We start from the raw sequence: 50,962 nt of genomic DNA on the forward strand, positions 1-50,962 counted from the left end.
CGGCCGAGGTGACAGACCGCAAAGGAGCCCTGCAGGCACTGCAGCGCTGCAAACTGGCTTTGAGCCGAGTGCAAGCCTTGCTGTGTGACAGCGGCTATGTAGGCAAGCCGTTTGTCCAGGGCGTGCAAGACATACTGGGCGCACACGTCACCGTACAGATCGCCAAGCGCAGCGAGCTTCACACGTTCAAGGTAATGCCCCAGCGCTGGGTGGTGGAGCGCAGCTTTGCGTGGTTGGAGAAAAACCGAAGGTTGTGGAAGAACTGCGAGAGGTTGCTCAACACCAGCCTGCAGTTCGTCCATCTGGCATTCTTGGCGCTACTACTTAAAAGACTTTGAACAGGTTCTAAGAGTGGTAGAACTTGGGTGGTGGCGTAGTCCAGGCATCACGTTTCAGACGACAACTGTTTTTTTGAGAAACGCCACGGCGCAGGTTGAGACCAAAACGTCAAAAGCCGCCGTGTTGCGAGCATCGGCGGCTTTCTTGCCACGGTCCTGTGCGAAGGAGCCATGGCTCCCGGCGATTCTACACGGCCGTCGTGAGCGTGGCTTCTCGGTGCGAAGGGGGGTCAGAACGGCGCGTCTTCGCCCTTGGCTGCGTCGGCCTGTGGGGCGGCAGATTCTGCTGCGGCCGCAGCGCCATCTGCTTCCAGGGTGTCGGCGGCAGCCGCCTGGCGCACGGCCGCCTTGTCCCCCGCGCTTGCAAACTTGCTGTATTTGCCCAGGATGGGCACCAGCTGGCCGTAGATGCGCGGGTTGCCGGCCAGGCATTCGCGCTGCTCCAGGAAATCAGCCTCGCCCGTGAAATTGCCCACCAGGCCGCCGGCTTCCGTCACCAGCAGCGAGCCCGCCGCCACATCCCAGATCGACAGGCCGGTTTCAAAGAATCCATCGGTGAAACCCGCGGCAACGTAGGCCAGGTCCAGCGCGGCAGCGCCGGGGCGGCGCAGGCCCGCGGTGCGCTGCATCACGTCGCCCATCATGGCCAGGTAGCTCTTGAAGTTGTCGCCCGGGCGGAAAGGAAAGCCGGTGGAGATCAGGCAGTCCTTGAGCTGGGTGCGCTTGCTCACGCGGATGCGGCGCTCGTTCAGGTAGGCGCCGCGGCCCTTGGTGGCCGTGAACAGGTCATTGCGCGAGGGGTCGTAAATCACGGCCTGTTCGATCTTGCCCTTCACGGCCAGCGCAATGCTGACGCAATAGACGGGAAAACCGTGGATGAAGTTGGTGGTGCCGTCCAGCGGGTCGATGATCCAGACGAACTCGGAATCCTTGGCGCCGTATTCGGTGCCCGATTCTTCGGCCAGGATGCCATGGCCGGGGTAGGCCGTGAGCAGCGTCTCGATGATGATCTTTTCGGACGCGTGGTCCACTTCGGTCACGAAGTCGTTGATCTGCTTTTGCGAGATCCGCACCGATTCCACGTCCAGGGCCGCGCGGTTGATGATGGCGCCGGCGGCGCGTGCGGCCTTGATGGCCACGTTGAGCATGGGGTGCAGGGTGGACGACATAAATTGTGGGTGAAGGGCAGGGGCCTTGTAACAAGGCGTGGACCGGCGATGCGGCGACAAGGGGAGAGATTCTACCCGCTGTGCCCAAAAGCCGCTGGGCGCGGGGCGGGTGCGGGGCCTGCGGGCGGCGCATCCACCGCCGCCATTGCGCAGATTCAGCGGTGCCTCAGAGCCTGTTGACGATCCCCTGCGAGATCGTCAACAGGCGCTCAGGGCAGCTGCAGCCACTGGCCCTCGCGTGCGGTGGTTTGCTGCACCGGCCCCCAGCCCAGGCTGAACTCCACCATCAGGCTTTTGCGCTCACCGGGGGCAGGGTCTGCGCCGGCGAGTTGGTTGTCCACCACCACTTCCAGCCGGCCGTCACGCACCAAGCTGCGCAGGCGCGCGGTGATGTCCATCTGGCGGTAACCGTTGCCGTAGAGGGCGCGCTGGATGTTGACGTAGCCGTGGTCTGCATCGTTGCGCCCGCCGCGCTGCTCCCGCAGTTGGGCACGGGCCTGCGCGATGCGCGATCCGTCGATCCAGCTGCCTTCGCCATATTCGAGAATCTCGGGTTGGTCGCCAAATCCACCCAGCACGATCTGCAGGGTTTTGCGCTGGCCCGGCGCCGGGTCGCCGTTGAAGAGCTGGTTGGTCAGCTGGAAACGCTGCTCGCCCCGCAGCAGCTGGCGGATCTGTGGCGTCACATCGAAGCGCGATTGCGGCGTGCCATAGGTGGCCTGCCGGATGTCGAGAGGGTCCCGGTCGGCGTGGCCATACCGGCCCTGGTCGTCACCATTCCAGCCTTGCCGGTCATCGTTGTCGTAGCCCCGGCCCCAGCGGCCGCTGCGCCAGCCCGAGAACTGCGCGCCATCCACCCAGCTGTATTCGCTGAAGTCGAAGGTCTGGGGCCGACCGTCGGGCCCCCGGGCATGGATGCGCAGCGTCTTGCGCCGACCGGGGGCCGGGTCAGCGCCAAACAGGTCGTTGGTGAGCTGAAAGCGCTGGTCGCGGCGGGCGAGTTGCCGCAGACGGTCGGTCACGTCGATGCTGGACTGGTCGGTGCCATAGTCCGCCTGCAGGATCTGGTAGGGGCCTGCGTCGCGCTGGGCCCAGGCGGTGGACGACAGCAGCAGGGCAAACACCAGCAGCAGCCAGCTGCCCAGGGTTCTGGCGATGGAGGAGGGAGCGTGCATGGAGGTGTGTTGGAAGTTGGGAGGGTGGTGGGACGAGGTGCGCGGTGCCCAAACGATCGTCAACTGGCCTTTAACGTCCGGGCGGCCACCGCAGTGCACAGCTCCCATGCCACGCACAGAGTTTTACAACCGTGCAGCGCTTAGCCGCTTCGGCCCGGGCCAGCGGCGACAATGGCGCATGCCCCGGTGGCCCCTTGTTTCTTTCTGATTTCTCCATGCGTACCCGATTCATCCTGATTCAAACCAGCCACGCCGGCAATGTGGGCGCCGCCGCCCGCGCCATGAAAACCATGGGTTTTGACGACCTGGTGCTGGTGGCGCCGCGCTGGCCCAACGTGCTGCGGCGCGAGGAAACCATCCAGCGCGCCAGCGGCGCCCTCGATGTGCTGGAAAACGCACGCATCGTCGCCACGCTGGACGAGGCGCTGGATGGCATCAGCCACCTGTGCGCCACCGCCATGACGCCGCGCGACTTTGGCCCGCCCACGGCCAGCCCCCGCGCGCACTTTGAAATGCTATTGAACAGAGAGCTTTCAGCGATGGATGGACAAGCGCTGGAGGTCGAAAATGCTTCAAAACCAGACGGTGCGGCGGCCGAGCCGGGCGTGGCCTTTCTTTTTGGCTCCGAACGCTTTGGCATGGCCAACGAGGACGTGTACCGCTGCCATGTGGCGCTTTCCATTCCCACCAACCCGGGTTTTGGCTCGCTCAACCTGGGTGCCGCCATCCAGGTGATTGCCTACGAGTGGCGCCAGGCGCTGGGTGGGTTCGCGGTGCAGGAGGCCACGCCCGCCCGCGTGCAGGCCGATGCCGCCCAGGTGGCCGGCATGCTGGCCCACTGGGAGCAGGCGCTCACCGGCATCGGTTTTCTCGACCCCGCCGCGCCCAAGAAGCTCATGCCGCGGCTGAACCAGCTTTTCAACCGCGCGCAACTGAGCCCGGAGGAAATCCACATCCTGCGTGGTGTCGCCAAGGCCATGCTCGAGACGGCACAAGCGAAACGATAGACTGCGTTGTCCATTTAGAAATAACCATAACAACCATGCTTGCCCGCCTGCGCTCCGATATCCAGTGCATCCTTGACCGCGATCCTGCCGCGCGCAGCACGTGGGAGGTGATCACCTGTTATCCGGGCCTGCACGCGATCTGGCTGCACCGCCCGGCCCACTGGTGCTGGCACCATGGCCTCAAATGGCCGGGTCGCTTCATCTCGCACTTTGCGCGCTGGTTCACGGGGATCGAGATCCACCCTGGCGCCAAGATCGGCGAGCGCGTTTTCTTCGACCACGCCATGGGCGTGGTGGTGGGCGAGACGGCAGAAATCGGCGACGGCTGCACCATCTACCAGGGCGTCACGCTGGGGGGCACCTCGCTGTACAAGGGCGCCAAGCGCCATCCCACGCTGGGCCGCGATGTGGTGGTGAGTGCCGGCGCCAAGGTGCTGGGCGGTTTCGAGGTGGGCGATGGCGCCAAGATCGGCAGCAACGCCGTGGTCATCAAGCCCGTGCCCGCGGGCGCCACGGCGGTGGGCATTCCGGCACGCATCATCCCGTCCAAGGAAGGCCAGAGCGCCGACGTGACCGAGCCGCAGCAGCCGCGCAAGTTCACGGCCTATGGCATCACGCAAGAGGACGACCCGCTCTCGCAGGCCATGCGCGGCCTGATCGACAACGCCTCCTCGCAAGAGCACCAGATCGCGCTGCTGTGGCAGGCCATCGAGAAGCTGTCGGAATGTGTCAAGAAGGGCGATTGCGTGCCCGACGATGCGGCGCTCAAGGAGCAGTTCGAGGCGGGCAAGCTGAGCGACCTGGTGGGCAAGTAGCCGCAGCCCGCCACCCAAAAAAGAAGCACGCCAATGGCGTGCTTCTTTTTTTGTGGCTGCCAGCGCTTGATGGGTAATTGCTGGAGGCCTATTTGGCTATCCATTCAGAACGGCTTGATCGCAATCTTCAGCACGCCATCGCGCTGGTGGGCAAACAGGTCATAGGCCTCGACGATGTCGTCGAGCTTGCGCTGGTGCGTCACCAGCACGCCCAGGTCCAGGCGGTTGGCTGCAATCACGTTCATCAGGCGGCGCATGCGCTCCTTGCCGCCGGGGCACAGCGCGGTGCGGATGGTGTGGTCGCCCAGGCCCGCCGCGAACTGCGCCAGCGGAATCGACAGGTCTTCCGAGTACACCCCCAGGCTCGACAGCGTGCCGCCGGGCTTGAGCACCTTCATGGCCTGGCCAAAGGTGGCCTGCGTGCCCAGCGCCTCGATGGAGCTGTCGGCACCCTTGCCGCCGGTGAGCTTCATCACCTCGTCGACCACGTCCACGTTGCGGAAATTCAGCGTCATGTCGGCGCCCATTTTCTTGGCGATGCCCAGGCGGTGGTCGTTGCCATCCACGGCGATGATGGTGGTGGCACCCAGCAGGCGTGCGCCCGCCGTGGCGCACAGGCCAATGGGCCCCTGCGCAAACACCACCACGGTGTCGCCAATGCGGATGTTGGCGTTTTCGGCGCCCTTGAAGCCGGTGGACATGATGTCCGGGCACATCAGCACCTGCTCATCGGTCAGGCCATCGGGGATGGGGGCCAGGTTGGCCTGGGCATCGGGCACCAGCACGTACTCGGCCTGGGTGCCGTCGATCAGGTTGCCAAAACGCCAGCCGGCCGTGGCCTTGTAGCCATGGCAGCCGCACAGGCCTTGCGGCACCAGGTAGCTGCCGTCCTGGCTGGGGTAGCCGTCTTGTGCTGCGTAGCTGTTGAAGTTGGGGCAGATGGCGCCGGCAATCACGCGCTGGCCCTCGGTGTAGCCCTGCACCGCGCTGCCCAGCTTCTCGATCACGCCCACGGGCTCGTGCCCCACGGTCAGGCCCTTGGCCACCGGGTATTCGCCCTTGAGGATGTGCACGTCGGTGCCGCAGATCGTGGTGGTGGTGATGCGCACCAGGGCATCGTTGGGGCCCACGTCGGGGATGGGCTTGTCGGTCAGCTCGATGCGGCCGGGTTCGACGAACACGGCGGCTTTCATCATGGAAGGCATGGCGGTTTCCTTGGAGGCTGGGGTTGAACAACCTGCCGAGGCTATATCGCAATGGTGCCAGTGGGGTGACGGAGGTGGGTGGGCTTGTTCCAGATCAAGAAGCGGCGGCAGCTGGCGCCGTGTTACTGCACCAAAATGCAGCGAAACTGATAGCTGTCTGCGCTCATGAATGAAGGGCCAGGGGCTGATCTGGCTTGCGGTCAGGTGCGGGCGGGCCGGATGGCGTTCTTGGGCCGAAACGCCTTGCACACGGCGTCGTGCGTTTCCAGATACGGCCCGCCGATCAGGTCGATGCAGTAGGGCACGGCCGCGAAGATGCCGGCCACCAGCGGCTGGCCGTCGGCGTCTTTCAGGCCTTCCAGTGTTTCGGCAATCGCCTTGGGCTGGCCGGGCAGGTTGATGATGAGGCTTTGCTCGCGCACCACGGCCACCTGCCGCGACAGGATGGCGGTGGGCACGAACTTCAGGCTGATCTGGCGCATCTGCTCACCAAAGCCGGGCATTTCCTTGTGCGCCACGGCCAGCGTGGCCTCGGGCGTCACGTCGCGCAGGGCCGGGCCCGTGCCGCCGGTGGTCAGCACCAGGCTGCAGCCCGCGTTGACCAGGGCGATCAGCGTGGCGCTGATGGTGTCCTGCTCGTCGGGGATCAGGCGCGGCTCGAAGCTGATGGGGTTGCGCAGTGCGCGCGTCAGCCAGTCCTGCAGGGCCGGCAGGCCCTTGTCTTCATACACGCCGGTGCTGGCGCGGTCGCTGATCGAGACGATGCCGATCTTGACCGGATCGTGGATGGCTTCAGTCATCGTGCTCGCCCTCCTCGGGCTGCTCGTCGGGGCCAGCCGCGCCACCGAGGTGCTCGCGCACCAGCTGGAACAGCTCGCGGTAGGCCCGGCCCTTGCGCGGGGCCAGGCCCTCGGAGACCTGCACGTTGGCGGTCTTGCCGGCTGGCGTGGCATCCTTGCGCGCCTGGCGGATCAGGGCGCGCAGTTGCTGGGTGTCGGTGTCGGGGTGCTCGGCCATCCAGGGGGCCAGGGCTGTGTCGTCGGCAATCAGCCGGTCGCGCCAGTGCTCGGCCAGGTGCAGCGCCAGTTTTTCGCTGGCCGAGCCCTTGTGCTGCTCTTCCAGTGCCTGGCGGGCGGCCTGCACCAGCTCGGGTTCGAGCTTGCGCATGAGCTTGCCCACATACTGCATCTGGCGGCGCTTGCCCTCGAAGTTGGTGATGCGCCGGGCCTCGGCCAGCGCCTCCACCAGCTTGTCGGGCAGGCCCACGGCGTCGAACAGGTCGGCGCGCAGGCTCAGCAGCTCTTTGCCCAGGTCTTGCAGCTCGTCGCTTTCGCGCTTGAGATCGGTGCGGCTGGCATCGGGCGTGCCTTTGAGTTCGGCCTTGAGCTGGATGTCCATTTCGCTGCCTTCGGCAACGAACTGGCCTCGCACAAAGTAGCCTTTTTTGGGTTTGCGTGACATGGGTGGGGGCAAAGAGAGAGGTGGCGCAGCGCGCACCACAGCGGCAAGTATCATAGCCGCCGCTATGAACAAACCCACCCAACGCGCCTCCCGCGCCACTGGCGCTGCGGCCTCCGCTCCAGCCACTGTCCCAGCCACCGCGATTTCGCCCGCTCCGGAGCGCGGCTTCAGCTACAGCCGTCCGTTCTTTGAAGACCTGGTGGACCGTGCGTTGGCCCATGCCAAGAAACTGGGTGCCACCGACGCAGGCGCCGAGGCCTCCGAGGGTTGTGGCCTGTCGGTCAGTGTGCGCAAGGGCGAGCTGGAGACCGTGGAGCGCAACCGCGACAAGTCGCTGGGCGTGACGGTGTACATCGGCCACCGCCGTGGCAATGCCAGCACGTCGGACTTTTCGGACAAGGCCGTCGAGCAGACCGTGCAGGCCGCCTACGACATCGCCCGCTTCACCGCCGAAGACCCCATGGCCGGCCTGCCCGACGAGGCCGACATTGCACCGGCCGATACACACCGCGACCTGGACCTGTTCCATCCCTGGGCCATCACCAGCGAAGAGGCCGCGCAACTGGCCATGGCGTGCGAGGCCGCCGCCCTCAAGACCCACCGCCGCATCACCAACAGCGAAGGTGCCGGCGTGTCGGCACAGCAAAGCCATTTCTTCAGCGCGCACACGCGGGGCTTTCGGGGTGGCTATGCCAGCTCGCGCCACAGCTTTTCCGTGTCCCCCATCGCCTCGCTGCCCGGCCGCAATGCCGAGATGCAGCGCGATGCCTGGTACAGCTCCATGCGCAACGCGGCCGAACTGGCCTCGCCCGAGGCCGTGGGCCGCTATGCCGCCCAGCGCGCGCTTGCCCGCCTCGGGTCACGCAAGATTCCCACCACGCAATGCCCGGTACTGTTTGAATCGTCCCTGGCTGCCGGCCTGCTGGGCGGTTTTGTGCAGGCCGTGAGTGGCGGCTCGCTCTACCGCAAGAGCAGCTTCTTGCTCGATTCGCTGGGCAAGATGGTATTTCCCAAGCACATCGACATTCTGGAAGACCCGTTTGTGCTGCGTGGCAAGGGCAGCTCGCCCTTTGACGAAGAAGGCGTGCGCGTGGCCCCGCGCAAGGTGGTGCAGGGCGGGCGGGTGCAGGGCTATTTCCTGTCCAGCTACTCGGCGCGCAAGCTGGGCATGAAGACCACGGGCAATGCCGGTGGCTCGCACAACCTGGTGATGACCTCGCGCCTCACGCAGGCCGGCGACAACCTCGATGCCATGCTGCAGAAGCTGGGCACGGGCCTTTTTGTGGTGGAGCTGATGGGCCAGGGCGTGAACTACGTGACGGGCGACTACTCGCGCGGCGCCAGCGGCTTCTGGGTGGAGAACGGCAAGATCGCCTTCCCCGTGCACGAGATCACCATCGCGGGCAACCTCAAGGACATGCTCAAGGGCATCGAGGCCGTGGGCGCCGACACCTACAACTACGGTGCCAAGACAGTGGGTTCCATCCTGGTCAACCGCATGAAGGTGGCGGGCAGCTGATAACTGGCTGGCGACAAGGCCTCACGCAAAAAGGCTCCTGGGTTCCCGGTGCCTTTTTGTTGGGTGTGGTGCTTGCGGAGCGCCGGCGAGGTTTCGCAGCACCCTGCATGCCGCTCAATACGCCGCGCTGGCCCTGGCCGGTGCTGCCGTAGCGGTGGCACCGGCAAACTGCCCGCGCAGCTTGCGCGCTGCATTGGCAAACATCAGCACATCCACCCCCACGGCCACAAAGGTGCAGCCCAAGTCCAGGTAGCGCTGGGCCAGCACAGGGTCCGAGGTGAGGGTACCCGCCGCCTTGCCGCTGGCGATGATGGTCTTCATGGCGCCCTCGATGGCGGCCTGCACCTCGGGGTGCCCAGGGTTGCCCCGGTGGCCCATCGAAGCGGCCAGATCGGCGGGACCGATGAACACTCCGTGCACGCCATCCACCGCGCAAATGGCCTCCAGGTGGGTGAGGGCCGTCACGGTCTCGGCCTGCACCAGCAGGCAGACTTCGTCGTCGGCCACCGAGAGGTAGTCGCTGCGGCTGCTCCACATCGACGAGCGCCCCACGGCACTGCCCACGCCGCGAATGCCCAGGGGCGGGTACTGCGTGGCCGCCACAATGCTGCGCGCCTGTTCGGCCGTGTCCACCATGGGCACCAGCAGCGTTTTGGCGCCGATGTCCAGTATCTGCTTGATGAGGGCGGTGCTGCCTTCCACCAGGCGCACGATGGGGTGCGACGGGTGCGCTGCCACCGCCTGCAGCGCGCCCATGGTGCTGCGCAGGTCGTTGGGGGCGTGCTCGCCGTCGATCAGCAGCCAGTCGTAGCCGGTGGTGGCGGCGGCTTCGGCCAGGTACGGGTCGGCCATCGACAGCCACAGGCCGATTTGCGGGCGGCGCTCGGCCAGGGCGGTTTTGAAGGGGTTGTGGGCTGGCATGGTTCTGTGGGGGCAATAAGAGGCTCGGCGCGTGCTGCAGACAGTGCAGGCGTTTCGGGCGGTGCTTTGTGTTTCGGTGGGTGAATTCTCAGGCCATGCGGTGCTGGGCAGGTGCACCTGGGCCGGTGAGGTGGTCCACGATGTTGCGTGCCGTGATGGTGGACACCTGCAGCGACGCCCCCCTTGTCACGCCCGCCACATGCGGCGTGAGCAAGGCATTGGGCAGCTGGGCCAGGGGGTGGGTGGCGGGCAGGGGTTCGGTGTCAAAGGTGTCCAGGCCCGCGCCTTCGAGATGGCCGCTGCGCAGGGCTTCCACCAGGGCCGCTTCGTCCACTACCGGGCCGCGCGCGGTGTTGATGAGGAGGCTGCCCTGGGGCAGCAGCGCCAGCTCCCGTGCACCGATGAGGCCCCGGGTGCGCTCGGTCAGCGGGCAGTGCAGGCTCAGGATGTTCACCTGGGGCAGCAGCTGGTGCAGATCGGGTTCGGTGGCAAAGCCATCGGCCTGGCCCTGGGGGCGCAGCACCAGCACGCGCGCGCCCAGCGCGGCGGCCAGTTGCGCCGTGCCCCGGCCAATGGCGCCGTAGCCAATGATGCCCACCGTGGCATCGCGAAAATCGCGGCCCTGCCAGGTGCTGGGGGCCCACTGGCCAGCGCGCACCATGCGGTCCAGCAGGGGCAGCTGGCGCGCCAGGGCCAGCATCAGGGCCACGGCATGCTCGGCCACGGCGCGGGCGTTAGCACCGGGGGCCACGGCCACCGCCACACCGCGCGCGCGGGCGGCTTCCAGGTCAATGCCGTCCACCCCTGCGCCGTTTTTGGCCACCAGGCGCAGCGCAGGTGCGGCTTGCAGTACCCGCTGGCTCACAGGCTTGATGCCGCGCACCAGCAGCACTTGGGCACCGGTCTCCAGCAGCCGGGCGATCAGGTGGTCTTCGGTGATGGGCTCGACCATGAAGTGGATCTGGCCGCCTGCGGCTTGTACCAGCGCCTGGGCTTCAGGGGCCCAGTGCGCGGCGGTGACGAGGACGTGGAAAGTGGCTTGGCTCATGCTTGGTTCAGGGTTGTTGTGCGGCCCAGTCTGGTTGCAGGCGGACGTGGCGGATGTGTTGGCGGAATACGGTGTAGGCCAGGTGCAGGGTGCCGTTGGCATCCTGGCGCAGCGAGGGGTAGGAGTATTCGCGGTTGCGGCCGCGCTCGGAGTCGTTGCTCATGCACCAGCCGTCGCCCACTTCCAGGTGGCGCTGCCAGGGCCAGGTCAGGCCATCGTCGGCCGACAGGGCCAGCGTCATGGGAGCGCGCGGTGCGCCCCAGAAGGCCTTGCGTGCGGGCGGGGCGGCCACGGTGGCGCCCTGGGCGCCTTCGCCGGTGTCTTCCAGCTCGTCGTACAGCGACTCGCGCCGCTCGGTGGCGTTGGCGGCGCTGCTGGCGTTGAAGATCATGGCCAGGCGCCCATCGGCCAGGCGCAGGGCCTGCACCGACGAGTTGTTGTTGGGGAGATGGGTGGGCTGGGGTGTTTGCCAGGTCAGGCCGCCATCGTCGCTTTGGGTGCGGTAGATGTGGTCGGCCCAGCGGCTGCGGAAGAACGCCAGCAGGCTTTGGCCGTTGGCCGCCGGCACGATGTTCATGTGCACACAGCCCAGGCTGCCGGGCAGGCTGATGCGCTGCCAGGTGCGGCCCTGGTCGGTGGAGCGCAGCACGCCGCTGTCGTCGTGGCTGCCGTCCCAGGGCTGGCCTGCTTCGGCCCGGCAGTAAAACACGGGCAGCAGCCAGCTGCCGTCGTGGTGCACATGGATGGGCTGGCGCACAAAGGTGCCGGCGGGGGCGTCGGCCAGGGTCTCTGTGGGCGACCAGGTCTGGCCGTGGTCGGTCGAGCGGCGCACGCGCACCACGGCGGTGTTCTGGTGGCCCGATTGCTGGGCCGTGTGCAGCAGCCACAGGGTGCCATCGGGTGCCGGGAAGAGCACGGGGTTTTGCTCTGACCGCTCAGCGTCGTGCGACAGCTGCACGGGCTCGGACCACTGCTGGGCCCCGGGGGGCAGGCGCGACATGAAGACCGAGATGTCCGAGCGCCCCTCCATCGAGCCGCCAAACCACACGCAGGCCAGGGCGCCATCGCCCAGCACCATCAGGTTGGCGGCGTGGGCCTGAACGCGGGGGGAGGGCAGGTCGGCCACCTGGCGGGTGGCGTCATCGGGGTGCTGTTGCAGCAGGCCGTCGGGCATGGGTGTCTCCAAAGGGTGTGTCGTGATGTCTGGCGTTGCCGCGGGCTGCCCCTCCTGGCACCGCGGCGCCAGGAGGGTGCAGTCGTCAGTCGGCCTTGATCTTGGCGGTCTTGATCAGGTTGCCCACGCGCTGGTACTCGGGTGGCAAAAAGGCGCGCAGCTCGCCCGCGTTGCCGCTGCCCACCGTCACGCCCAGGTCGTTCAGCTTGCTGGCCACTTCGGGCAGCTTGAGTGTCTTGGCCAGGGCGGCAGAGAGCTTGGCGCTCACGTCGGCCGGGGTCTTGGCAGGGGCAAACAGCGCGTACCAGGCCGAGAACTCGAACTGCGGGTAGCCCAGCTCTGCCAGGGTGGGCACATCGGGCAGTTCGTGCAGGCGGGTGGCGCTGCCTACGGCCAGCGCCCGCACCTTGCCGCCGCGCAGCAGGGGCATGGAGTTGGTGGCGGTGTCAAAAATCACAGGCACGCGGCCGCCGATCAAATCGATGATGTGGGCATTGCCGCCCTTGTAGGGCACGTGGGTCATGTTGACCTTGGCAATCGACAGGAAAAGCTCGCCCGCCAAATGCAGGGGCGAGCCATTGCCCGACGAGCCGTACATGATGGCCTGCGGGTCTTTGCGGGCGGCATCCACCACTTCTTTGAGCGACTTGTAGGGCGAGTCGGTGGCGGTGATGATGATGATGGGCGCACGCCCGATCATGCCGATGGGCTCGAAGTCCTTGAGGGGGTCGTAGTCGGCCTTGAGCAGGTTGGGGCTGGCCGCGTGGGTGGCCAGGCCACCCACCAGAAGGGTGTGCCCGTCAGCTGGCGCACGAGCCACCACGCCCGCGCCCAGCAGGGCGCCGGCGCCGGGCTTGTTGTCCACCACGGCCGAGCCGCCCAGGGCCTCGCCCATCTTCTGCCCGATCAGGCGGCCCAGCATGTCGTTGGCGCCGCCAGCGGGGTAGGGCACCACCATGGTGATGGGTTTGCTCGGAAAGGGGGCTTGCGCATGCGCCAGGGGCAGGGCGCACGCCAGTGCCATGCCGGCGATGGCGCCCAGAATGGGCCGGCGTGAGAGGGCTTTGGTAATGCTCATGGTCTTGTCTCCTTGGTTGAATGGTTGGGGTGACCTGTTGCGTCTTGTGCTGCGGGGCGTGGCTACCTCAATCCAGCTGCCCCTGGCAGACATACTTGGTGTGCAGGTAGTCGTCGAGCCCGTGCGTCGATCCCTCGCGCCCGTAGCCCGATTCCTTCACTCCGCCAAAGGGAGCGGCCTCGGCAGCCAGCGCCCCTTCATTGATGCCGACGATGCCCGTCTCCAGCGCATCGGCCACGCGCCAGATGCGGCGCACGTTCTGGCTGTAGAAGTACCCCGCCAGCCCAAACGGCGTGTCGTTGGCCTGTGCAATCACCTCGGCCTCGTCGTCAAACACCGTCAGCGGCGCCACGGGGCCAAAGGTTTCCTCGCAGGCGCAGGCCATGCGGGCATCCGCCCCGCCGAGCACGGTGGGCGCGTAGTAGTTGGGGCCGAGGTGGCTCAGGCGCTGGCCGCCCGTGAGCACCTTGGCGCCCTTGGCCACGGCATCCTGCACATGGCGCTCGATCTTCTCCACCGCCCGGTCATTGATCATGGGGCCGATCTGCGAGGCCGGGTCACTGGCCGGGCCCACCTTGAGCGCTGCCACCTTGCCTGCCAGCCTGGCGGCAAAGGCATCGAACACGCTGCGGTGCACAAACACCCGGTTGGGGCACACGCAGGTCTGGCCACCGTTTCTGAACTTGGCGGCCATCAGGCCATCCACCGCCGCATCCAGGTCGGCATCGTCAAACACGATGAAGGGTGCGTTGCCCCCCAGCTCCAGCGAGAGCTTCTTGAGCGTGTCGGCACTGCGGCGTGCCAGATGCTTGCCCACCGGGGTGGAGCCGGTGAAGGTGATCTTGCGCACCCGGCCATCGTCCAGCCACACATCCACCACAGCCGGTGTGTTCTGGCGCGAGGCGGTGACGATGTTCAGCACCCCGGCAGGCACCCCGGCTTCATGGGCCAGCTGCACCAAAGCCAGGGAGGTCAGCGGCGTGTCTTCGGCCGGCTTGCAGACCACGGTGCAGCCTGCGGCCAGGGCCGGGGCGATCTTGCGGGCGATCATCGCGGCCGGGAAGTTCCAGGGCGTGATGGCAGCCACCACGCCCACGGGCTCTTTGAGCGCAAACATGCGCCGGCCTGGCACCGGGGCGGGAATGACTTCGCCATGCATGCGCGTGGCTTCTTCGCCAAACCACTCGATGTAGCTGGCCGCATAGGCCACCTCGCCCTTGCCTTCGGCCAGGGGCTTGCCCTGCTCCATGGAGATCAGGGCACCCAGATCGTCCTGGTGGGCCAGCACGAGGTCGTTCCAGCGTTTGATGATGGCTGCGCGTTGCTTGGCGGGGACTTTGCGCCAGGTGGCAAAAGCGGCGTGGGCGGCGTCCAGCGCGGCGCGCGCCTCCACCGCACCCGAATCGGGCACGGAGGTGATGACGGCGCCGGTGGCGGGGTTGGTCACATCCAGGCGGGCGGCGGCAGAAGCCGTCCACTGGCCGGCGATGAAGTTGGCGCTGCGGATGAGGTCGGCTCGGGTGAGGGTCAGGGATGCGGACATGGGTTTGAATGGAATGTGGCTCTGGCGTTCATCGGATAAGCGCTAGCAGCTATTTTTTTGGGAGCGTTTGGTTTCCCTTGTTCTTTCGCTGTGCCAGTGCAGGCGACTCAGGGGGGATCAACTGACTATCCCCATGTGCCATGGCACAAATTCGTGGTCACCCAGACCCAGCAGCTCGCTCTTGGTTTCCTCGCCGCTGGCATGGCGCAGGATCTGCTCAAAGATGCGCTGGCCCAGTTCGGGAACGGTGCACTCGCCGTCGATCACCACGCCGCAGTTGATGTCCATGTCTTCCTCCAGGCGGGTGAACATGGGCGTGTTGCTGGCCAGCTTGATGGTGGGCGCGGGCTTGCTGCCGAACATGGAGCCACGGCCAGTGGTAAAGCAGATGAGCTGCGCGCCGCTGGCGATCTGGCCGGTGGAGGCCACGGGGTCGTAACCTGGCGAATCCATGAACACAAAGCCGCTTTCGGTGATGGGCTCGGCGTATTCGTACACCGCGCGCAGCGGGGTGGTTCCGCCCTTCATGGCGCTGCCCAGCGATTTTTCAAAGATATTGGCCAGCCCGCCCGCCTGGTTGCCATGGCCCACCACGCCGTTGAACTGCGCGTTCTGGCCGGCGGTGTAGCGCTCCCACCAGGCCAGGCGGTCCAGCAGCTTCTGGCCCACCTCGGGGGTGATGGCGCGGCGCGTGAGCATGAACTCCACGCCGTGGATCTCGGGTGTTTCGCTCAGGATGGCGGTGCCGCCGTGGCGCACCAGAATGTCCATGGCCGCGCCCAGGCCGGGGTTGGCGGTGATGCCCGAGAAGCCATCCGAGCCGCCGCACTCCAGGCCAATCTTCAGGTGGCTGGCGCTCACGGTGGTGCGCCGTGCCTCGTTGGCGATGGGCAGCATTTCCTCGATGGCGCGGATGCCCGCCTCTATGGTCACGCGGGTGCCGCCCACCTCCTGCATCACCAGCGTGCGCATGAGCTTGCCTTCTTTGAGCCCCTGCGAGTCGACCAGCGAATCCACCTGGTTGCGCTCGCAGCCCAGGCCCACGATGAGCACGCCCGCCAGGTTGGGGTGGCGTGCATAGCCTGCCAGCGTGCGGCGCAGCACATCAAAGTGCTCGCTGGGCGAGGACATGCCGCAGCCGCTGGTCTGCGCAAAGGCGGCCACGCCATCCACGTGGGGGTAGGCGGCCAGCCGCTCGGGCGTGAAGTGCGCGGCAATGCGCTTGATGACGGTGGCCGAGCAGTTCACCGACGACAGGATGCCGATGAAATTGCGCGTGCCCACGCCGCCCCCGGGCCGCACAAAACCCTGGAAGGTGGCGCGCTCGGCCTCGGGCACATACTGAACCGGCTGCACATCGGCGCCAAAGGCCGGGTCGCGGTAGTAGTCCACCAGCTGCAGGTTGTGGCTGTGCACGTAGTCGCCGGGCTCCAGGTCGCGCGTGGCCACCCCGATCACCGTGTCGTACTTCTTGACCTGCTCGCCCGCTGCAATGCGGCGCGCGGCAATCTTGTGCCCGGCAGGCACCTGGGCGCGCGTGCGCAGGCCCAGCTCCGGAATGTCCTGGCCCAGTGCCAGTGCGGTCTTGGCGACCAGCACGTTGTCGTTGGGGTGCAGGTGCAGCAGGGTGCTATCGGTGCGGGACATGGGGGCTTTCATCAATGGGGCCGAAAGGTGGCAGAGCCCACCAGGGGATCCCTGGGGCTCCGTGCGTCACCGTGCGCTCAGCTCTTCATCAGCTCGCGCAGCTTCAGTTTGTCGATCAGCACGGTCTCTTTCTGGTAGACGGTGTTCACGTACTTTTCGTAGTCGGGGCCGTCCAGGTACAGCAGCGGTGCGTCCAGCTTGTCGATCACGGTCTTGAACTCGGGGCTGGCCACGGCTTGCTTGAAGGCGTCGCGCAGCTTGGCCACGATGGCCGGGTCCACGCCCTTGGGGGCGCCAATGCCGTTGGGGGCGTCCACCACCACGTCGTAACCCAGCTCGCGCAGGGTGGGCACGTCCTTGAAGCGGACCGTGCGCACATCGCCCCAGGTGGCCAGCAGGCGCAGCTTGCCGGCTTCGACATGCGGCGCCCACGAGCTGGAATCGGCCAGCGCATCCACATGGCCGCCCAGCACGCCCTGCAGCGCTTCGGCGCCGCCCTTGTAGGGCACGTGGTTGAGCTGGATGCCCGCCACGCTGGCGAACTCTTCCATGCCCACATGCGTGGCGCCGCCCACGCCCGCATGGGCATAGCTCACCTTGCCGGGGTTGGCCTTGGCGTAGGCCACAAAGTCCTTGAGTGTCTTGAACGGCGAGCTGGCAGGCACCGCAATGCCAAAGGTCTGGCCCGAGGTGCGCGCGATGTAGGTGAAGTCCTTGCGCGGGTCGGCCTGCAGCGTGCCCAGCTGCGAGAAGCGCGTGACCGAGATGGGGATCTGCCCGATGGTGTAGCCATCGGCCTTGGCCGATGCCAGTGCCTTGGAGCCGATCATGCCGGAGGCTCCCGCCTTGTTCTCCACCGCAATGCTCTGGCCCAGGATGCGCCCGGCCACGGTGCACAGCGCGCGCATGGACTGGTCGGCCGTGCCGCCTGCGGGCCAGGGGCAGATGAAGGTGATGGGGCGCTCGGGCCATGCCTGTGCGAACAGGCGGCTGGATGTGGTGGCCAGGGTGGCGGCACCGAGGGCACCGAGGACGAACTGGCGCCGTCCATTGCGTGGAGTCTGCATGTTGGTCTCCTGTGGTTTCTTGAATCGAGAGCTGCGATTGTTCAAAACCGTTGCATAACAATCCAATGAAAATATGGACTGTCTTCATTGCATTTTGGTTATGTATCGTGCACAGCGACAGAAAACACGAACTCACAAGGACTCACCATGGCACAAATTGACCGTGTTCTGCGCAGCAACCTCAAACTGAGGCACTTGCAGATGCTGGTGGCGCTGGACCAGTTTCGGCACCTGGGGCGTGCGGCGGAGTTCCTGTCGGTCACGCAGCCCGCCGTTTCCAAGACCCTGGCGGAAATCGAGAGCATGTTCGGCCTGCCGCTGTTCGAGCGCTCCACGCGCGGCACCGAGCCTACGCCAGCCGGCGCCAGCGTGGTGCGTTTTGCGCGCTCGGTGTTGGCGGGCTATGAGCGCACGCGCGATGAGATCGCGGCCGAGGCCAGTGGTGCGGCGGGTCGCACCAGCGTGGGCGCGATGGTGGTGGCCACGCCGGTGCTGCTGGCGCAGGCGGTGGCGCGGCTCAAGGCCCGCTCCGGTCACACCACCGTGCTCATCGAAGAGGGCGACCTCACGCGCCTGCTGCCCAAGCTGCGCCTGGGCGAGCTGGACCTGTTCGTGGGCCGGCTGGAGCCCGGCTACGCTTCACCCGACCTGGAGACCGAAGCGCTCTACCAAGACCCCATGGTGGCGGTGGTGCACCCCGGCCATCCGCTGGCCGGCAGGCGCAAGGTGCAGTGGGCGGACATTGCCACCCAGCCCTGTGTGCTGCCCCCGCCCTGGGCGTCTCTGCGGGTGAAGCTGGAGCAGCAGTTCTTTGCCCACAGCCTGCATCCGCCGGCTGACATCGTCGAGTCTGCCTCGTTCCTGTCGCAGATCTCCTTCTTGCGGCAGCGCGGTGCGGTGGCTTTCATGGCACGCACGGTGGCGCAGCATTTCGCGGGGCAGGGGATGGTGGCGGTGCTGAAGCTGCCGGTGGCGGTGGAGTTGCCGCCGGTGGGGCTCATCACGCTGCGCGGGCAGCGGATGACGCCGGTGACGGCCTTGCTGGTCGGCTGCCTGAAGGAGGTGGCCGGGCTTGGAGACGCTCAGCAGGGAACTTGACCACCGTGCAGGGGCCAGTGCGCATCCTGCTTCTCCATGCCTGCCCCCTCTTGTCGGGCCAGTGCCATCTGCACGCCGGGGGCGTCGTGGGGCCACTTTGGCGTGGGGCCGCCCTGCGGGCGACCCCAAGTCCGGTTGCAACGGGCGCGCAGTGAGCGGGCTCAGTCCTTGGCAACATGCGCTGCAATGGCCTCACCCACCTGCGTGGTGTTGGCCGTGCCGCCCAGGTCCGGCGTGCGCGGTCCGCTCTTGATGGTTTCCTCGATGGCCGCCACGATGGCATCGTGCGCCTGCCTTCCCGCGCCCTGGCCCTGCGTGAGGAAGTCCAGCATTAGCGCGCCGGACCAGATCATTGCAATCGGGTTGGCAATGTTCTGGCCGTAGATATCGGGCGCAGAGCCGTGCACGGGCTCGAACAGGCTGGGAAATTTGCGCTCGGGGTTGAGGTTGGCCGAGGGCGCCAGGCCGATGGTGCCCGTGGTGGCCGGGCCCAGGTCGGAGAGGATGTCGCCAAACAGGTTGGTGGCCGCCACCACATCGAAGCGGCCGGGCTGCAGCACAAAGCGGGCGGTGAGGATGTCGATGTGCTGCTTGTCCAGCGTCACCTCGGGATAGGTCTGGGCCACGTCCTCGGCGCGCTGGTCCCACCAGGGCATGCTGATGGCGATGCCGTTGCTCTTGGTGGCCAGGGTCACATGCTTCTTGGGGCGGCTCTGGGCCAGGTCGAAGGCGAACTTCAAGAGGCGGTTGGCGCCGTGGCGCGAATAGACCGATTCCTGGATCACGATCTCGCGGTCGGTGCCTTCGTACATGATGCCGCCCAGCGAGGTGTATTCGCCCTCGGTGTTCTCGCGCACCACGTAGTAGTCGATGTCGCCGGGTTGGCGGCCGGCCAGCGGGCAGGGCACGCCCTCGAACAGGCGCACGGGGCGCAGGTTGATGTACTGGTCAAACTCGCGGCGGAACTTGAGCAGGGATCCCCACAGGGAGACATGGTCGGGCACGGTGGCGGGCCAGCCCACGGCGCCGAAGAAGATGGCGTCCATGCCCGACAGTTGCGCCTTCCAGTCGTCGGGCATCATTTTTCCGTGGGCGGCGTAGTAGTCGCAGCTGGCCCAGTCGATGGGGGTGGTTTCAAGGGCGATGCCAAAGCGTTCTGCGGCGGCCTGCACCACGCGCAGGCCTTCGGGCATGACTTCCTTGCCAATGCCGTCTCCGGCGATGAGGGCGATGCGGTAGGTTTTCGGGGCGGCGGAAGAGGTCATCAAGCGGTCCTGGCAATGGATGGAGGGGCGCTGCTGCACGGCGCAGCCAGCGGTAAGGAGGGCATTGTTCACAGGGCTGTTGAAAACTACAATCCGACAACTGTGGCTTCATTCTTCACATATCGTGCATAAAAACCCTGCCGCGGAAGACCTGCGCGTATTCACAGCCGTGGTGCGCAAGGCGAGCTTTGGCGGCGCCGCCACCGAGCTGGGCACCTCTCCGGCTTACGTCAGCAAGCGCATCCGCCTGCTGGAGCAGGACCTGCAGGTCAGGCTGTTGCACCGCACCACCCGCCGCGTGGCGGTCACGGAGGAGGGCGAGCGCGTCTTCCACTGGGCGCAGCGCATCCTGGACGACATGGAGCAGCTGCTGCAGGAGGTGGCCATCACCCGCAGTGAGCCGCGCGGGTTGCTGCGGGTGAGCAGCAGCTTCGGCTTTGGCCGCCAGATCGTGGCGCCCGCGCTGTCGCGCCTGGTGGAGCGGCACCCGGGGCTGCAGGTGCGGCTCGAGGTGTTCGACCGGCTGGTGGACGTGGCGGGTGAGGGCTTCGATCTGGATGTGCGCGTGGGCGACGAGATTGCCCCGCACCTCATTGCGCGCCGCCTGGCCGACAACCATCGCGTGTTGTGCGCGGCACCCGCCTATCTGCAGCGCAAGGGCACGCCGCGCACGGTGGCCGACCTGGCCGCGCACGACTGCCTGGTCATCAAGGAGCGCGACCATCCGTTCGGCGTGTGGCGCCTGCGCAGTGGCGCGCAGGAAGAATCGGTGAAGGTGCGTGGCCCGCTGTCGGCCAACAATGGCGAGATGGCCGTGCAGTGGGCCGTGGATGGGCGGGGCATTGTGCTGCGCTCGTTGTGGGATGTGGGCGCGCACCTGCAGGCGGGGCGCCTGGTGCAGGTGCTGCCGCAGTGGCGGCAGGAGGCCAATGTGTGGGCCGTGTACCCCACGCGGCTGGAGCGCTCGGCCAAGGTGCGGGTGTGCGTGGAGTTTCTGCAGGAGCACTTTGGAGAGGCTTGGAACACCCCCTGAGTCGCTTTGCGCCTTCCTCCTCAAGGGGGGCGCCGCCAGCGCACGGATGCGCAGCGACGCCACGGCGTCTTGGCGGCCCTTGCGCGGCCGCCGCTGGCGGCGGACGCGCCAGTTTCATCGGCCGGGTGTCGTCATCCGCGCCGATGCGATTCAAGAGGGGGGGGCTTCAACCGCCCGAGAGTGCAGTCTTCACAGCGGCGGAGACTTGGCCCATGTCGGCCTTGCCCGCCAGGCGGGTCTTGACCACGCCCATGACCTTGCCCATGTCGCCGGGGCCCGAGGCACCCAGTTCGGCCACGATGGCCTTCACGGCGGCCAGGGTTTCCTCGGCCGACATGCGCTCGGGCAGGTAGGCCTGCAGCACGGCCATTTCGGATTTTTCCTTGTCGGCCAGGTCCTGGCGGCCCGCGCCTTCAAACGCGGTGATGCTGTCCTTGCGCTGCTTGATGAGCTTGTCCACGATGGCGACGATGGCCGCATCGTCCAGCACCACACGCTCGTCCACTTCCTTTTGCTTCATGGCGGCCTGCAGCAGGCGGATGGTGCCCAGGCGCTCGCTGTCCTTGGCGCGCATGGCGGTTTTCATGTCTTCGGTGATCTGGTCCTTGAGGCTCATGAGGCTTTCCTTTGTGTTGGTCAGGCAGGGACTTGGGGTTTGCAAAAAGCCCCTCTGGCTAGGCGCAGCGCCGCAGACAGTAGTTTCGCTACGGCAAGGCGCTGCAACGACGCCAGAGGGGCTTTTTGCAAACCCGAAAAAACAAAAACCCGCGCTTGGCGTCCCTAGCGCGGGTTTGTCGGCACTCCGTATCAGACGGGGCCAAAGCAGTACTTAGTACAGCTTCTTGGGCAGCTGCATGCTGCGCACGCGCTTGTAGTGGCGCTTCACGGCGGCTGCCTTCTTGCGCTTGCGCTCGGCGGTGGGCTTTTCGTAGAACTCGCGGGCGCGCAGGTCGGTCAGCAGGCCGAGCTTTTCAATGGTGCGCTTGAAGCGGCGCAGTGCAACGTCAAAGGGTTCGTTTTCTTTTACGCGGATCGTAGTCATTAGCTAATGTTTTCCAATAGGTTGCCCACAGAGGGTCTTGGGGAGATCGGGCCTCAAGACCATGCGTGGCGGTTTTCCCCGTCTGTAACTAGTATTTGGCCGACGGGGCATTGCCAGCGAAGCCCGCCATTATAGCGGTTGCGGCACGCAAATCAAGAGGTAGCGGCCAGCGCCTGCGCGCACGCATGGGCGCTGGCCCAGGCCCACTGGAAGTTGTAGCCGCCCAGCCAGCCCGTCACATCGACCACCTCGCCAATGAAATACAGGCCCGGCTGGGCCTTGCACTCCATGGTCTGCTGCGACAGCGCGCGCGTGTCCACGCCGCCCAGCGTGACCTCGGCCTTCTTGTAGCCCTCGGTGCCGGTGGGAATGAGCTCCCAGCGCGCCAGCTGCTCTGCCAGGCGCGCCAGGGCCTTGTCGCTGGCCTCGTTGATGGGGCGCTGCCAGTCGGCCTCGCGGCTGGCCCAGGCGTCGGCCAGGCGGCTCGGGACCAGGGTGGCCAGCTCGTTGGCGATCAGTTTGCGCGAGCGGGCCTTGCCCTGCGCCAGCGCGGCGGGCAGGTCCACCGTGGGGGCGAGGTTGATGGCCAGGGGCTGGCCCTCCTGCCAGTAGCTGGAGATCTGCAGCACCGCCGGGCCCGAGAGTCCGCGGTGGGTGAACAGCAGGTCTTCGTCAAAGGCCATGCGATTTTTCTTGGCACCGGTGCTGATCTGCACCGGCAGCGCCAGGCCAGACAGTTGCGCATACGGCGCCCAGAGAGCGCCATCAAACGTCAGCGGCACCAGGCCCGGGCGGCGCTCGATGAGCGGGATGCCGAACTGCTGTGCCAGCCGGTAGCCGAAGTCGGTGGCGCCGATCTTGGGGATCGACAGGCCGCCGGTGGCGACCACCAGCGAGCGCGCTTGGACGGGGCCTCTATCGGTATGGATGTGATAGCTGCCAGCGCCGGACGGATCTGCGCCAGAGGCCGAAAACGCGATGTTTTTGACGGCACAAGGCTGCCAGTGCGTCACCCCGCCGGCGGCGCACTCGGCCAGCAGCATGGCAATGATGTCTTCGGCCGAGCGGTCGGCAAACAGCTGGCCCTTGTGTTTTTCGTGGAAGGGGATGCCGTGCTTTTGCACCAGGGCGATGAAGTCCGCCGGGGTGTAGCGCGACAGCGCCGAGCGGCAGAACTGCGGGTTCTGGCCCACGAAGTGCTTGTGCGGCGCGGCAGGGTCGAGGTCGCGGTTGGTGAAGTTGCAGCGCCCGCCGCCCGAGATGCGGATTTTTTCGGCCACCTTGTCGGCGTGGTCGATGAGCAGCACCTTCAGGCCACGCTGGCCCGCTTGGCCGGCACAAAAAAGGCCGGCAGCACCGGCACCCACGATCACCACGTCAAACATCTGCATGGCCTGCAGTGTAGGTGCTGCGCAGACCGTCGATTTTGGTCGGCGGTGGGCGACAATGGCGGCATGAACATTCCCTCCCACCAGCTCAGCATGACCGTGCTGATGTCCCCCGACATGGCCAATTTTTCGGGCAACGTGCATGGCGGGGCCATCCTGAAGCTGCTTGACCAGGTGGCGTATTCCTGCGCCAGCCGCTACTCGGCCTGCTACGTGGTCACGCTGAGCGTGGACCAGGTGATGTTTCTGCAGCCCATCCATGTGGGCGAGCTGGTGACGTTTCTGGCCAGCGTCAACTACACGGGCAGTTCGTCGATGGAAGTGGGCATCAAGGTGGTGGCCGAAGACATCCGCGCGAAGGTGGTGCGGCATGTGAACAGCTGCTTTTTCACCATGGTGGCGGTGGACGAGGCGCGCAAGCCCGTGGCGGTGCCGCCCCTCATGCCCTCGACCGCCGATGAGCGGCGCCGCTGGGAGGCGGCGCTGCTGCGCAAGTCGCTGCGCAAGGAGCTGGCCGAGCGCTTCCGGCAGGTGCGGGAGACGACAGAGGGCTGACCGGCCTCGCTCTCACCAGCTTTTGCGACTCCGCCAGTGATATGGCCTGCCGCGAGAGCCCGGCCATTTCGCTGGTGAGGCCCGACAGCACATTGGCCACCGGTTGCGCGAAGGCGTCGATGGTGGCGCCCATGCCGGCCGGCCCGCGCCGCTCAGTACAGCGACGCGAAGCGTTCCACCATGCGCGTGGGGCCCGCCACGATCAGGTGGTCGCCGGGCTTGACCTCGGTCTCGGCCTTGGCATAGATGAAGTCGACGTGGCGCCGCTTGATGCCCACCACGGTGATCCCATGGCGCTTGCGCACGTTGGACTGCGACAGGGGCTTGTTGTGCGTTTCCATGGGTGCGCGGGTCTTGGCGATGGCGAAGCCGTCGTCGAACTCGATGAAGTCGATCATCTTGCCGGTGACCAGGTGGGCCACGCGCTCGCCCATGTCGGCCTCGGGGTACACCACATGGTGCGCACCCACCCGCTCTGCGATGCGGCCGTGCTGCGGATCGATGGCCTTGGCCCAGATGTCCTTGAGGCCCAGCTGGCTCAGGTTGAGGATGGTGAGCACGCTGGCTTCCAGGTCGCCACCGATGCTCACCACCGCGTGTGCGAAGTCAGGCACGGCCAGCTGGCGCAGGGTTTCCAGGTCGGTGGCGTCGCCCTGCACCACATGGGGCAGCACCAGCGACAGCGACTGCACCGTATCGGCATCGTGCTCGATGGCCAGCACATCGTGGCCCAGCTCCACCAGCGATTTGGCCACGCCCGTTCCAAAGCGGCCCAGGCCGATGACGACCACGCTGCCGGACAGGTGTTTGACGGATTTATCCAACAATCGGTTTCTCCTCGGGGTATCGGTAGTTGCGGCGGATCTGGTTCGTGGCCAGGGCCACGGCCAGCGTGACCACGCCCACGCGGCCAACGAACATCAGCGCAATGATGATGGACTGGGCGCCGGGCGGCAGCTCGGCCGTGATGCCGGTGGACAGGCCCACGGTGCCAAAGGCGGAGACCAGCTCGAACAGCACTTTTTCCAGGGGCAGCGTCGTCAGCGGCAGGATCAGCAACAGGGCCAGCGAGACGACGGCCGCGCTGAGCACCATGATGGTGATGGCTTGGCGCTGCACCGCGTCCGCGATGCGCCGGCCGCGGAACTCCACGTCGCGGTGGCCGCGGATCTCGTTCCACACCACCAGCACCAGCACGAAGAAGGTGGTCACCTTCACCCCCCCCGCCGTGCCCGCGCTGCCGCCGCCAATGAACATCAGCACATAGTGCAGCGCCAGCGATTCGGTGGTGAGTGCGCCGATGTCGATGGCATTGAAGCCCGCCGTGCGGGCCGAGACGGAGGTGAACAGCGCCGCCAGCGCCTTGTGCGCCCAGCCCATGGGGCCCAGGGTGCCGGGGTTGTCGAACTCCGTCAGCAGGATGACCCCGGTGCCCAGCGCCACCAGCGCCAGCGAGCCCCACACGGTGATGGCCGTGTGCATGGACCAGATGGGCCGCTTGCGCCCGCGCTCGGCCAGCAGCTCGTGCAGCACCGGAAACCCGAGGCCGCCGATCACGATGGCCAGCATCAGGGGCACCAGCACCAGAGCATCGCCCGAGTACGCCATCACGCTGTCGCCCCAGGTGGAAAAGCCTGCGTTGTTGAACGCCGAGATGGAATGGAACAGCCCGTGCCATGCCGCATCGCCCCAGGGCATGCCATGGCCCAGCGCAAACCGCAGCCACAGCGCCAGGGCCATGGCCAGCTCCACGGCCACCGTCACCTTGAGCACGAGCTTGGCCACGCTTTTCACGTCCCCCAGCGCCAGCGAGTGGGTTTCGGCCTGCAGCAGCAGCCGCGTGCGGATGCGCATCTGCCCGCTGATCAGCAGGCCCATGAGCGTGGCCGAGGTCATCATGCCGAAGCCGCCGATCTGGAACAGGCCCATGATGACGGCCTGGCCCGTGCCGCTCCAGTAGGTGCCCGTGTCCACCACCACCAGGCCGGTCACGCAGACCGCCGATGTGGCGGTGAACAGCGCGGTGAGAAAGGGCGCGCTTTCACCCGCCTGCGCGCGCGCGAAAGGCAGCATCAGCAACAGGGTGCCCAGCGCAATCACGCTGAGAAAGGACAGGGCCAGCACCACAGCCGGGTGCGCAACGCGGGAAGTCAAAGGCAGAACTTTCTGCGCGGTGGTCGGCAACCCGTGCACCACGCGGCCGCGATGCTAGCACTGCGCGCGACCTTGCGGCCCCGTGGCACCGGTTTTCCTGGGGAGGAGGAAAGCCTCAGCCTGTGACCCGGCGCTTCGCGGCGGCCGGGGCCGTGTCCGCGGCGCTTGCCGCTGCCGTCACGCCGTGCACCACGTCGCCGACCACAATGACGGAAGGGCTGGCCAGCCCCTTGCGTGTGATGGTGGCCTGCAGCGTGCCCAGCGTGGCCACGGCATACCGCTGGTGCGGCAGGCTGGCGTGCTGGATGATGGCCACGGGCGTGCTGGCGGGCAGGCCGGTGAGCAGCTCGTGCTCGATGTGCGCGGCGCCGCTCACGCCCATGTAGATCACCAGCGTGAGCTTGGCATCGCGCGCCGTGGCGGCCAGCTGGCGCCAGTCGATGCCCGCGTCGCCCGGCTTGGCGTGGCCGGTGACGAACACCACGCCGTGCGCATGTTCGCGGTGGGTGAGGGGGGCGCCCAGCGAGGTCAGGCCCGCGAGACCGGCGGTGATGCCGTTGATGACGGTGACCTGCACGCCCGCTGCACGCAGGTGTTCCACCTCTTCGCCACCCCGGCCAAAGATGAAGGGGTCGCCGCCCTTGAGGCGCACCACGTTCTCGCCTTCGTTCACGGCCATCAGCATCAGTTTTTCGATGAAGGCCTGCGGCGTGCTTTGGCAGCCGCCGCGCTTGCCCACATAGACGATGCGCGCCGTGGGCGATGCGTGCGCCACGATGGCGTCGCTCACCAGATCGTCCACCAGCAGCACGGTGGCCGCCTGGATGGCCTTGAGGGCCTTGAGGGTGAGCAGCTCCGGGTCGCCAGGGCCCGCGCCCACCAGCGTGCAGGTTCCCTGGAAGGTGGCTGGCGGCGGGCTGGCGGGGGGCGGAGTGGTTTTCATGGTGTTGGCAGTGTGGTTTGCGCAGCCAGATGCAAGATGTGTTCCACCTGCTGCGCCAGCGCCGCCGGCACGGGCAGGCGGCCGTCCAGTACGTCCCGGGTGTAGCGCGCCGTGGTCTCGATGTCAATCGCGGTGGGCAGGCCGGGCACCTCGGCTGCGGTGCCGGGTTGCTGTTCTTGCAGCAGCTGGTGCACCCCGGCCACAAAGGCGTCGTAGCGGGGCGTGCGGCGCGGGTCTGCCGCCACTTCGCCTTCGAGGCCGCGCGAGAGCAGGGCGGTCATGTGCAGCGCGCCAAAGGTGGCCTGCAGCATCTCGTAATACTCGGGATGGGTGTAGCTGGTCACCACCACGGCGGCGCCTGCGCAGGGGTTCATCAGCTTCACGGCGCTGTGGCCCGCGTTGCGCAGCCCCACCACCTCGCGCACCTTCAGCAGGCGGGCCAGGCCGGCGTGCAGGTGCTGGGTCTCGATGTGGGCCACGCGGCCATTGGTGATTTTTTCAGGTGCCGTAAGCGCAGGAACACCCAGCGCCAGCAGCACATCCGATGCCAGGGTGCGGCGCGCCTCGGTGCGCATGCCATGCAACAGCACGGGCAGGCCCTCGCGTGCCAGCAGCAGCGCCAGCAAGGGTGTGAGCACGGGCAGCTTGCGCGCGCCGTTGTAGCTGGGCAGCACGATCAGGGGGCGGTCGCTGGCGGGCAGCAACGCCATGCGGCTGTGCGTGGCGTCGAGAAAGCCGCACATTTCCTCGGGCGTTTCACCCTTGATGCGCATGGCCAGGCAGAAGGCACCGATCTCCAGGTCGGAGGCCGTGCCGTCGAGCACCTGGCCGAAAAGGTCTGCCGCCTGCTCGCGCGCCAGGGGCTTGGCGCCACGCGGGCCGCGGCCGATTTCCTTGATGTACTGGCTGATACCCATGGTCTTTGTTGGCGGGACTTGTGAAAGAGGGCTCCGGCGTCGTTATTTCGGCTTGCCGTACGCTTGTACTGTCTGCGCCGAAATGCCTGGCCGGAGCCCTATTGCACAAGTCCTGGTGCGGTAGTGGTGGGGTGGACGGCTATTTTCCTGCAATCCAGCGAACTTTTGGTTATATGACGGCCTGTGCGGGAGCGGGCTTCGCGGCCAGTGGCCCCGTGCTGCGCACCATGCGCTTGAGCTCGGGCAGGCACGAGCCGCAGCGGGTGCCACAGTGCAGCTGGCCCTGCAACTGGGCCAGGCGGTCGTTGTCGGTGCCGTGGCAATGCGCCAGCGCGCCGGTGATGGCGGCATCGGTCACATTGAAACAGGTGCACACCGGCTTGCCGCGCGACTGCACTGCTGCCGGGGCCTTGGCGCCGGGCACCAGCAGCAGGCGGCCATAGGCTTGTGCGGGCAGTTCCTCTTGCAGCAGGGTCTTGAGCCAGCCTTCGGCACTGGTGTCGCCAGCCAGCACCAAGCCTTCGAGCGTGGTGGTTTCGCCCTGGCGCGCCAGGCGCGCAGCGCGGCGCTGGCCGCGTTTCTTGTCGGCGTAGCGCAGCGTGTCGGCGCCCGCCAGGCCCAGCAGCGCTTCGATCTGCGCGACCAGTGCTTCGGGCGGCGCCTCGTGTGCGGCGGCGCGCACCAGGACACCGGTGCGCTCGCGGCCCGGATCATCCAGCGGTGTGGCGTTGCTGAAGGGCACGCAACTGGCAAATGGAAACTGCGCCATCAGCGCGGACAAGGCTTTGCGCGCCGCCAGCGCACCCTCGGCAGGCAGCCAGGCCATGGCCAGCAGCGTCCAGGGCAGCTCGGCCTTGAGCACCTTGACGGCCGCGTGTTTCAGCTCGGGCTGTTTGGAGGTGGGGCAGAAGGCCGAGGTGGTGAGCGCATTCACGCCCGCCAGGCGCTCGCCGGTGGAGGAGCGGCCGCTCAGGAATTCGCTGCCCCAGTGCATGGCCATGAAGGCCTGCGACAGGCCCAGCGTGGCATCGGCCTGCACGGGCACCACGATGGAGCCGCGTTTGCTGGTCACCTGCACCAGGTCGCCGTTGTGCAGGCCGCGCCGCGCCATGTCCTGCGGGTGTAGCTGCACGCTGGGCTCGGCCACATGGCCGAACAGGCGTCCCAGAGTGCCCGTGCGGGTCATGCCGTGCCACTGGTCGCGCAGGCGGCCTGTGGTCAGGCTGAAGGGGTAGCGCGATTCGCGGGGCTCGGCCAGGGGTTGCCAGGCATGGGCGGCAAAGCGGGCACGGCCGTCGGCGGTGGGGAAGATGCCGTCTTCGTACAGGCGGGCCTTGCCGGTGGTGGAGCCTTCAGGACACGGCCACTGTTGTGGGCCTTGGGATTCGAGCATGTTCCACGACAGGCCGGTGATGTCCAGGTCGCGCCCGCGCGTGCTTTCCCGGTGCTCGTTCCATACGGCCTTTGCGCCCGCATCGGCAGCCTCTGTGGCATAGGGAAACAGAGTCGGCATGCCGGGCCGCAGGCGTGCCTCCAGCTGGTGCGCAAACTGCACCGCAATGGCCCAGTCGTGGCGCGCCTGGCCGGGCGCGGGCACGGCAGAGCGCACGCGCGAGATGCGGCGCTCGCTGTTGGTCACCGTGCCGGTCTTCTCGCCCCAGGTGGTGGCGGGCAGCAGCAGGTCGGCGTATGCGCAGGTTTCGGCCGTGGCAAAGGCTTCCTGCACCACCACGAACTCGGCGCGCTGCAGGGCGCGGCGCACGGTGGCCTGGTCGGGCATGCTTTGCGCGGGGTTGGTGCAGGCAATCCACAGCGCCTTGATCTCGCCGTCTGCGGCGGCCTGGAACATCTCCACCGCCGTCTTGCCGGGTTGGCTGGGCACATCGGCCACGCCCCACAGCGCGGCCACCTCGGCGCGGTGCGCCGGGTTGGCCAGGTCGCGGTGCGCGCTGAGCAAATTGGCCAGGCCGCCCACTTCGCGCCCGCCCATGGCGTTGGGCTGGCCCGTCAGGCTGAACGGGCCTGCGCCGGGTTTGCCGATCTGCGCGGTGGCCAGGTGCAGGTTGATGAGCGCGGCGTTCTTGGCGGTGCCGCTGCTGCTCTGGTTCAAGCCCTGGCAGTAAAGACTCAGCGTTGCTTTCGACATCGCAAACCATTGGGCCGCAGTGGTGAGATCGGCCACCGAAATGCCGCACACCTGGGCCACGCGTTCGGGCGTGGCTTCGCGCACCAGGGCCTTGAGTGCGTCAAAGCCCGTGGTGTGCGCGGCGATGTAGTGGGTATCGACCCAGCCCTCCCACAGCATCAGGTGCAGCATGCCGTTGAACAGCATCACGTCGCTGCCGGGCTGAATGGGCAGGAACAGGTCGGCCATGCCGGCCGTGTCGGTGCGGCGCGGGTCGGCCACGATGACCTTCATGCCGGGGTTGGCGGCGCGCGCGTCCTCGATGCGGCGAAACAGCACGGGGTGTGCCCACGCCGCATTGCTGCCCACGATGAACAGGCACTGTGCGTGGTGCACGTCGTCGTAGCAGGCGGGCGGGGCGTCAGCGCCCAGGGTCTGCTTGTAGCCCGCCACGGCGCTGCTCATGCACAGGCGCGAGTTGGTGTCGATGTTGTTGGTGGCGATCAGGCCCTTGGCCAGTTTGTTGAAAACGTAGTAGTCCTCGGTGAGCAGCTGGCCGCTGACGTAGAACCCCACGGCGTCGGGGCCGTGCTGTGTGACGGTGGTGGCGAATCGGTCTGCCGCCATGGCCAGTGCGGCATCCCATGGCAGCGGCTGCGGTTTGTTGCCGCGTTGCGCGCGGTGCAGCGGTTGCAGCAGGCGGGTCTGCAGGGTGATGGGGCTGGTGGCTGTGAGGTGCAGGGTGGAGCCCTTGGTGCACAGGCGGCCGAAGTTGGCGGGGTGGTTCGGGTCGCCACGCACGCCGGTGATCTGGCTGCCGGTGCTTTCGATGATCACACCGCAGCCTACGCCGCAGTAGGGGCAGGTGGATGGAGTTTCTTGCATGGAACGCAGGACAAAGGGTTCTGTGCCGTACTCCAGAGGCAAGTCCGCGGGGCTCCCCACCGTCTGTCTGAAATTTTTCATTGAAACCCCCAAGGCAAATCGCAAAAAAAGGCGTCCACACCCTGCGGCTTCGAGGTTTCGCAGCCGCAGGTGCAGACGCCTTCGTCCGTGTGCCCCCTGGCTGCGCCATTGCACCCCGGGTTCACTGGCCCCTGCCGGGGCCTTCGCACAGGTAACGCAATACATGTGCCAGCCCCCACGCCTCCGGGCACCGGACTGGAGCCGATCCGGGGGAGCAGGGGCAGGTGGCTGGCACCAGCCTGGTGCATCGGGGCGCTCCAGGACGGGAGGGGTGCGTGAGCGGGCGCAAAGCCGTGCCTTGCCCGGGGGCGCTGGTGTCAGCGCAGGTGTTGAATCACCGCCAGCAGAACCACCACGACGGCCCCGAGAACGAGCGCCATGGCGCGCCAGAACACCATCGGGTTGCGCTCATACAGTGGCGGGCGGGCGCGGCCGAGATAGGCTGCACCCGGTTGCCGCAGATCGTGCACGAACTCGGACAAGGCTTCCTGCCTTTTGAGCGGGTTGGGGTGGACGGCACGCCGCAGCACGGCGTCCATCCAGGCCGGAATGGCGCGGTGTTCATCGAGCGCGCTGGCGTAGTGCAGCTGCATGAGTGCCGCCCGGGTGCGGATCCCGGCCACCTGCGTGCCATAGGGCTGCCGCCCGGTGAGCATCTGGTAGGTGATCACGCCAAGCGAGAACAGGTCCGATTGCGGCGTGCCGGGCTCGCCCAGAAAGTATTCGGGGGCCGCGTATTGCAAGGTGCCCGGAACGGTGTCGCCGGCCCCGGGCACCGCGCTCTCGGCCAGGCCGGCGACATGGACCGCGCCAAAGTCGATGATCTTCACGGTGCCCGCGGTGTCGATCATGATGTTCTCGGGCCGCAGGTCCTGGTGCAGCATCTCCATGCGGTGAAAGGCCTGCAGGCCGCTTGCGATCTGCTCCACGATGTCGCGCACCACCGAGAGTTCGGGCCTGGGGTTGTCAATCATCCACTGGGCCAAGGTTTGCCCCTGCACGTACTCCATTGCCACGTAGAGGTACCCGCGCTTGCGCCCCGGGGGGGCGGGCCGCAGCACATGGGGGCTGTGAATGCGCCGCGCAATCCATTCTTCCATCAGAAAGCGGTCCAGGCTGGCGGCGTTGTCCTGCAGGTCGATGGAGGGTGTCTTGAGCACCGTCTTCTGCCCGCTGTCGGTGTCGATGGCCAGGTAGATGTGGCTGCGGTGGCTGCCGTGCAGCTCGCGCACGATCTGGTAGCCGTCCAGCAGGGTGCGGGGCTCCAGAATGGGCGGCAACTGCAGTGCGGCCCGCTGGCGCTGCAGTTCGCTGGCGTCCTGGTGGGGCAGCGCATCGATGCGCACGATCTGCAGGGTCAGGTTGTCGTCGCTGCCGCAGCGCAGGGCTTCGTCCACGATGGTGCGGGCGGCCTGGTCCAGATTGTCTGCGTGGGCTTCAATGGCCTGCGTGATGAAGCTGGCGCTGACATGTTCATGCACCCCATCGGTGGTCAGCACGAAGGTGTCTGCGGGCTCTACCGGCAGGGCCTGGTAGTCCACCTCCAGCTGCGGCTGAATCCCGAGCGCACGGCCCAGGTAGATCTGCCCGTCCGGGAGGCATACCCGGTGGTCTTCGGTCAACTGCTCCAGTGCCTTGCCCTGCACGCGGTAGATGCGCGTGTCGCCCACATGAAACAGGTGTGCGGTGGTGGATTTGATGATCAGCGCGCTGAGGGTGCAGGCATAGCCCCGGTCTTTGTCGAAGCGGTAGGGGCTGCGCTGGGTTTGTGCGTGCAGCCACGAGTTGGTGGCCGCCAGCACGCACTGTGCCGAGCGCTTGACGCTCCAGGCGTCGCAGGTGCAGTAGTAGTCCTGGAGCAACCCGTGCACCGCGGCGGCGCTGGCGATCTGGCTGACATCGCTGCTGCTGATGCCATCGGCCAGGGCCGCCACCACCCCCTTGGCGGCCAGTGCCTGCCCCTGTGGCACGCAGGCGCCGTGGAAATCCTGGTTGACCTCCTGGCACCCCTTGTCCGAGTGCTGGCCAATGCTCACTTTCAGGGTGTCGCTCATTGGCGCGCCATTCGTTCGGGGTTTCGGGTGCGGGACAGCAGGAGCATCGCCGCGTTGGCACCCGACGGATGCGGGGGGCTCAGACGAGCTTGCGCTTGGGGGCGGTCTTGATGTGGGTGGCGTACAGCGTGAGCCCGGTAAAGGCCAGGCCGCCGACCAGATTGCCCAGCACCACGGGGATCTCGTTCCAGATGAAGTAGTCGAGGATCGAGAAGTTGCCGCCCATCATCAGGCCCGAGGGGAACAGGAACATGTTCACCACCGAGTGCTCGAAGGTCATGGCGAAGAACAGCATGATGGGCATCCACATCGCAATCACCTTGCCGCTGACGGTGGTGGAGATCATGGCGCCCACGACCCCGGTGGACACCATCCAGTTGCACAGCATGGCGCGGATGAAGATGGTGAGCCAGCCCATCAGGCCGTATTGGGCATAACCCAGGGTGCGCGCCTCGCCGATATGGCCGATCTTTGTGCCGATTTCATTCGGCGCCACCGAAAAACCATAGGTGAAGATGAAGGACATCATGAAGGCGACGGTCAGCGCGCCCAGGAAGTTGCCGGTAAACACCAGGCCCCAGTTCTTCAGGATGGCCTGGATGGTGACCCCCGGGCGCTTGTCCAGCCAGGCCAGCGGCGTCAGCACGAACACGCCGGTCAACAGGTCAAAGCCCAGCAGGTAGAGCATGCAAAAACCCACCGGGAACAGGATGGCACCCACCAGTGCCGAGCCCGACATGACGGTGGCTGTGACGGCGAACACCGCTGCCAGCGCCAGGATGGCGCCCGCCATATAGGCGCGGATCAGGGCGTCGCGGGTGGACATGTAGATCTTGGATTCGCCGGCGTCCACCATTTTGGTGACGAATTCGGACGGGACGAGATAGGCCATGGGTTTCTTTCTGCGGTCTGTCTGGGAGCGGTGCCAGGGTTGCCAAGGGTGCGGTGGATGCCGGCCTGCACGCTAAGCGTGGCAAGCCAGCTGGGCTGGCGTGGGATCACGCCGCCGGGGTGCGCCGTTGCGGCCCTGCGATGGGGCGTGTTTCGCTCACGGCGTGGTGGGCCAGTTCGTGGGTGTTGAGCAGCACGGTGCCGTCCTCCACCCGCACCTGAAATGGGGGCGTGCAGCCCTCGTCGGGGGCGGCGGCCTGGCCGTCGCACAGGCCAATGGTCCAGTTGTGCATGGGGCAGGCCACGCTGGTGCCGAAAACGATGCCCTGGCTCAGGGGGCCGCCCTTGTGCGGGCAGCGGTCAAGCAAGGCAAAGATCTCATTGGACGCGCTGCGGAACACCGCCACGTCCAGGCCTTTTGCGCGGGCCACGCGGCGCGAGCCCAGCACGGGGATATCGTCCACGCGGCAGATGGATGTCCATTCGGTCATTGCTATTCCTTTTGTGGCTTCTTGCGCCTGTCGGTAAAACGCCGAGGGCACTTGTGAGATGAAAACTTTCAGACCGCGGCAATCGGGATGAACTGCCGCTGGTCCACCGCTGCCTTGTCCAGCTCGAACCACGGATCGGGCTCGCCATCGAGCGCGAACTGCAGCTGCTCCCACAGCGCCTGGCGGCCGGCGTGGTCTTCCAGGATGCGTTTTTTCACGTAATCGAGGCCCACGCGGTTCACGTAGTGCACGGTGCGCTCCAGGTACCAGCCTTCCTGGCGGTACAGCTCGCAGAACGCGCCGGTGTACTCCAGCACTTCCTCGGCGGTTTTCAGCTTGGTGAAGAAGTGCGCCACCTCGGTCTTGATGCCGCCGTTGCCGGCCACGTACATCTCCCAGCCGCTGTCCACGCCGATGATGCCCACGTCCTTGATGCCGGCCTCGGCGCAATTGCGCGGGCAGCCGCTCACGGCAAACTTGACCTTGTGCGGCGCGTACATGCGCCACATGGCGCGCTCCAGGTCCTTGCCCATCTGGGTGCTGTCCTGCGTGCCCATGCGGCACCATTCGCTGCCCACACAGGTCTTCACCGTGCGCAGGGCCTTGGCGTAGGCGTGGCCGCTGGGCATGCCGATGTCCTTCCACACGGCCTGCAGGTCTTCCTTCTTCACGCCCAAGAGGTCGATGCGCTGGCCGCCCGTCACCTTGACGGTGGGGATGTTGTACTTGTCCACCGCATCGGCAATGCGGCGCAGCTCGTCGGCCGTGGTTTCGCCGCCCCACATGCGCGGGATCACGCTGTAGGTGCCATCCTTCTGGATGTTGGCGTGGCTGCGCTCGTTGATGGCGCGGCTTTGTGGGTCGTCCCGGGCGTCCTTGGGCCAGGTGCTGATGAGGTAGTAGTTGACGGCCGGGCGGCAGGTGGCGCAGCCGTTGGGTGTCTTCCACTCCATGAAGTGAAAAACGTCGGCAATCGAGAGCAGCTTGTTGGCGCGGATCGCCTCGCGCACCGCCTGGTGGCCGTGGTCGGTGCAGCCGCAGATCGCCTTGGTCCTGGGCGTGGCGCTGTAGTCGCCGCCCGCGGTGAACATGATGATCTGCTCGACCAGGCCGGTGCACGAGCCGCACGATGCGCTGGCCTTGGTGTGCTTGCGCACTTCATCGAGCGTGAACAGGCCCTTGTCCTTGATGGCCTTGCAGATGGCGCCCTTGGTCACGCCGTTGCAGCCGCAGACCTCGTCGCTGTCGGCCATGGCGGCGGCCTTGTTCTGGCCCTGGTGGCCTGCGTCGCCGATGTTGCTTTCGCCAAACATCAGCTTGTCGCGGATGTCGTTCACCGTGCGGCCGTCGCGCAGCAGCTTGAAGTACCAGCTGCCGTCCACCGTGTCGCCGTACAGGCAGGCGCCCACGAGCTTGTCGTCCTTGAGCACCAGCTTCTTGTACACGCCGCCAAAGGGGTCGCTCATCACGATCTCTTCGGTGTTCTCGCCGCCCTGGAAGTCGCCCGCTGAAAACAGGTCGATGCCCGTGACCTTGAGCTTGGTGGAGGTGAGCGAGCCCTGGTAGCGGCCAATGCCGAACTCGGCCAGGTGGTTGGCCAGCACCTTGCCCTGCTCGAACAGCGGGGCCACCAGGCCATAGGCAATGCCCCGGTGCGCTGCGCATTCGCCCACGGCGTAGATGCGCGCGTCGGTGGTGGTCTGCAGCGTGTCGCTCACCACGATGCCCCGGTTCACATGCAGGCGCATCTTTTCGGCGAGCTGCGTGTTGGGGCGGATGCCCACGGCCATCACCACCAGGTCGGCGGGCACCTCGGTGCCGTCCTTGAACCTGACGCTGGCCACGCGGCCTTCGGCGTTGCCCACCAGCTCCTGCGTCTGCGCCTTCATCAGAAACTGCATGCCGCGCTCGGCCAGCGACTTCTGCAGCATCTTGCCGGCCACGTCGTCGAGCTGGCGCTCCATCAGCCAGTCGCCCACATGCACCACCGTCACCTGCATGCCGCGCTTCATGAGGCCGTTGGCGGCCTCCAGCCCCAGCAGGCCGCCGCCGATGACGACGGCGTGCTGGTAGGTGGCTGCGGCATCGATCATGGCCTGCGTGTCGGCAATGTCGCGGTAGGCCAGCACACCCTTGAGGTCCTTGCCGGGGATGGGCAGGATGAACGGGTTGGAGCCCGTGGCCATGATCAGGCGGTCGTATTCGGCGGTGATGGTTTCGCCCGCGGCGTTGGTGGCGCGCACGGTGCGGTGCACGCGGTCCACGTCGGTCACGGTAAAGCCGGTGTGCAGCGTGATGTGGTTGTCCTGGTACCAAGCCCAGTCGTTGAGGATGATCTCGTCGATGGTCTGTTCGCCCGCGAGCACGGGAGACAGCAGGATGCGGTTGTAGTTGGGGTGCGGTTCGGCACCGAACACCGTGATGTCGTAGAGGTCGGGCGCAATCTTCAGCAGCTCTTCGAGCGAGCGGACGCCGGCCATGCCATTTCCCACCATCACCAGCCTGGATTTTTTCATCGTGACCCCCGTAGGCGTTTCGGAAAAACAAAAAGGCGTCCGCGCGGTGCACCGGCTTTGCAGCCAGCGCTCCCGCAGGGACGCCATCGTCTTCGTCAGCCCGATCCGCCATTGCACCGGGCTCAACAGGTGGCCTACCTCGGCCACGCCCAGGGTTATGCAAGGCCTGTGCCAGCGATGATGAAAAGGGGTGGTTTAAGTGAAACCGTGCTGCAGCGCTTGTTTGGAAAGCGTTTGCAGCTATCAAGTTAAAAGCAAGGTCAGAGCCGGGGTCGATATCGGTGCAAGGCCTGCGTGGCGGCCGTGCCAGCTTGGTGCATGGGCACTCCACGGGGGATTCCCCGTCGGGTGGACGCGAAAGCGCCCCCCTTCAGGAGCCGGGCGTTGCCGTGCCGCCCGCGGTGTCGTCGCTCCAGCCACCCCCCAGCACCTTGTACAGCGTGATCCGGTTGGCCTGCTCCGCCAGTGCCAGCGCGATCAGCGTCTGCTGCGCGCTGTAGAGCGAGCGCTGGGCGTCCAGTACAGGCAGGTAGCTGTCTGCGCCCAGGCGGTAGCGGGCTTCGGACAGCTGCAGTGCCTTCAGCGTGGCGGCCTGCAGCGATTGCTGGGCCTGCAGGCGCTCGGCCAGCGTGGCGCGGTCGGCCAGGGCATCGGCCACTTCGCGGAACGCGGTCTGCACGGCCTTTTCGTACTGGGCAACGGCGGTCTCGCGCGCGGTTTCTGCGATCTGCAGGTTGGCGCGGTTGCGGCCCGCATCAAAGAGGGGCAGGCGGATCTGCGGCGCAAAGCTCCAGGTGCCGTTGCCGCCGTCGAACAGGCCCGAGAGCGCATTGCTGGCGGTGCCCGCCGACGCCGTGAGCGTGATGCTGGGGAAGAACGCGGCCCGCGCCGCGCCAATGCTGGCGTAGGCGCCGCGCAGCGTGTATTCGGCCGCGCGCACGTCGGGGCGGTTCAGCAGCACCGATGAGGGCAGGCCGGCCGGCACGGCCAGCAGGGCGGCGGCGGGTGCGGCGCGGGTGGCTGCGGGCTCTGTGGATGCCGATGCGGCCGTGTCCACCCCCTCGGGCAGCAGTGCGGCGGGCACGGGCGCGCCCACCAGCAGGGCCAGCGCATTGCGGTCGCGCGCCACCTGGCTGGTGAAGGCGGCCACGTCGGTGCGGGCCGCGTCCACGGTGGTCTGGGCTTGCGCCAGCGTGAGGCCCGAGGCTGCGCCCAGCGCGTGGCTGCGCTCGGTCAGCTCAAACGACTTCTGGCGGCTGCGCAGCGTGTCTTGCGCCAGTCGCAGGCGCCGGCCATCGGCATCCAGCGTGAGCCAGGCATTGGCCACCTCGGCCACCAGGCTCAGCTGCACGCTGCGGCGGCTTTCGGTGGTGCGCAAGAATTCCTGCAGCGCGGCCTCGTTGAGGTTTTTCACGCGGCCAAACAGGTCGATCTCGTAGCTGCTGAACCCGAGCTGCGCGCTGTACTGGCTGCTGATGGGCGAGCGGCCGCTGGTGGTCAGGTCCCGGGCGGTGCGTGCGCGCGTGCCGGCGCCGGTGGCCCCCACGGCGGGGAAGCGGTTGGACTGCTCCACGCCGTATTGCGCGCGGGCTTTTTCGATGGCCAGCACGGCTACGCGCAGGTCACGGTTGTTCTGCAGCGCCAGCGCCACCAGCTCGCGCAGGCGCGGCTCCTGCAGGAAATCCTGCCAGCCCATGGGGCCGGAATCGGGCACAGGGGTGCCGGGCTGCCCCTCGGCGCCCGGCAGTGTGGCCGGCACGGGCAGCGCGGGGCGCGCATAGTCGGGTGCGAGGCTGGTGCAGCCCGCCAGCGTCAGCAGTGCCAGCAGCGCCAGGGCGCCCACGGTGTGGCGGGGGGCGATCAGGGGGGGGCGGCTCATGCGGCGGCTCCAGTTTCACTGGCCAATTGTCTGGCTGCGCGGTCGGCAAAGTAACCGCGAATCAGCACAAAGAACACCGGCACAAAAAAGATGCCCAGCACGGTGGCCGACACCATGCCGCCCAGCACGGCCGTGCCAATGGCCTGGCGGCCGCCAGCACCGGCACCCGTGCCCAGGGCCAGCGGCAGCACGCCGAAACCAAAGGCCAGCGAGGTCATCAAGATGGGCCGCAGACGCAGCCGCACGGCCTCCAGCGTGGCGTCCACCACGCTGCGGCCGCGCTCCTGCAGCTGGGTGGCAAATTCCACGATCAGGATGGCGTTCTTGGACGACAGCCCCACGGTGGTGAGCAGGCCCACCTGAAAGTACACGTCGTTCGACAGCCCGCGAAAACCGATGCCCAGCAAGGCCCCGACAATGCCCAGCGGCACCACCAGAATCACCGAGAACGGCACCGACCAGCTTTCATACAGCGCAGCCAGGCACAAGAACACGAACAGGATCGACACCGCATACAGCAGCGGTGCCTGCGAGCCCGAGAGCCGCTCCTGGAACGAGGCGCCCGTCCATTCGTAGCCAATGCCGGGCGGCATTTCCTTCATGATGTCTTCGACTGCCGCCATGGCCACGCCCGAGCTCACGCCCGCGGCCGCATTGCCCACGAACTCATAGCTGGGGGCGCCGTTGTAGCGCTGCAGCTGCGGCGAGCCATAGGTCCAGCGGGTGCTCGAAAACGCCGAGAACGGCACCATCTGCCCCTGGTTGTTGCGTACCGTCCAGGGGGCCACGTCCTGCGGCAGCATGCGAAACGGCGCATCGCCCTGCATGTACACGCGCTTGACGCGCCCCTTGTTCAGAAAGTCGTTCACATAGGTGCCGCCCAGCGCGCTCGACAGGGTGTTGTTCACGTCCACCGTGGCCAGGCCCAGGGCGCCGGCCTTGCTGTCGTCGATGTCCACGCCCAGCTGCGCGGTGTCATCGAGGTTGGTGCTGCGCGTGTTGCTCAGCTCGGGGCGCTTGGCGGCCAGGTCCAGCACCTTGTCGCGTGCAGCCACCAGCGCGTCGTGGCCCAGGCCGTTCAGGTCCTTGAGCTGGAAATTGAACCCCGCATTGGCCCCCAGCCCGCGCACGGCTGGCGGCAGCAGCACGAAGATGCGCGCATCGCGGATGGCGGCCAGGTCCTTGGTGGCCTTGCGCGCAATGGCGTCGGCGCTCTGGTCGGCGCGCTTGCGCTGGCTCCAGTTGGTCAGCCGCACAAAGCCGCGCGCCGAGCTCTGGTCGCCGCCCGAGCCGGTGATGGAGTTGAAGCTGATCACATCGGGCTGGGCAGCAAAGTACTTTTGCACCTGCGCCATCACGGCCTGCAGCCGCGCGTTGGAAGAGCCCGGCGGCAGGGTGATCTGCACCGAGATCGCGCCCTGGTCCTCATTGGGCAGGAACGACGTGGGCAGGCGCAAGAACAGCACCGCCATGCCCGCGCAGATCAGCAGGTACACCAGCATCATGCGTTTGCCCCGGCGCACCACGCCGCCCACGCCGCGCTGGTAGCTGTCGGCCGTGCGGTCGAAGCGGTGGTTGAAGCCGACAAAAAAGCGGTCGATCCAGCCCGCAAGGCCCTTGCGCGGTGCGCCAAAGGGACTGTGCTGCCCCTTGGCAATGGGCTTGAGCAAGGTGGCGCACAGCGCGGGCGTGAGCGTCAGGGCCACCAGCACCGACAGCACCATGGCCGACACGATGGTGATGGAAAACTGCCGGTAGATCACGCCGGTGGAGCCGCCAAAGAACGCCATGGGGATGAACACCGCCGACAGCGTGAGCGCAATACCCACGAGGGCGGGCGTGATCTCGGCCATCGACTTGCGCGTGGCCTCCTTAGGGGGTAAGCCTTCCTCGCTCATCACGCGCTCGACGTTTTCCACCACCACGATGGCGTCGTCCACCAGCAGGCCGATGGCCAGCACCAGGCCGAACATGGTGAGCGTGTTGATCGAGAAACCCGCTGCCGACAGCACCCCGAAAGTTCCCAGCAGCACCACGGGCACGGCAATGGCCGGAATCAGCGTGGCGCGGAAGTTCTGCAGGAACACATACATCACCAGCACCACCAGCAGCATGGCTTCGAGCAGGGCCTTGACCACCTCGTCGATGGAAGCGCTGACGAACGGCGTGGTGTCGTAGCTGGTGAAGGGCTTGAGCTGGTAGGGGAAAAACGGCTGCAGCTCGGCGATCTTGGCGTTGACGGCCGTGGCCACGGCCATGGCGTTGGCGCTGTCGGCCAGCACCACGCCCATGCCGGCGCCGGGCCGGCCGTTCAGGCGCGAGGTGATGGTGAGGTTTTCCGCGCCCAGCTCGATGCGTGCCACGTCCTTGAGGCGCACGGCGGCGCCGTCGGTGGTGGACTTGAGCACGATCTGCTCGAACTCTTCTTTCGTCTGCAGCTTGCTGCGCGCCGTGATGGTGGCATTGAGCTGCTGCTCGCCCACGGCGGGCAGGGCCCCCAGCTGGCCCGCCGACACCTGCGCGTTCTGCGCATTGATGGCGCTGCCGATATCGGACGGCATGAGCGCATATTTTTCGAGCTTGCCCGGATCGAGCCACACGCGCATGGCATAGCCGGTGCCCAGCGTGAGCACGTCGCCGACGCCGTCGATGCGGCTGATCACGTCCACCAGGTTGCTGGTGATGTAGTCGCCAATGTCCACCTGCGACACGCTCGGGTCGGGCGAGGTGAAGGTGATGATCATCAGGTAGTCGTTGCCGCCCTTGGTGACGGTGACCCCCCGGCTTTGCACGGCCGGCGGCAGGCGCGACATGGCCTGCTGCAGCTTGTTTTGCACCTGCACCTGCGCCACGTCGATGTTGGTGCCGGCATTGAAGGTGAGCGTGGTGCGCGAACTGCCCGAGGCGTCGCTGGTCGAGCCCATGTAGATCAGGTTGTCCAGGCCCTTGAGCTGCTGCTCGATCACCTGCGTGACCGATTCCTCGACCGTCTTGGCCGACGCACCGGTGTACAGGGCACTGATCGACACGCGCGGCGGCGCGATGTCGGGGTATTGCTCCAGCGGCAATGTCTTGATCGACATGGCGCCGGCCAGCATGATGATGATGGCGATGACCCATGCAAAGATGGGCCGGTTGATGAAGAACTGTGCCATGGCGGGCCGGCCCTCAGCGTGCGGCCGATGCGGCCGAAGCTGCAGGGGCCGCAGGCGTTGCGGCCGCAGGAGCCGGCGCTGCCATCGGCTTGGGCGCCACCTCGGTCGGCTTCACGGTATCGCCGGGCTTGATGCGCTGAAAGCCATCCACCACCACGCGGTCGCCCGCAGCCAGCCCGCTGCCCACCAGCCAGCGGTTGCCCACGGCTGCTTCGACGGTGATCTTGCGCCGTTCGATCTTGTCGTCCGCGGTGACCAGCAGCACGCTGGCGTTGCCGGCCGTGTCGCGGTTCACGCCCTGCTGGGGCACCAGCAGCGCCTGCGCGTTGATGCCGGTTTCCAGCACCGCACGCACATACATGCCGGGCATGAGCAGGCCGTCGGGGTTGGGCACCACGGCGCGCAGCGTCACGGCGCCGGTGCCCGGGTTCACGCTCACCCCGGCAAACTGCAGCTTGCCGGGGTGGGGGTAGCGGCTGCCGTCTTCCAGCTGCAGGGTGATTTGCGCCTCGGCCTGGCCGCTTTTCTGGATGCGCCCGCGCGCCAGGTCGCTTTTGAGGCGCAGCACCTCGGTGCTGGACTGGGTGACATCCACATACAGCGGATCGAGTTGCGAGATGGTGGTGAGCGCGGCGGCCTGGTTGGCGGTGACCAGCGCGCCAGGGGTGACGGTGGACGTGGTGGTGCGGCCCGCGATCGGCGCCTTGATGCGGGTGTAGCCCAGGTTGATGCGGGCGTTGTCCAGCGCGGCGCGGGCAACGGCCAGGTCGGAGCGGGCCTGCACCAGGGCCGCCTGGCTGTCGTCATGCACCTGCCGGCTCACCGCATCGATCTTCACCAGCTCGGCATTGCGCCGGGCGTTGACCTCGGCCGTGCCCACGTTGGCCTGCGCCTTGGCCAGCGTGGCCTCGGCGCTGGCCAGCGCCACCTGGTAGCTGGAAGCGTCGAGCTGGTACAGCGGCTGGCCGGCCTTGACCTGGGCGCCTTCGGTGAACAGGCGCTGCTGCACGATGCCGCCCACCTGCGGGCGGATTTCGGCGCTGAGGTAGGCGCTGGTGCGGCCGGGCAGTTCGGTGGTGACGGTCCGGCGCTCGGGCTGGAGGGTGACCACGCCCACTTCCGCCGGCCCCTTCGGCGCCACCGGTGGCGCCTTGTCGGAGCAGGCACCCAGCAGCAGGGCGAGCACCACCAGCGTGGCCGAAGCCAGGTGGCGGTGCGAACGGGAGGGCTGAGGGGGTGGATGGAGGGCGGACGGCGTGGGGGCAGGCAGCTGGTCGGGGAAAAGAGTTGTCATGGGCGCGCGCAGTCCTGTTTGGCAAAACATTTTGACGCAAAAAGCGCGAGGGCATGGAAGCCCCGGGCGCCCAAGGGGATGGCGTACTGTGACCAGCGTGGCAGCGCCCCCGGCGGGCCGACGATCGCCCGGCATCGCCGGCCGTGCCGTGGGCGCCCGTTCAGCGCTGGCGCGGCTTGGCCCATGGGGGCCTGCCAATCAGGCAGGCTTGGAGGGCGCTGTGGCGTTGTCTTCGTTGCGAAAGCGCTGGAACAGCGTGGCCACCAGCGGGCCCGAGATGTTGTGCCACACGCTGAAGATGGCGCTGGGCACGGCGGCCAGGGGCGAAAAATGCGCCGTGGCCAGCGCCACGCCCAGGCCCGAGTTCTGCATGCCCACCTCGATCGACAAGGCCTTGCGCCTGGAGACCTCCATGCCCGTGAGTTTGCCCAGCCAGTAGCCCAGCAGCAGGCCCAGGCTGTTGTGCAGCACCACCACGGCAAAGATCATCAGGCCGCTGGTGGCAATGCGGGCCTGGTTGCCGGCCACCACCGCCGCCACGATGGCCACGATGGCGGCCACCGACACCAGCGGCAGCACCGAAACGGCCGCCTTCACCTTGTCGCGCAGCAGCGATTGCGCCAGCACGCCGAAGGCGATCGGCAGCACCACCACCTGCACGATGGACCAGAACATGGCCGAGGCGCTCACTTCCAGCCACTGGCTGGCCAGCAGGTAGATGAGGGCGGGCGTCACCACCGGCGCCAGCAGCGTGGTCACCGATGTGATGGCCACCGACAGCGCCACGTCGCCGCGCGCCAGGAAGGTCATCACGTTCGACGCCGTGCCCCCGGGGCAGCAGCCCACCAGGATCACGCCCACGGCCACCTCGGGCGGCAGGTTCAGCGCCTTGGAAAGCGCCCAGGCCAGGCTCGGCATGATGATGAACTGGCCCAGCACGCCGATGGCCACGTCCAGCGGGCGCTTGGCGACTTCCTTGAAATCGTCCTTGGACAGCGTCAGGCCCATGCCGAACATGATGATGCCCAGCAGCGGCACGATGTAGGGGCCGATCCACTTGAATTGGGCGGGGGCATAGAACGCCAGCACGGCGAACAGAAGAACCCAGATGGCAAAAGTCTTGCCCACGAACTGGCTCAGACGGGCGATGGCCTGCATGGTGCATATCCTTGAAAGGCGCAGCGGTCGCGGCGGTGCGGTGCTGGCGTGCAGCACGCGGGGCAGCGCAACGGCTGCGGAAAAGTCGAATGGGGGAGGGCCCGTGAATGCCGCGCGGTACGTGGCGATGGGCGTGCACAGCGCGCAGGTGGGCGCGCACAGCGTGCGATGGTCTGCAACGGCCGGGTGGGCTGCAACAAATCAAGGGTTAACCCTGATTGTAATAAGGGGTAAATCCCTTGTTCCTGACCCGGTTGTTGGCTTGGCAAGGGGGCACCGTGCACTTCGATGTCACCCATTGGGCCTACCATGTCTGCCGGGCCCGGTGGCCCATGCATTTTTTGAAAGGATGCCTGTCATGAACTCCCCTGCCTCCCTTGTTGACGAATTGATGGCCCAGCTTCAGGGTGCGCCGCTGCAGCAGATGGCCCAGCAACTCGGCACCAGCCCGGCGCAGGCCGAGGACGCCGTGGGCGCGGCCCTGCCGCTGCTGCTGGGCACACTGGGCCGCAATGCGGCCCAGCCCCAGGGCGCCATGGACCTTTTTGGCGCCTTGCAGCGCGACCACAGCGGCGGCCCCGACCTGGGCGGCCTGCTCGGTTCGCTGCTGGGCAGTGGTGCTGCAGGCGGTGGTGCAGGCGGTGGTGGCGGCCGGCCCGATGGCGCGGCCATCCTGGGCCACATCTTCGGTGGCAACCAGCAGCGTGCCGAGGCCGGCCTGGGCCAGGTCACGGGGCTGGGGGCGAACGCCGGGCAGTTGCTGCAGATGCTGGCGCCCATCGTGATGTCGTTCCTGGCGCAGCGCATGAGCGCGGGCGGCATGGACGCTGGCGGCCTGGGGCAGGCGCTGGGCCAGGAGCAGGCGCGCGTGCAGCAGCAGGGCGGCCTGGGTGGCGGCTTGCTGGGCAGCCTGCTCGACCAGGACGGTGACGGCCAGGTAGGGCTGGGCGACCTGCTCAAGATGGGCGGCGGCCTGCTGGGCGGGCGGCGCTAGGGCGCCACCCATCTGCTCTGCTTTTGAGCGCTATTGGTGCTTTATGGGGAAACGTTTTTGGCCAGAATGGCCCAAAAATATGGTCAACGCCAAGCAGGGGAGTGGCGGTGCCAGATGCTGCCAGACAGGACCCTTGACGCTGCCGGTGTTGCGCACAAGGCAGGATGCGTTGAAACTCTTTCACGTCCGCCATCATTTTTGTAGGGAGGCCCTTCATGACAGCCGTTGCTGAAATTCTCAAATCCAAGAGCGACCACACCGTTTACGCCATCGCCCCGCAAGACTCGGTGTTCGATGCGCTCCAGCGCATGGCCGACAAGCGCATCGGGGCGCTGCTGGTGATGGAGGGCGACACCATCGTCGGCATCGTCACCGAGCGCGATTACGCCCGCAAGATCGCCCTGCTGGGGCGCAAGTCCACTGCCACGCTGGTGCGCGATGTCATGACGACGGCGGTGATGTATGTGAGCCCCAACCAGACCAGCCAGGAGTGCATGGCGCTCATGACCGAAAACCGCCTGCGCCACCTGCCGGTGGTCGATGCTGGCAAGCTGGTGGGGCTGATCTCCATTGGCGACCTGGTCAAGGACATCATTTCCGAGCAGAAATTCATCATCGAGCAGCTCGAGCACTACATCACCGGCGGCGGTCGCTGAACGCCCAATGCCCCGGCTGTGAGGCCGGGGGCATTGGGCGTGGGCAGGGTGCTGTCAGGCCGCTTTTTCCACATGCCCCTGGCGGGTGTACAGAAAGTCGATCACGGCCTTGCGGCAATGCACATAGCGCGGGTTTTCGGCCAGTTCCACGCGCTTGCGCGGGCGCGGCAAATCGACGGCCAGCACCTCGCCAATGGTGGCGGCCGGGCCGTTGGTCATCATCACGATCTTGTCGGACAGCAGCACCGCCTCGTCCACGTCGTGCGTCACCATCACCACGGTGCTGTGCGTGCGTGCCACGATCTCCAGCAGCTCGTCCTGCAGCTTGGCGCGGGTGAGGGCGTCGAGCGCGCCAAAGGGCTCGTCCATCAGCAGCACCTGCGGTTCCATGCACAGCGCCCGTGCAATGCCCACGCGCTGCTTCATGCCGCCCGAGATCTCGCCGGGGCGCTTTTGCGCTGCGTGCGCGAGGCCCACCAGCGCCAGCGCCGCATCGGTGCGGGCCAGCAGCTGGGCCTTGCTTTCGGTTTTGCCAAACACGCGCTCCACTGCCAGGTGCACGTTGTCAAAGCAGGTCAGCCAGGGCAGCAGCGAGTGGTTCTGGAACACCACGGCGCGCTCGGGCCCAGGGCCACGGATTTCCTTGTTGGCGCACAGCAGCGCGCCGTGCGTGGGCGTGGTCAGGCCCGCGATCAGGTTGAGCAGCGTGGATTTGCCGCAGCCCGAATGCCCGATGAGCGCCACGAACTCGCCCTTGGCAATCGTCAGGTGGATATCGCGCAGCGCCGGGAACAGGCCCTTGGCTGTCTTGAAGGTCTGCGCTACGCCCTGGACCTCGATGAACTTGGTGGTCAGCGATGCGTTCATGATTTCACCTCTTCGAACGTGAAGGCCGTGGCCAGCTTGACCAGGGCGTATTCGAGCAGCAGCCCGACGATGCCGATCACGAAGATGGCAATGATGATGTTCTTGACGTTGAGGTTGTTCCACTCGTCCCACACCCAGAAACCGATGCCCACGCCGCCGGTCAGCATCTCGGCGGCAACGATCACCAGCCACGCAGTGCCCACGGCCAGGCGCACGCCGGTCAGCATGTAGGGCAGCACGGCGGGGAACAAAATCTTGGTGATGATCTTCCATTCGCTCAGGTTGAGCACGCGGGCCACGTTCATGTAGTCCTGCGGCACGCGCTGCACGCCCACGGCGGTGTTGATGACCATGGGCCAGATGGAGCAGATGAAGATGGTCCAGATGGCGGCCGGGTTGGCCCCCTTGAACACCAGCAGGCCAATCGGCAGCCAGGCCAGCGGTGACACCGGCCGCAGCAGGCTGATGAGCGGGTTGAACATGCGCGACAGGAAGGCGAAGCGCCCGATGACAAAGCCCGCCGGAATGCCCGCCAGCGCCGCCAGCCCGAAGCCCACCGCTACGCGCTGCAGCGAGGCCAGCACGTTCCAGCCCACACCCTGGTCGTTGGGACCGTTGCGGTAGAACGGGTTGCTGAACACTTCCAGCGCCTGCAGCCAGGTCTCGTGCGGCGTGGGGATGCTGCGGCCCGTGCTGGCCGACACCAGCGCCCACAGCCCCACCAGCAGCCCCAGGCCCAGCACGGGCGGCAGCACCGTCAGCCAGAAGCTGCGCGAGAGGGCGGCCCAGTCGCGCGTGGGCTTGGGCGTTGGCGGGTTGGTGGGCTGAGAGGTTTTGGGGGTTTTGGCACCCGTGGATAAAACGCTGTTTGCTATTGTTTTGGTAGCTTCTGGCGCGGACTCCCGCGGGGCATGAAAAACGGCACTGACCATGGTGATCTCCGGTTGTTCAGCCTGTTCAGGCCTTGATCTTGAAGCCGTCGGCGTACCTGGCGGGGTCCTTGCCGTCCCACACCACGCCGTCGATCAGCTTGCTGGTGCGCAACACGTCCTTGGGCACATTGACCTTCATGGCGCTGGCGACCGAACGGTACAGGTCCACCTGGTTCACCTGCTTGGCCACGGCCAGGTAGTCGGGGTGGCTCTTGAGCAGGCCCCAGCGCTTGTGCTGCGTGAGGAACCACATGCCGTCCGACAGGTAGGGGAAGTTCACCGCGCCATCGTTGAAGAACTTCATGTGGTTCGGGTCGTCCCAGGTCTTGCCCTGGCCGCCACCCACGCCGTTGCTGTAGCGGCCCAGGATGCGCTGGTTGATCGCGTCCACGCTGGTGTTCACGTAGGCCTTGCCGGCAATGGTTTCGGCCATCTTCATCTTGTTCGACAGGCTGGCGTCGATCCACTGGCTGGCTTCCAGCACCGCCATCATCACGGCGCGCGTGGTGTTGGGGTGCTTCTTCACGAAGTCGGCCGTGGTGCCCAGCACCTTCTCGGGGTGGTCGCGCCAGATGTCCTGCGTGGTGTTGGCCGTGATGCCGATGCCGTCCATGATGGCGCGGTGGTTCCAGGGCTCGCCCACGCAAAAGCCGTCCATGTTGCCCACGCGCATATTGGCCACCATCTGCGGCGGCGGCACGGTGATCAGCTTGGCACCCGACACCGGGTTGATGCCGGCCGCCGCCAGCCAGTAGTGCATCCACATGGCGTGCGTGCCCGTGGGGAAGGTGCCGGCAAAGGTGTACTCGCGCTTCTCCCTGGCCATCAGCGCCGCGAGCGAAGGGCCATCCACCGCGCCCTTGTCGGCCAAGGCTTTTGACAGCGTGATGGCCTGGCCGTTGTGGTTCAGGTTCATCAGCACGGCCATGTCCTTCTTCGGCCCGGCCGTGCCTAGATGCACGCCATACACCAGGCCGTAGAGCACATGGGCAAAGTCCAGCTCGCCGTTCACCAGCTTGTCGCGCACGCCGGCCCAGCTCGCCTCCTTGGTGGGGATGATGGTCACGCCGTACTTCTTGTCGAAGCCCAGCACCGAGGCCATCACCACGCTGGCGCAGTCGGTCAGCGGAATGAAGCCGATCTTGACCTCTTTCTTCTCGGGTGCATCCGAGCCTTGGGCGTGGACCAGGGCGCGCAGCGCGGGGCTCACCCCCACGGCGCCCACGGTGGCGGCCTGCAGCACGGTGCGGCGGTTGAGGCGGGTTTTGAGCAGATCGGTCATGGTGCTTCCCTTGTAGCGTGACAAACAAAAAAGGCGTCCTCACGCCGCGCCTGGCTGCGTCATGCAGCTGTGCGCGGGTGGGGACGCCTTTGTCCGGTTTCTGGCCGCATCCGCCCGCCGTTGGGCAGAGCAGCCATTGCAGACCTGTGAGGGTCTTGCCTAATGCATTGCAAGCCCTGTGCCAGCTAGTAGAAGTGATTTTTGCTATTGAATAATGAGCGTATTACGAAGTATTTACGGGCGCTACAGGCCTTTTTTTCTGAAAGAGACCGGGGGAGGCAGTGCACCGGTGTTGTGCTGCGCACCATCAGGGCGCGGGGAGCTGAGGGCTGAAAACGGCCACGATCTGCCGTTCGTGACTGATCGGTTTCTGGCGCAGCTCTATGCACTCAATCCACAGCCCCAGTTCGCAGCGTGAACGTAGGCCAGCGGTTGTAGCCGACTTCAGGATCGTTGGCCCGCAGCGTCTGGATGAAGTGAACCTCCATGCTATTGATCTCCGCCCTTGTCGCAGTCTTCGACTTCCACAAGATGTCTCGGGTGACCGTGAAGCTCTTCCGCTGTACCGGGGCGTGAATCGTCAAGGCGCAGCCTTTCACGCACATAAGAACGACTTTTCGGCTCTGTCAAAGACTGCCCTTTGCGGGGCAGAAAGGCGGCTTAGCTTGCAGCGAATTAGCTCGCAGTAATCCGTTCCCTGGCGAGCCGGGTGCCTGCAGCAAGCGCCTGCAGCTTTCGCCAGGCCACGTCCCGATCCATCGGAGCCAAGCCACAGTTCGTACACGGGAAAAGTCTCTCCTTGGGCACGAACTGCAGGGCTCGGCCGATAGTGTTAGCCACTTCTTCGGGTGTTTCTACTTCATCGCTCGCCACATCGATCACACCGACCAGTACGTCCTTACCTGGTAGCAGTGCCATGAGGTCGGGAGGCACATGAGAGTGGATACATTCCAAGCTCACCTGATCAATGCTGCTGCGGGCGAGCGCAGGAAACACCGTCTCATACTGGTGCCATTTCTCGCCCAGTGTGCTCTTCCAGTCAGTGTTGGCCTTGATGCCGTAGCCGTAGCAGATGTGTACCGCCGTTGTACACGTCAGCCCCTGCGCCGCTCTTTCAAGCGCCTTCACGCCCCAGTCGGCTGCATCCTTCATGTAAACGTTGAAGGCAGGTTCATCGAATTGGATGATGTCTACTCCGTCGGCTTGCAGCGCGAGCGCTTCTTGGTTGAGCAACTCGGCAAACGCAAAAGCCAACTTCACTTTGTCACCATAGAAACGGTCGGCGACCGTGTCTACGATGGTCATCGGACCAGGTAGCGTGAATTTCAGCTTCTTTTTAGTATGAGCACGCGCGAGTTGGGCTTCGAAGGCATGCACACGGCCCTTCAATCGCAGGGCCGCCACCACCTGCGGCACCATAGCGTCGTACCGGTTATCGCGTATGCCCATCTTCACTTTGTTGTCGAAGTCGATGCCTTCGACTTGTTCGAGGAAGCCGTGCACGAAATGCTGGCGCGATTGCTCACCGTCGCACACGATATCCAGACCCGCGTCCTCCTGGGCTTTGATCCAAAGCAGGGTCGCATCGGCTTTGGCTTGGAGCAACGCATCGCCTTCGGCCCTCCACTGAGGCCAAAGTTTGTGGGTTTCTGCGAGCCAGGCCGGTTTCGGCAAGCTACCGGCGATCGAAGTTTCAAACATCAAAAATTCCTTCTGACAAAAAAATGGACAGACACAGGTGAGTCAACCGGTTTAGCGAGAACAGCCAATCCATGGTTTTTCTTGGGAAACAAAGCATGAAGAATCAACCGCAAGAGCGGTCTGAACCGCCCCGGGTTTTGAGGAGGCTCCAACCCTTGAGAAGATGGAGCCATGAAAAAGTCAGTGAAGTTCTCCCCCGAGGTCCGCGAACGGGCCGTGCGCATGGTCGAAGAGTCGCGTGCAGATCACCCGTCGCAGTGGTCGGCGATCGAATCGATTGCAGCCAAGATCGGCTGCACGCCGCAAACGCTGCTGACCTGGGTGCGTCAGCACGAGCGCGATACCGGGCAACGCGAGGGGCCGACCACGTCGGAGCTGGCGCGGCTCAAGGAGCTGGAACGCGAGGTCAAGGAACTGCGCAAGGCCAATGAGATCTTGA

44 protein-coding genes are annotated in these 50,962 nt (G+C 66.4%); 10 read left to right on the forward strand and 34 right to left on the reverse strand.

Annotation, left to right across the window (positions count from 1 at the left end):
- Window positions 1-338 (forward strand): transposase (locus K225_RS0115385; RefSeq protein WP_026437239.1); only part of this gene is annotated, 338 nt, incomplete at its 5' end.
- A 230-nt stretch (window positions 339-568) separates the two neighbouring features.
- Here the strand turns inward: K225_RS0115385 and K225_RS0115390 are convergent.
- Window positions 569-1,507: an inositol monophosphatase family protein gene (locus tag K225_RS0115390; RefSeq protein WP_026437240.1), complete on the reverse strand. Its 939-nt coding sequence runs from the start codon at window positions 1,505-1,507 to the stop codon at window positions 569-571.
- A gap of 209 nt (window positions 1,508-1,716) precedes the next feature.
- Window positions 1,717-2,682 (reverse strand): hypothetical protein, encoded by a 966-nt coding sequence (locus K225_RS0115395; RefSeq protein WP_026437241.1) that lies wholly within the window; start codon window positions 2,680-2,682, stop codon window positions 1,717-1,719.
- Window positions 2,683-2,897: 215 nt separating this feature from the next.
- On the opposite strand from K225_RS0115395, the gene K225_RS0115400 reads away from it, so the two are divergent.
- Together K225_RS0115400 and cysE are read left to right on the forward strand one after the other, a co-directional pair.
- Window positions 2,898-3,689 (forward strand): RNA methyltransferase, encoded by a 792-nt coding sequence (locus K225_RS0115400; RefSeq protein ID WP_026437242.1) that lies wholly within the window; start codon window positions 2,898-2,900, stop codon window positions 3,687-3,689.
- A 35-nt stretch (window positions 3,690-3,724) separates the two neighbouring features.
- Window positions 3,725-4,504 carry a serine O-acetyltransferase gene (gene cysE / locus K225_RS0115405; RefSeq protein ID WP_026437243.1) on the forward strand — a complete coding sequence of 260 codons (780 nt, stop codon included), beginning with the start codon at window positions 3,725-3,727 and terminating at the stop codon, window positions 4,502-4,504.
- 104 nt (window positions 4,505-4,608) lie between these two features.
- On the opposite strand, the gene K225_RS0115410 is transcribed toward cysE, so the two are convergent.
- The 3 genes from K225_RS0115410 to yjgA form a co-directional block, all read right to left on the reverse strand.
- Entirely contained in the window at window positions 4,609-5,709 is a 1,101-nt protein-coding gene (locus K225_RS0115410) for an NAD(P)-dependent alcohol dehydrogenase (protein WP_026437244.1), read from the reverse strand.
- Between the two features lie 200 nt (window positions 5,710-5,909).
- Window positions 5,910-6,509, reverse strand: coding sequence for a molybdopterin adenylyltransferase (gene mog / locus K225_RS0115415; protein ID WP_026437245.1), 600 nt, complete (start codon window positions 6,507-6,509; stop codon window positions 5,910-5,912).
- Window positions 6,502-7,170: a ribosome biogenesis factor YjgA gene (gene yjgA, locus K225_RS0115420; RefSeq protein WP_026437246.1), complete on the reverse strand. Its 669-nt coding sequence runs from the start codon at window positions 7,168-7,170 to the stop codon at window positions 6,502-6,504. The genes mog and yjgA overlap by 8 nt, the downstream gene beginning before the upstream one ends.
- Before the next feature lie 64 nt (window positions 7,171-7,234).
- Here yjgA and pmbA point away from each other — a divergent pair, with 64 nt between their 5' ends.
- Window positions 7,235-8,689, forward strand: a complete 1,455-nt coding sequence (gene pmbA, locus K225_RS0115425; protein ID WP_026437247.1) for a metalloprotease PmbA — start codon at window positions 7,235-7,237, stop codon at window positions 8,687-8,689.
- Window positions 8,690-8,803: 114 nt separating this feature from the next.
- Here the strand turns inward: pmbA and K225_RS0115430 are convergent, their stop codons facing one another.
- The 7 genes from K225_RS0115430 to K225_RS0115460 form a co-directional block, all read right to left on the reverse strand.
- On the reverse strand, window positions 8,804-9,610 hold the full coding sequence (locus K225_RS0115430) for an aldolase/citrate lyase family protein (protein ID WP_026437248.1): 807 nt from the start codon (window positions 9,608-9,610) through the stop codon (window positions 8,804-8,806).
- Window positions 9,611-9,698: 88 nt separating this feature from the next.
- Entirely contained in the window at window positions 9,699-10,658 is a 960-nt protein-coding gene (locus tag K225_RS0115435; protein WP_026437249.1) for a D-isomer specific 2-hydroxyacid dehydrogenase family protein, read from the reverse strand.
- Between the two features lie 7 nt (window positions 10,659-10,665).
- On the reverse strand, window positions 10,666-11,832 hold the full coding sequence (locus K225_RS0115440; RefSeq protein ID WP_026437250.1) for an exo-alpha-sialidase: 1,167 nt from the start codon (window positions 11,830-11,832) through the stop codon (window positions 10,666-10,668).
- A gap of 85 nt (window positions 11,833-11,917) precedes the next feature.
- Window positions 11,918-12,910: a tripartite tricarboxylate transporter substrate binding protein gene (locus K225_RS0115445; protein ID WP_026437251.1), complete on the reverse strand. Its 993-nt coding sequence runs from the start codon at window positions 12,908-12,910 to the stop codon at window positions 11,918-11,920.
- Between the two features lie 67 nt (window positions 12,911-12,977).
- Window positions 12,978-14,453, reverse strand: a complete 1,476-nt coding sequence (locus K225_RS0115450) for an NAD-dependent succinate-semialdehyde dehydrogenase (RefSeq protein WP_026437252.1) — start codon at window positions 14,451-14,453, stop codon at window positions 12,978-12,980.
- Between the two features lie 117 nt (window positions 14,454-14,570).
- Window positions 14,571-16,100 (reverse strand): UxaA family hydrolase, encoded by a 1,530-nt coding sequence (locus K225_RS0115455; protein ID WP_026437253.1) that lies wholly within the window; start codon window positions 16,098-16,100, stop codon window positions 14,571-14,573.
- Window positions 16,101-16,177: 77 nt separating this feature from the next.
- The gene (locus tag K225_RS0115460; protein WP_026437254.1) at window positions 16,178-17,167 is read right to left on the reverse strand and encodes a tripartite tricarboxylate transporter substrate binding protein; all 990 of its coding nucleotides are present in this window, start codon (window positions 17,165-17,167) and stop codon (window positions 16,178-16,180) included.
- Window positions 17,168-17,314: 147 nt separating this feature from the next.
- Between K225_RS0115460 and K225_RS0115465 the strand changes: the two genes are divergently transcribed.
- On the forward strand, window positions 17,315-18,265 hold the full coding sequence (locus K225_RS0115465; RefSeq protein ID WP_026437255.1) for a LysR substrate-binding domain-containing protein: 951 nt from the start codon (window positions 17,315-17,317) through the stop codon (window positions 18,263-18,265).
- A 161-nt stretch (window positions 18,266-18,426) separates the two neighbouring features.
- Here K225_RS0115465 and K225_RS0115470 read toward each other — a convergent pair whose 3' ends face one another.
- Entirely contained in the window at window positions 18,427-19,530 is a 1,104-nt protein-coding gene (locus K225_RS0115470; protein ID WP_026437256.1) for a tartrate dehydrogenase, read from the reverse strand.
- Window positions 19,531-19,654: 124 nt separating this feature from the next.
- Between K225_RS0115470 and K225_RS0115475 the strand changes: the two genes are divergently transcribed.
- Window positions 19,655-20,563 carry a LysR substrate-binding domain-containing protein gene (locus K225_RS0115475; protein WP_202900054.1) on the forward strand — a complete coding sequence of 303 codons (909 nt, stop codon included), beginning with the start codon at window positions 19,655-19,657 and terminating at the stop codon, window positions 20,561-20,563.
- Between the two features lie 166 nt (window positions 20,564-20,729).
- On the opposite strand, the gene K225_RS0115480 is transcribed toward K225_RS0115475, so the two are convergent.
- The 3 genes from K225_RS0115480 to K225_RS0115490 all read right to left on the reverse strand — a co-directional run bounded on the left by K225_RS0115480 (window position 20,730) and on the right by K225_RS0115490 (window position 22,996).
- The gene (locus K225_RS0115480) at window positions 20,730-21,179 is read right to left on the reverse strand and encodes a GatB/YqeY domain-containing protein (RefSeq protein WP_026437258.1); all 450 of its coding nucleotides are present in this window, start codon (window positions 21,177-21,179) and stop codon (window positions 20,730-20,732) included.
- Between the two features lie 213 nt (window positions 21,180-21,392).
- Window positions 21,393-21,605 (reverse strand): 30S ribosomal protein S21, encoded by a 213-nt coding sequence (rpsU, locus tag K225_RS0115485; protein WP_007833691.1) that lies wholly within the window; start codon window positions 21,603-21,605, stop codon window positions 21,393-21,395.
- Window positions 21,606-21,757: 152 nt separating this feature from the next.
- The gene (locus tag K225_RS0115490; protein WP_034712963.1) at window positions 21,758-22,996 is read right to left on the reverse strand and encodes an NAD(P)/FAD-dependent oxidoreductase; all 1,239 of its coding nucleotides are present in this window, start codon (window positions 22,994-22,996) and stop codon (window positions 21,758-21,760) included.
- Between the two features lie 63 nt (window positions 22,997-23,059).
- Here K225_RS0115490 and K225_RS0115495 point away from each other — a divergent pair, with 63 nt between their 5' ends.
- Window positions 23,060-23,548, forward strand: coding sequence for an acyl-CoA thioesterase (locus tag K225_RS0115495; protein WP_026437279.1), 489 nt, complete (start codon window positions 23,060-23,062; stop codon window positions 23,546-23,548).
- Between the two features lie 152 nt (window positions 23,549-23,700).
- Here the strand turns inward: K225_RS0115495 and K225_RS0115500 are convergent, their stop codons facing one another.
- The 13 genes from K225_RS0115500 to K225_RS0115560 form a co-directional block, all read right to left on the reverse strand.
- Window positions 23,701-24,375 carry a TrkA family potassium uptake protein gene (locus K225_RS0115500; RefSeq protein WP_026437260.1) on the reverse strand — a complete coding sequence of 225 codons (675 nt, stop codon included), beginning with the start codon at window positions 24,373-24,375 and terminating at the stop codon, window positions 23,701-23,703.
- Entirely contained in the window at window positions 24,365-25,702 is a 1,338-nt protein-coding gene (locus tag K225_RS0115505) for a TrkH family potassium uptake protein (RefSeq protein WP_034712968.1), read from the reverse strand. Before K225_RS0115505 ends, K225_RS0115500 begins: the two co-directional genes overlap by 11 nt.
- 115 nt (window positions 25,703-25,817) lie before the next feature.
- Window positions 25,818-26,645: a uroporphyrinogen-III C-methyltransferase gene (gene cobA / locus K225_RS0115510; RefSeq protein ID WP_026437262.1), complete on the reverse strand. Its 828-nt coding sequence runs from the start codon at window positions 26,643-26,645 to the stop codon at window positions 25,818-25,820.
- On the reverse strand, window positions 26,642-27,562 hold the full coding sequence (gene ybiB, locus K225_RS0115515) for a DNA-binding protein YbiB (RefSeq protein WP_026437263.1): 921 nt from the start codon (window positions 27,560-27,562) through the stop codon (window positions 26,642-26,644). Before ybiB ends, cobA begins: the two co-directional genes overlap by 4 nt.
- A 169-nt stretch (window positions 27,563-27,731) precedes the next feature.
- Window positions 27,732-30,572 (reverse strand): nitrate reductase, encoded by a 2,841-nt coding sequence (locus K225_RS0115520; RefSeq protein ID WP_026437264.1) that lies wholly within the window; start codon window positions 30,570-30,572, stop codon window positions 27,732-27,734.
- Window positions 30,573-30,970: 398 nt separating this feature from the next.
- Window positions 30,971-32,707, reverse strand: coding sequence for a bifunctional protein-serine/threonine kinase/phosphatase (locus K225_RS0115525; RefSeq protein ID WP_026437265.1), 1,737 nt, complete (start codon window positions 32,705-32,707; stop codon window positions 30,971-30,973).
- A 79-nt stretch (window positions 32,708-32,786) separates the two neighbouring features.
- On the reverse strand, window positions 32,787-33,599 hold the full coding sequence (locus K225_RS0115530; protein WP_026437266.1) for a formate/nitrite transporter family protein: 813 nt from the start codon (window positions 33,597-33,599) through the stop codon (window positions 32,787-32,789).
- 106 nt (window positions 33,600-33,705) lie between these two features.
- Window positions 33,706-34,089: a nitrite reductase small subunit NirD gene (nirD, locus tag K225_RS0115535; RefSeq protein WP_026437267.1), complete on the reverse strand. Its 384-nt coding sequence runs from the start codon at window positions 34,087-34,089 to the stop codon at window positions 33,706-33,708.
- 68 nt (window positions 34,090-34,157) lie between these two features.
- Window positions 34,158-36,605 (reverse strand): nitrite reductase large subunit NirB, encoded by a 2,448-nt coding sequence (gene nirB / locus K225_RS0115540; RefSeq protein ID WP_026437268.1) that lies wholly within the window; start codon window positions 36,603-36,605, stop codon window positions 34,158-34,160.
- 370 nt (window positions 36,606-36,975) lie between these two features.
- A complete protein-coding gene (locus tag K225_RS0115545) occupies window positions 36,976-38,484 on the reverse strand; it encodes an efflux transporter outer membrane subunit (RefSeq protein WP_026437269.1) in 1,509 nt (502 codons plus the stop codon).
- Window positions 38,481-41,639: an efflux RND transporter permease subunit gene (locus K225_RS0115550; protein WP_026437270.1), complete on the reverse strand. Its 3,159-nt coding sequence runs from the start codon at window positions 41,637-41,639 to the stop codon at window positions 38,481-38,483. Before K225_RS0115550 ends, K225_RS0115545 begins: the two co-directional genes overlap by 4 nt.
- 13 nt (window positions 41,640-41,652) lie before the next feature.
- Window positions 41,653-42,933 (reverse strand): efflux RND transporter periplasmic adaptor subunit, encoded by a 1,281-nt coding sequence (locus tag K225_RS20960; protein WP_081679708.1) that lies wholly within the window; start codon window positions 42,931-42,933, stop codon window positions 41,653-41,655.
- Window positions 42,934-43,131: 198 nt separating this feature from the next.
- A complete protein-coding gene (locus K225_RS0115560) occupies window positions 43,132-44,091 on the reverse strand; it encodes a bile acid:sodium symporter family protein (RefSeq protein ID WP_026437271.1) in 960 nt (319 codons plus the stop codon).
- Between the two features lie 358 nt (window positions 44,092-44,449).
- On the opposite strand from K225_RS0115560, the gene K225_RS0115565 reads away from it, so the two are divergent.
- Both K225_RS0115565 and K225_RS0115570 read left to right on the forward strand, forming a co-directional pair.
- Complete coding sequence (locus tag K225_RS0115565) at window positions 44,450-45,085, forward strand: DUF937 domain-containing protein (protein ID WP_026437272.1); 636 nt, start codon at window positions 44,450-44,452, stop codon at window positions 45,083-45,085.
- A 215-nt stretch (window positions 45,086-45,300) separates the two neighbouring features.
- Window positions 45,301-45,741 carry a CBS domain-containing protein gene (locus K225_RS0115570; RefSeq protein ID WP_026437273.1) on the forward strand — a complete coding sequence of 147 codons (441 nt, stop codon included), beginning with the start codon at window positions 45,301-45,303 and terminating at the stop codon, window positions 45,739-45,741.
- A gap of 54 nt (window positions 45,742-45,795) precedes the next feature.
- Here the strand turns inward: K225_RS0115570 and K225_RS0115575 are convergent, their stop codons facing one another.
- The 5 genes from K225_RS0115575 to K225_RS0115595 all read right to left on the reverse strand — a co-directional run bounded on the left by K225_RS0115575 (window position 45,796) and on the right by K225_RS0115595 (window position 50,523).
- On the reverse strand, window positions 45,796-46,608 hold the full coding sequence (locus K225_RS0115575; RefSeq protein WP_026437274.1) for an ABC transporter ATP-binding protein: 813 nt from the start codon (window positions 46,606-46,608) through the stop codon (window positions 45,796-45,798).
- Window positions 46,605-47,540: a nitrate ABC transporter permease gene (gene ntrB / locus K225_RS0115580; protein ID WP_026437275.1), complete on the reverse strand. Its 936-nt coding sequence runs from the start codon at window positions 47,538-47,540 to the stop codon at window positions 46,605-46,607. Before ntrB ends, K225_RS0115575 begins: the two co-directional genes overlap by 4 nt.
- A 25-nt stretch (window positions 47,541-47,565) precedes the next feature.
- Window positions 47,566-48,822: a CmpA/NrtA family ABC transporter substrate-binding protein gene (locus K225_RS0115585; RefSeq protein ID WP_026437276.1), complete on the reverse strand. Its 1,257-nt coding sequence runs from the start codon at window positions 48,820-48,822 to the stop codon at window positions 47,566-47,568.
- Window positions 48,823-49,211: 389 nt separating this feature from the next.
- Window positions 49,212-49,406: a hypothetical protein gene (locus K225_RS20965; protein ID WP_155885291.1), complete on the reverse strand. Its 195-nt coding sequence runs from the start codon at window positions 49,404-49,406 to the stop codon at window positions 49,212-49,214.
- A 91-nt stretch (window positions 49,407-49,497) separates the two neighbouring features.
- Complete coding sequence (locus K225_RS0115595; RefSeq protein ID WP_034712978.1) at window positions 49,498-50,523, reverse strand: methionine synthase; 1,026 nt, start codon at window positions 50,521-50,523, stop codon at window positions 49,498-49,500.
- Window positions 50,524-50,694: 171 nt separating this feature from the next.
- Between K225_RS0115595 and K225_RS0115600 the strand changes: the two genes are divergently transcribed.
- Window positions 50,695-50,962 (forward strand): transposase (locus K225_RS0115600; protein WP_034712982.1); only part of this gene is annotated, 268 nt, incomplete at its 3' end.

It is taken from the genome of Acidovorax sp. JHL-9 (assembly GCF_000426205.1).
GTDB classification, from domain to species: Bacteria; Pseudomonadota; Gammaproteobacteria; order Burkholderiales; family Burkholderiaceae_C; genus Acidovorax; species Acidovorax soli.

Bases quoted from the DNA above. Each gene is read 5' to 3' on its own strand.
- K225_RS0115390 (WP_026437240.1), bottom strand. From the start codon at position 1,507: ATGTCGTCCACCCTGCACCCCATGCTCAACGTGGCCATCAAGGCCGCA.
- K225_RS0115395 (WP_026437241.1), bottom strand. From the start codon at position 2,682: ATGCACGCTCCCTCCTCCATCGCCAGAACCCTGGGCAGCTGGCTGCTG.
- K225_RS0115400 (WP_026437242.1), top strand. From the start codon at position 2,898: ATGCGTACCCGATTCATCCTGATTCAAACCAGCCACGCCGGCAATGTG.
- cysE (WP_026437243.1), top strand. From the start codon at position 3,725: ATGCTTGCCCGCCTGCGCTCCGATATCCAGTGCATCCTTGACCGCGAT.
- K225_RS0115410 (WP_026437244.1), bottom strand. From the start codon at position 5,709: ATGCCTTCCATGATGAAAGCCGCCGTGTTCGTCGAACCCGGCCGCATC.
- mog (WP_026437245.1), bottom strand. From the start codon at position 6,509: ATGACTGAAGCCATCCACGATCCGGTCAAGATCGGCATCGTCTCGATC.
- yjgA (WP_026437246.1), bottom strand. From the start codon at position 7,170: ATGTCACGCAAACCCAAAAAAGGCTACTTTGTGCGAGGCCAGTTCGTT.
- pmbA (WP_026437247.1), top strand. From the start codon at position 7,235: ATGAACAAACCCACCCAACGCGCCTCCCGCGCCACTGGCGCTGCGGCC.
- K225_RS0115430 (WP_026437248.1), bottom strand. From the start codon at position 9,610: ATGCCAGCCCACAACCCCTTCAAAACCGCCCTGGCCGAGCGCCGCCCG.
- K225_RS0115435 (WP_026437249.1), bottom strand. From the start codon at position 10,658: ATGAGCCAAGCCACTTTCCACGTCCTCGTCACCGCCGCGCACTGGGCC.
- K225_RS0115440 (WP_026437250.1), bottom strand. From the start codon at position 11,832: ATGCCCGACGGCCTGCTGCAACAGCACCCCGATGACGCCACCCGCCAG.
- K225_RS0115445 (WP_026437251.1), bottom strand. From the start codon at position 12,910: ATGAGCATTACCAAAGCCCTCTCACGCCGGCCCATTCTGGGCGCCATC.
- K225_RS0115450 (WP_026437252.1), bottom strand. From the start codon at position 14,453: ATGTCCGCATCCCTGACCCTCACCCGAGCCGACCTCATCCGCAGCGCC.
- K225_RS0115455 (WP_026437253.1), bottom strand. From the start codon at position 16,100: ATGTCCCGCACCGATAGCACCCTGCTGCACCTGCACCCCAACGACAAC.
- K225_RS0115460 (WP_026437254.1), bottom strand. From the start codon at position 17,167: ATGCAGACTCCACGCAATGGACGGCGCCAGTTCGTCCTCGGTGCCCTC.
- K225_RS0115465 (WP_026437255.1), top strand. From the start codon at position 17,315: ATGGCACAAATTGACCGTGTTCTGCGCAGCAACCTCAAACTGAGGCAC.
- K225_RS0115470 (WP_026437256.1), bottom strand. From the start codon at position 19,530: ATGACCTCTTCCGCCGCCCCGAAAACCTACCGCATCGCCCTCATCGCC.
- K225_RS0115480 (WP_026437258.1), bottom strand. From the start codon at position 21,179: ATGAGCCTCAAGGACCAGATCACCGAAGACATGAAAACCGCCATGCGC.
- rpsU (WP_007833691.1), bottom strand. From the start codon at position 21,605: ATGACTACGATCCGCGTAAAAGAAAACGAACCCTTTGACGTTGCACTG.
- K225_RS0115490 (WP_034712963.1), bottom strand. From the start codon at position 22,996: ATGCAGATGTTTGACGTGGTGATCGTGGGTGCCGGTGCTGCCGGCCTT.
- K225_RS0115495 (WP_026437279.1), top strand. From the start codon at position 23,060: ATGAACATTCCCTCCCACCAGCTCAGCATGACCGTGCTGATGTCCCCC.
- cobA (WP_026437262.1), bottom strand. From the start codon at position 26,645: ATGAAAACCACTCCGCCCCCCGCCAGCCCGCCGCCAGCCACCTTCCAG.
- ybiB (WP_026437263.1), bottom strand. From the start codon at position 27,562: ATGGGTATCAGCCAGTACATCAAGGAAATCGGCCGCGGCCCGCGTGGC.
- K225_RS0115520 (WP_026437264.1), bottom strand. From the start codon at position 30,572: ATGCAAGAAACTCCATCCACCTGCCCCTACTGCGGCGTAGGCTGCGGT.
- K225_RS0115525 (WP_026437265.1), bottom strand. From the start codon at position 32,707: ATGAGCGACACCCTGAAAGTGAGCATTGGCCAGCACTCGGACAAGGGG.
- K225_RS0115530 (WP_026437266.1), bottom strand. From the start codon at position 33,599: ATGGCCTATCTCGTCCCGTCCGAATTCGTCACCAAAATGGTGGACGCC.
- nirD (WP_026437267.1), bottom strand. From the start codon at position 34,089: ATGACCGAATGGACATCCATCTGCCGCGTGGACGATATCCCCGTGCTG.
- nirB (WP_026437268.1), bottom strand. From the start codon at position 36,605: ATGAAAAAATCCAGGCTGGTGATGGTGGGAAATGGCATGGCCGGCGTC.
- K225_RS0115545 (WP_026437269.1), bottom strand. From the start codon at position 38,484: ATGAGCCGCCCCCCCCTGATCGCCCCCCGCCACACCGTGGGCGCCCTG.
- K225_RS0115550 (WP_026437270.1), bottom strand. From the start codon at position 41,639: ATGGCACAGTTCTTCATCAACCGGCCCATCTTTGCATGGGTCATCGCC.
- K225_RS20960 (WP_081679708.1), bottom strand. From the start codon at position 42,933: ATGACAACTCTTTTCCCCGACCAGCTGCCTGCCCCCACGCCGTCCGCC.
- K225_RS0115560 (WP_026437271.1), bottom strand. From the start codon at position 44,091: ATGCAGGCCATCGCCCGTCTGAGCCAGTTCGTGGGCAAGACTTTTGCC.
- K225_RS0115565 (WP_026437272.1), top strand. From the start codon at position 44,450: ATGAACTCCCCTGCCTCCCTTGTTGACGAATTGATGGCCCAGCTTCAG.
- K225_RS0115570 (WP_026437273.1), top strand. From the start codon at position 45,301: ATGACAGCCGTTGCTGAAATTCTCAAATCCAAGAGCGACCACACCGTT.
- K225_RS0115575 (WP_026437274.1), bottom strand. From the start codon at position 46,608: ATGAACGCATCGCTGACCACCAAGTTCATCGAGGTCCAGGGCGTAGCG.
- ntrB (WP_026437275.1), bottom strand. From the start codon at position 47,540: ATGGTCAGTGCCGTTTTTCATGCCCCGCGGGAGTCCGCGCCAGAAGCT.
- K225_RS0115585 (WP_026437276.1), bottom strand. From the start codon at position 48,822: ATGACCGATCTGCTCAAAACCCGCCTCAACCGCCGCACCGTGCTGCAG.
- K225_RS0115595 (WP_034712978.1), bottom strand. From the start codon at position 50,523: ATGTTTGAAACTTCGATCGCCGGTAGCTTGCCGAAACCGGCCTGGCTC.